Origin of the sequence: Enterococcus silesiacus, from assembly GCF_001886225.1 — a bacterium.
GTDB classification, from domain to species: domain Bacteria; phylum Bacillota; class Bacilli; order Lactobacillales; family Enterococcaceae; genus Enterococcus_L; species Enterococcus_L silesiacus.
In genome coordinates this window covers 115,343-173,013 of the sequence record NZ_JXLC01000002.1, presented here as the reverse complement: position 1 = coordinate 173,013, position 57,671 = coordinate 115,343, and the positions used below count along the sequence as shown (strand labels likewise).

At 37.3% G+C, this 57,671-nt stretch carries 60 protein-coding genes (1 of these 60 cut by a window edge); 11 read left to right on the top strand and 49 right to left on the bottom strand.

Features of this window, described 5'->3' with window-relative positions; translation table 11 throughout:
* The 4 genes from RV15_RS02010 to RV15_RS01995 form a co-directional block, all read right to left on the bottom strand.
* Positions 1 to 87: the beginning of a hypothetical protein gene (locus RV15_RS02010; protein ID WP_217265792.1), read on the bottom strand. Its footprint begins 531 nt before the window's first position; only the first 87 of its 618 coding nucleotides appear in the window; the start codon lies at positions 85 to 87; its stop codon lies off the left edge, out of view.
* 383 nt (positions 88 to 470) lie between these two features.
* Positions 471 to 779: a DUF1292 domain-containing protein gene (locus RV15_RS02005; RefSeq protein WP_071876390.1), complete on the bottom strand. Its 309-nt coding sequence runs from the start codon at positions 777 to 779 to the stop codon at positions 471 to 473.
* A gap of 45 nt (positions 780 to 824) precedes the next feature.
* Positions 825 to 1,253 carry a Holliday junction resolvase RuvX gene (ruvX, locus tag RV15_RS02000; protein WP_071876389.1) on the bottom strand — a complete coding sequence of 143 codons (429 nt, stop codon included), beginning with the start codon at positions 1,251 to 1,253 and terminating at the stop codon, positions 825 to 827.
* Entirely contained in the window at positions 1,250 to 1,519 is a 270-nt protein-coding gene (locus RV15_RS01995) for an IreB family regulatory phosphoprotein (protein WP_010760982.1), read from the bottom strand. Before RV15_RS01995 ends, ruvX begins: the two co-directional genes overlap by 4 nt.
* Before the next feature lie 256 nt (positions 1,520 to 1,775).
* Here RV15_RS01995 and RV15_RS01990 point away from each other — a divergent pair, with 256 nt between their 5' ends.
* A complete protein-coding gene (locus RV15_RS01990; protein ID WP_071876388.1) occupies positions 1,776 to 2,396 on the top strand; it encodes a class I SAM-dependent methyltransferase in 621 nt (206 codons plus the stop codon).
* 43 nt (positions 2,397 to 2,439) lie between these two features.
* Here the strand turns inward: RV15_RS01990 and argF are convergent, their stop codons facing one another.
* The 6 genes from argF to RV15_RS01960 form a co-directional block, all read right to left on the bottom strand.
* On the bottom strand, positions 2,440 to 3,375 hold the full coding sequence (argF, locus tag RV15_RS01985) for an ornithine carbamoyltransferase (RefSeq protein ID WP_071876387.1): 936 nt from the start codon (positions 3,373 to 3,375) through the stop codon (positions 2,440 to 2,442).
* 15 nt (positions 3,376 to 3,390) lie between these two features.
* Positions 3,391 to 4,551, bottom strand: a complete 1,161-nt coding sequence (locus RV15_RS01980) for an acetylornithine transaminase (protein ID WP_071876386.1) — start codon at positions 4,549 to 4,551, stop codon at positions 3,391 to 3,393.
* Positions 4,548 to 5,300 carry an acetylglutamate kinase gene (gene argB / locus RV15_RS01975; protein WP_071876385.1) on the bottom strand — a complete coding sequence of 251 codons (753 nt, stop codon included), beginning with the start codon at positions 5,298 to 5,300 and terminating at the stop codon, positions 4,548 to 4,550. Before argB ends, RV15_RS01980 begins: the two co-directional genes overlap by 4 nt.
* A gap of 61 nt (positions 5,301 to 5,361) precedes the next feature.
* Positions 5,362 to 6,393, bottom strand: coding sequence for an N-acetyl-gamma-glutamyl-phosphate reductase (gene argC, locus RV15_RS01970; RefSeq protein WP_071876461.1), 1,032 nt, complete (start codon positions 6,391 to 6,393; stop codon positions 5,362 to 5,364).
* Positions 6,394 to 6,618: 225 nt separating this feature from the next.
* Positions 6,619 to 7,047: a GyrI-like domain-containing protein gene (locus tag RV15_RS01965; RefSeq protein ID WP_071876384.1), complete on the bottom strand. Its 429-nt coding sequence runs from the start codon at positions 7,045 to 7,047 to the stop codon at positions 6,619 to 6,621.
* A gap of 58 nt (positions 7,048 to 7,105) precedes the next feature.
* On the bottom strand, positions 7,106 to 7,804 hold the full coding sequence (locus tag RV15_RS01960; RefSeq protein WP_071876383.1) for a DUF554 domain-containing protein: 699 nt from the start codon (positions 7,802 to 7,804) through the stop codon (positions 7,106 to 7,108).
* Between the two features lie 238 nt (positions 7,805 to 8,042).
* Here RV15_RS01960 and RV15_RS01955 point away from each other — a divergent pair, with 238 nt between their 5' ends.
* From RV15_RS01955 to RV15_RS01945, 3 genes are all read left to right on the top strand, one after another.
* Positions 8,043 to 8,795: a threonine/serine exporter family protein gene (locus RV15_RS01955; protein ID WP_071876382.1), complete on the top strand. Its 753-nt coding sequence runs from the start codon at positions 8,043 to 8,045 to the stop codon at positions 8,793 to 8,795.
* Positions 8,796 to 8,849: 54 nt separating this feature from the next.
* On the top strand, positions 8,850 to 9,326 hold the full coding sequence (locus RV15_RS01950) for a threonine/serine exporter family protein (RefSeq protein WP_071876381.1): 477 nt from the start codon (positions 8,850 to 8,852) through the stop codon (positions 9,324 to 9,326).
* Positions 9,327 to 9,420: 94 nt separating this feature from the next.
* A complete protein-coding gene (locus RV15_RS01945) occupies positions 9,421 to 9,837 on the top strand; it encodes a GNAT family N-acetyltransferase (protein WP_245791192.1) in 417 nt (138 codons plus the stop codon).
* 164 nt (positions 9,838 to 10,001) lie between these two features.
* Here RV15_RS01945 and RV15_RS01940 read toward each other — a convergent pair whose 3' ends face one another.
* The 7 genes from RV15_RS01940 to yycF all read right to left on the bottom strand — a co-directional run bounded on the left by RV15_RS01940 (position 10,002) and on the right by yycF (position 17,562).
* Positions 10,002 to 10,847: a TIGR03943 family putative permease subunit gene (locus RV15_RS01940; protein ID WP_071876379.1), complete on the bottom strand. Its 846-nt coding sequence runs from the start codon at positions 10,845 to 10,847 to the stop codon at positions 10,002 to 10,004.
* 14 nt (positions 10,848 to 10,861) lie between these two features.
* Complete coding sequence (locus RV15_RS01935) at positions 10,862 to 11,767, bottom strand: permease (RefSeq protein WP_071876378.1); 906 nt, start codon at positions 11,765 to 11,767, stop codon at positions 10,862 to 10,864.
* Between the two features lie 209 nt (positions 11,768 to 11,976).
* Entirely contained in the window at positions 11,977 to 12,783 is an 807-nt protein-coding gene (locus tag RV15_RS01930) for an MBL fold metallo-hydrolase (RefSeq protein WP_071876377.1), read from the bottom strand.
* A gap of 53 nt (positions 12,784 to 12,836) precedes the next feature.
* Positions 12,837 to 13,718: a two-component system regulatory protein YycI gene (locus RV15_RS01925; protein WP_071876376.1), complete on the bottom strand. Its 882-nt coding sequence runs from the start codon at positions 13,716 to 13,718 to the stop codon at positions 12,837 to 12,839.
* Complete coding sequence (locus RV15_RS01920) at positions 13,718 to 15,025, bottom strand: YycH family regulatory protein (protein ID WP_071876375.1); 1,308 nt, start codon at positions 15,023 to 15,025, stop codon at positions 13,718 to 13,720. The genes RV15_RS01925 and RV15_RS01920 overlap by 1 nt, the downstream gene beginning before the upstream one ends.
* Positions 15,022 to 16,851 (bottom strand): cell wall metabolism sensor histidine kinase WalK, encoded by a 1,830-nt coding sequence (gene walK, locus RV15_RS01915; RefSeq protein ID WP_071876374.1) that lies wholly within the window; start codon positions 16,849 to 16,851, stop codon positions 15,022 to 15,024. The genes RV15_RS01920 and walK overlap by 4 nt, the downstream gene beginning before the upstream one ends.
* 6 nt (positions 16,852 to 16,857) lie before the next feature.
* Positions 16,858 to 17,562: a response regulator YycF gene (gene yycF, locus RV15_RS01910; RefSeq protein WP_025870939.1), complete on the bottom strand. Its 705-nt coding sequence runs from the start codon at positions 17,560 to 17,562 to the stop codon at positions 16,858 to 16,860.
* Positions 17,563 to 17,747: 185 nt separating this feature from the next.
* Between yycF and RV15_RS01905 the strand changes: the two genes are divergently transcribed.
* Entirely contained in the window at positions 17,748 to 18,707 is a 960-nt protein-coding gene (locus tag RV15_RS01905) for a S66 family peptidase (protein ID WP_071876373.1), read from the top strand.
* 23 nt (positions 18,708 to 18,730) lie between these two features.
* Here the strand turns inward: RV15_RS01905 and RV15_RS01900 are convergent, their stop codons facing one another.
* Positions 18,731 to 19,126, bottom strand: coding sequence for a MerR family transcriptional regulator (locus tag RV15_RS01900; RefSeq protein WP_071876372.1), 396 nt, complete (start codon positions 19,124 to 19,126; stop codon positions 18,731 to 18,733).
* A 346-nt stretch (positions 19,127 to 19,472) separates the two neighbouring features.
* On the opposite strand from RV15_RS01900, the gene RV15_RS01895 reads away from it, so the two are divergent.
* Positions 19,473 to 20,240 (top strand): SDR family NAD(P)-dependent oxidoreductase, encoded by a 768-nt coding sequence (locus tag RV15_RS01895; RefSeq protein WP_071876371.1) that lies wholly within the window; start codon positions 19,473 to 19,475, stop codon positions 20,238 to 20,240.
* 59 nt (positions 20,241 to 20,299) lie between these two features.
* Here the strand turns inward: RV15_RS01895 and RV15_RS01890 are convergent, their stop codons facing one another.
* The 9 genes from RV15_RS01890 to RV15_RS01850 form a co-directional block, all read right to left on the bottom strand.
* Positions 20,300 to 20,965 (bottom strand): MIP family channel protein, encoded by a 666-nt coding sequence (locus RV15_RS01890; RefSeq protein ID WP_071876370.1) that lies wholly within the window; start codon positions 20,963 to 20,965, stop codon positions 20,300 to 20,302.
* A 197-nt stretch (positions 20,966 to 21,162) separates the two neighbouring features.
* Entirely contained in the window at positions 21,163 to 22,020 is an 858-nt protein-coding gene (locus RV15_RS01885) for a DegV family protein (protein ID WP_071876369.1), read from the bottom strand.
* Positions 22,013 to 22,582, bottom strand: coding sequence for a DUF1836 domain-containing protein (locus RV15_RS01880; protein ID WP_071876368.1), 570 nt, complete (start codon positions 22,580 to 22,582; stop codon positions 22,013 to 22,015). The genes RV15_RS01885 and RV15_RS01880 overlap by 8 nt, the downstream gene beginning before the upstream one ends.
* A 146-nt stretch (positions 22,583 to 22,728) precedes the next feature.
* Entirely contained in the window at positions 22,729 to 23,361 is a 633-nt protein-coding gene (locus RV15_RS01875; RefSeq protein WP_071876367.1) for a MarR family winged helix-turn-helix transcriptional regulator, read from the bottom strand.
* Positions 23,362 to 23,745: 384 nt separating this feature from the next.
* Positions 23,746 to 24,174, bottom strand: coding sequence for a YjdF family protein (locus RV15_RS01870; protein ID WP_071876366.1), 429 nt, complete (start codon positions 24,172 to 24,174; stop codon positions 23,746 to 23,748).
* Between the two features lie 228 nt (positions 24,175 to 24,402).
* Positions 24,403 to 25,044, bottom strand: a complete 642-nt coding sequence (locus tag RV15_RS01865) for a TIGR01906 family membrane protein (protein ID WP_071876365.1) — start codon at positions 25,042 to 25,044, stop codon at positions 24,403 to 24,405.
* 1 nt (position 25,045) lies between these two features.
* A complete protein-coding gene (locus tag RV15_RS01860; RefSeq protein ID WP_071876364.1) occupies positions 25,046 to 25,816 on the bottom strand; it encodes a TIGR01457 family HAD-type hydrolase in 771 nt (256 codons plus the stop codon).
* 6 nt (positions 25,817 to 25,822) lie between these two features.
* Positions 25,823 to 26,482: a YutD family protein gene (locus RV15_RS01855; protein ID WP_071876363.1), complete on the bottom strand. Its 660-nt coding sequence runs from the start codon at positions 26,480 to 26,482 to the stop codon at positions 25,823 to 25,825.
* A 34-nt stretch (positions 26,483 to 26,516) separates the two neighbouring features.
* Positions 26,517 to 27,896, bottom strand: a complete 1,380-nt coding sequence (locus tag RV15_RS01850; protein WP_071876362.1) for a bifunctional metallophosphatase/5'-nucleotidase — start codon at positions 27,894 to 27,896, stop codon at positions 26,517 to 26,519.
* A 289-nt stretch (positions 27,897 to 28,185) separates the two neighbouring features.
* On the opposite strand from RV15_RS01850, the gene RV15_RS01845 reads away from it, so the two are divergent.
* A complete protein-coding gene (locus tag RV15_RS01845; RefSeq protein ID WP_071876361.1) occupies positions 28,186 to 28,644 on the top strand; it encodes a methylated-DNA--[protein]-cysteine S-methyltransferase in 459 nt (152 codons plus the stop codon).
* Between the two features lie 115 nt (positions 28,645 to 28,759).
* On the opposite strand, the gene RV15_RS01840 is transcribed toward RV15_RS01845, so the two are convergent.
* From RV15_RS01840 to RV15_RS01810, 7 genes are all read right to left on the bottom strand, one after another.
* Positions 28,760 to 29,182: an Asp23/Gls24 family envelope stress response protein gene (locus RV15_RS01840; protein ID WP_071876360.1), complete on the bottom strand. Its 423-nt coding sequence runs from the start codon at positions 29,180 to 29,182 to the stop codon at positions 28,760 to 28,762.
* 27 nt (positions 29,183 to 29,209) lie between these two features.
* Positions 29,210 to 29,443: a DUF2273 domain-containing protein gene (locus tag RV15_RS01835; RefSeq protein ID WP_071876460.1), complete on the bottom strand. Its 234-nt coding sequence runs from the start codon at positions 29,441 to 29,443 to the stop codon at positions 29,210 to 29,212.
* 99 nt (positions 29,444 to 29,542) lie between these two features.
* Entirely contained in the window at positions 29,543 to 30,106 is a 564-nt protein-coding gene (amaP, locus tag RV15_RS01830) for an alkaline shock response membrane anchor protein AmaP (protein WP_071876359.1), read from the bottom strand.
* A 186-nt stretch (positions 30,107 to 30,292) separates the two neighbouring features.
* Positions 30,293 to 31,474 (bottom strand): AI-2E family transporter, encoded by a 1,182-nt coding sequence (locus RV15_RS01825; protein WP_071876358.1) that lies wholly within the window; start codon positions 31,472 to 31,474, stop codon positions 30,293 to 30,295.
* A gap of 322 nt (positions 31,475 to 31,796) precedes the next feature.
* Positions 31,797 to 33,485 carry a ribonuclease J gene (locus tag RV15_RS01820; RefSeq protein WP_071876357.1) on the bottom strand — a complete coding sequence of 563 codons (1,689 nt, stop codon included), beginning with the start codon at positions 33,483 to 33,485 and terminating at the stop codon, positions 31,797 to 31,799.
* 31 nt (positions 33,486 to 33,516) lie between these two features.
* Positions 33,517 to 34,389, bottom strand: a complete 873-nt coding sequence (dapA, locus tag RV15_RS01815; RefSeq protein ID WP_071876356.1) for a 4-hydroxy-tetrahydrodipicolinate synthase — start codon at positions 34,387 to 34,389, stop codon at positions 33,517 to 33,519.
* 494 nt (positions 34,390 to 34,883) lie between these two features.
* The gene (locus RV15_RS01810) at positions 34,884 to 35,939 is read right to left on the bottom strand and encodes an aspartate-semialdehyde dehydrogenase (protein ID WP_071876355.1); all 1,056 of its coding nucleotides are present in this window, start codon (positions 35,937 to 35,939) and stop codon (positions 34,884 to 34,886) included.
* 232 nt (positions 35,940 to 36,171) lie between these two features.
* Between RV15_RS01810 and RV15_RS01805 the strand changes: the two genes are divergently transcribed.
* Together RV15_RS01805 and RV15_RS01800 are read left to right on the top strand one after the other, a co-directional pair.
* Positions 36,172 to 37,818 carry an alpha-keto acid decarboxylase family protein gene (locus tag RV15_RS01805; RefSeq protein WP_071876354.1) on the top strand — a complete coding sequence of 549 codons (1,647 nt, stop codon included), beginning with the start codon at positions 36,172 to 36,174 and terminating at the stop codon, positions 37,816 to 37,818.
* A gap of 92 nt (positions 37,819 to 37,910) precedes the next feature.
* Positions 37,911 to 38,369 carry an S-ribosylhomocysteine lyase gene (locus RV15_RS01800; protein WP_071876353.1) on the top strand — a complete coding sequence of 153 codons (459 nt, stop codon included), beginning with the start codon at positions 37,911 to 37,913 and terminating at the stop codon, positions 38,367 to 38,369.
* A gap of 48 nt (positions 38,370 to 38,417) precedes the next feature.
* On the opposite strand, the gene RV15_RS01795 is transcribed toward RV15_RS01800, so the two are convergent.
* A complete protein-coding gene (locus RV15_RS01795; protein WP_071876459.1) occupies positions 38,418 to 39,236 on the bottom strand; it encodes a ZIP family metal transporter in 819 nt (272 codons plus the stop codon).
* A gap of 158 nt (positions 39,237 to 39,394) precedes the next feature.
* Here RV15_RS01795 and spxB point away from each other — a divergent pair, with 158 nt between their 5' ends.
* Positions 39,395 to 41,122, top strand: coding sequence for a pyruvate oxidase (gene spxB, locus RV15_RS01790; protein ID WP_071876352.1), 1,728 nt, complete (start codon positions 39,395 to 39,397; stop codon positions 41,120 to 41,122).
* A gap of 75 nt (positions 41,123 to 41,197) precedes the next feature.
* Here the strand turns inward: spxB and RV15_RS01785 are convergent, their stop codons facing one another.
* The 4 genes from RV15_RS01785 to RV15_RS01770 all read right to left on the bottom strand — a co-directional run bounded on the left by RV15_RS01785 (position 41,198) and on the right by RV15_RS01770 (position 46,094).
* Entirely contained in the window at positions 41,198 to 43,618 is a 2,421-nt protein-coding gene (locus RV15_RS01785) for a MucBP domain-containing protein (protein WP_071876351.1), read from the bottom strand.
* 463 nt (positions 43,619 to 44,081) lie between these two features.
* Positions 44,082 to 44,336, bottom strand: coding sequence for a CsbD family protein (locus RV15_RS01780; protein ID WP_010760943.1), 255 nt, complete (start codon positions 44,334 to 44,336; stop codon positions 44,082 to 44,084).
* A 99-nt stretch (positions 44,337 to 44,435) separates the two neighbouring features.
* Positions 44,436 to 45,035, bottom strand: a complete 600-nt coding sequence (locus tag RV15_RS01775) for an alpha/beta hydrolase (RefSeq protein ID WP_071876350.1) — start codon at positions 45,033 to 45,035, stop codon at positions 44,436 to 44,438.
* A 117-nt stretch (positions 45,036 to 45,152) separates the two neighbouring features.
* Positions 45,153 to 46,094 carry a helix-turn-helix transcriptional regulator gene (locus RV15_RS01770; protein ID WP_071876349.1) on the bottom strand — a complete coding sequence of 314 codons (942 nt, stop codon included), beginning with the start codon at positions 46,092 to 46,094 and terminating at the stop codon, positions 45,153 to 45,155.
* 84 nt (positions 46,095 to 46,178) lie between these two features.
* On the opposite strand from RV15_RS01770, the gene RV15_RS01765 reads away from it, so the two are divergent.
* Complete coding sequence (locus RV15_RS01765) at positions 46,179 to 46,622, top strand: VOC family protein (protein WP_071876348.1); 444 nt, start codon at positions 46,179 to 46,181, stop codon at positions 46,620 to 46,622.
* Between the two features lie 93 nt (positions 46,623 to 46,715).
* Here RV15_RS01765 and scrK read toward each other — a convergent pair whose 3' ends face one another.
* The 10 genes from scrK to RV15_RS01715 all read right to left on the bottom strand — a co-directional run bounded on the left by scrK (position 46,716) and on the right by RV15_RS01715 (position 57,495).
* The gene (scrK, locus tag RV15_RS01760; RefSeq protein WP_071876347.1) at positions 46,716 to 47,591 is read right to left on the bottom strand and encodes a fructokinase ScrK; all 876 of its coding nucleotides are present in this window, start codon (positions 47,589 to 47,591) and stop codon (positions 46,716 to 46,718) included.
* A gap of 58 nt (positions 47,592 to 47,649) precedes the next feature.
* Entirely contained in the window at positions 47,650 to 48,756 is a 1,107-nt protein-coding gene (locus RV15_RS01755) for an aldose epimerase family protein (RefSeq protein WP_245791189.1), read from the bottom strand.
* A 111-nt stretch (positions 48,757 to 48,867) separates the two neighbouring features.
* Entirely contained in the window at positions 48,868 to 49,137 is a 270-nt protein-coding gene (locus tag RV15_RS01750; protein WP_071876345.1) for a type B 50S ribosomal protein L31, read from the bottom strand.
* Positions 49,138 to 49,235: 98 nt separating this feature from the next.
* Complete coding sequence (gene rho, locus RV15_RS01745) at positions 49,236 to 50,528, bottom strand: transcription termination factor Rho (protein WP_071876344.1); 1,293 nt, start codon at positions 50,526 to 50,528, stop codon at positions 49,236 to 49,238.
* The gene (locus tag RV15_RS01740) at positions 50,525 to 51,805 is read right to left on the bottom strand and encodes a UDP-N-acetylglucosamine 1-carboxyvinyltransferase (RefSeq protein ID WP_071876343.1); all 1,281 of its coding nucleotides are present in this window, start codon (positions 51,803 to 51,805) and stop codon (positions 50,525 to 50,527) included. Before RV15_RS01740 ends, rho begins: the two co-directional genes overlap by 4 nt.
* Positions 51,806 to 52,119: 314 nt before the next feature.
* Positions 52,120 to 52,986, bottom strand: a complete 867-nt coding sequence (locus RV15_RS01735; RefSeq protein ID WP_010760933.1) for a class II fructose-bisphosphate aldolase — start codon at positions 52,984 to 52,986, stop codon at positions 52,120 to 52,122.
* 214 nt (positions 52,987 to 53,200) lie between these two features.
* Positions 53,201 to 53,650: a hypothetical protein gene (locus tag RV15_RS01730; protein WP_071876342.1), complete on the bottom strand. Its 450-nt coding sequence runs from the start codon at positions 53,648 to 53,650 to the stop codon at positions 53,201 to 53,203.
* Positions 53,650 to 54,423 (bottom strand): MurR/RpiR family transcriptional regulator, encoded by a 774-nt coding sequence (locus tag RV15_RS01725; RefSeq protein WP_071876341.1) that lies wholly within the window; start codon positions 54,421 to 54,423, stop codon positions 53,650 to 53,652. Before RV15_RS01725 ends, RV15_RS01730 begins: the two co-directional genes overlap by 1 nt.
* 102 nt (positions 54,424 to 54,525) lie before the next feature.
* Positions 54,526 to 55,857 (bottom strand): 6-phospho-alpha-glucosidase, encoded by a 1,332-nt coding sequence (locus RV15_RS01720; protein ID WP_071876340.1) that lies wholly within the window; start codon positions 55,855 to 55,857, stop codon positions 54,526 to 54,528.
* A gap of 21 nt (positions 55,858 to 55,878) precedes the next feature.
* On the bottom strand, positions 55,879 to 57,495 hold the full coding sequence (locus tag RV15_RS01715; protein ID WP_071876339.1) for an alpha-glucoside-specific PTS transporter subunit IIBC: 1,617 nt from the start codon (positions 57,493 to 57,495) through the stop codon (positions 55,879 to 55,881).
* Positions 57,496 to 57,671: the final 176 nt, after the last annotated feature.

Sequence of the window (57,671 nt, the reverse complement as noted above, 5' to 3'; positions counted from 1 at the left end):
GATTGAGATACCAGCGGCTATCAAACTTATACCTGCTGCAATGCTTGCCCATTGGAAAGATCCTTCAGCATCAAAAAATAGATTCACTAGGTTAGTAAACATAATCACTCGACTCCTTTTTATTTTAGTTTACCAAAACTACACGTAATCGTACTAAGTTGATTATATTAGACAATAATAAAAAAACGTCATAACTACGACGGTTTTAAATATAACTATACTCCTCTTTTACCCATCTCGCTATCTAAAGCATTTAAAAAGTCCGTGCTAAATTGATAACTAAGTAAACTGTATGTGTCTGGATAAGAACGGCCTATTGTATGATCAATAATAGCCACTTGTCACAAGAATCAAAAGAAAAAACAGTTGAAAAACTAGTAAATCACTTAAATTTTTAACTAATGGCATTCACTGAATTAACAGAAAAAGCTAAGTCCTTATGTATCAAGGGCTTAGCTCACTTTTTAGCTCTATTCTTCTTCTTCCGCCATGAATGTATTGAACACTTCTTCAATCATGTCCCATTCAGCGTCTGTTTCGATTTGTTGTAATTCGCCTTCTGTTCCTTCGTTGTTTTCGATGTAAGCATAGGCTTGTAATTCAACATCTTCTTCTTCTGGAACACCAGCTGGATAAAGGAGAACGTAATTTTTACCAAATTCTTCTTGTCCGTCAACGGTTAAAAGAATTTCATATAATGTTTCGTTTCCTTGTTCATCTACTAAAGTAATGTGTTCATGTCCTTCGTGATCATGTTCGTGGTTATGCTCTTCTGCCATTATTATGCTCTCCTTTTATCTGACACTTGTTTTCTAACAAGTCATTTAAATTTTATTGCCAGCGCCATCTAGATAATTTTGTAAAATCATGACAGCAGCTACTTTATCAATCACTTTTTTTCTCTTCGCTCTAGAAGTGTTCGCTTGCTCAACTAACATTCGTTCTGCTTGAACTGTCGTCAAACGTTCATCTTGGTAGGTAACAGGTATTTGGAACAGATCTTCTATCTGCTTGCCATAAGCCATTGATGCTTCTGCTCTTGGTCCAATCGAATTATTCATGTTTTTCGGCAATCCCACAACAAAGCGGGTCACTTCATATTCCTTGACTAATTCAGCTAACCGTTCAAAGCCAAATTCTTCCTGCTCTTCATTGATCCGAATAATCTCAATGCCTTGTGCAGTCCAGCCAAACGGATCACTGACGGCGATTCCCACAGTCTTTGAGCCGACATCAAGTCCCATTACTCTCATCGAATAGTGATTCCATGATCAGATAAGTAATATTTAACCAGCTCTTCCATGATCTCATCCCGTTCGTGACGACGAATCAAATTTCGAGCGTCTTGGTAACGAGGAATGTAGGCCGGGTCTCCAGAAAGTAAATAGCCCACAATCTGATTGATCGGATTATATCCCTTTTCCTCTAAAGCCTTGTATACAGTAGCCAGAGTCTCACTTACTTCCTTCTTACGGCTGTCATCAAAATCAAAACGTACAGTTTCATCTGTAAAACCCATTTATCTACACCTCACTTATATTCTATTCATACAGTACCATTCTACTAAAAACAAGCCAAAACTACAAACAAAACTTAACACTTTCTACTATATATTAAAGATTTCCTTTAATTTTACCAGAATAGACGGATTATCGGACGAATAAATTCATTTTAGCCCAAAATTCGAAAAAAATTTCTCACTATTTTTTCTAACACCTATTTTTTTAATGTATACTAACTTAGAAGGTTTGAGTATAGAGTAAAGGAGTTTTTTTATGTTAATTTGGATCATCTGTTGTATTTTCCTGTTATTGATTTGTTTGTTTTTGATTTTACTAAAACAATCAAAAACGCCAACTGGATATATTGGTATTTTGATGATGCGACTTTGGAATCGTGTGTACCTTCCCTTAGTAAAATGGACGATGACAAAAGTTGCTTTAAGTGATCAAATGACGATTCTGGATATTGGTGTAGGTAATGGTGTTTCTAGCCGATATCTTTTAGATCAAGCAAACGCATTATCTGTAACAGGTATAGACATTTCCAAAGACGCCATCACACAAGCAAAAAAGTATGTTCAAAATAAAAATCTTAACTTTGAAACAATGGATGTCCATAGCTTAGGTTTTGCTCCTGAAACATTCGATTTTGTGACCGCTTTTCAAACACATTTCCATTGGAATGACTTGGATAAAGCCTTATCTGAAATAAATCGGGTTCTAAAACATAAAGGGATAGTTGTTTTTTCCTGTGAAACTGCAAAAATCAATTACTTTTTACCCAAGTTTAAAAAACCGGCTGATTTCAACGCTTATCTATCTGACCATAACTTCTTATTGTATGCTCATCATACAACGAATCAATGGTCTATGTATGCTTTTCAAAAAGAATAGAATGACACGAAACGAAAATATCGTTTCGTGTCATTCTAATGTATTATAAGTTGGTCATGAGTTTCACAAGCAACGCTTTTTGTGCATGAAGACGATTACCAGCTTCTTGATAAATGGCAGAATGCGTTCCATCAATAATATCTGCTGAGACTTCTTCTCCTCTATGGGCAGGTAGACAGTGCAAAAACAGATAATCTTTTTTTGCTTGAACTGCTAGTCGATTATTGATTTGAAATGATTTAAATACTGTCTCCCGCTCTTTTTGTTCAGATTCATCTCCCATACTGGCCCAAACATCGGTTACTAAAACGTCAGCATCTTTCACTGCTTGCTCTGGATCGTTAGTGATTTGGATTTTGCTGCCACTTGCTTTTGCATTCCTTTTAGCGCTTTCAACAAACTCTGCTTTGGGTTCGTATCCAACAGGTGTTGCGATACTAATATCCATTCCCACCAAACTGCCGCCGATCAAAAATGAATGAGCCATATTATTTCCATCCCCGATGTAGGCCAATTTGATTCCTTCTAGTTTTCCTTTTTGTTCATAAATCGTTTGAAAATCTGCTAGTATTTGGCATGGATGATGATGGTCTGTTAACCCATTGATCACAGGGACGGATGCTTCCTCAGCTAATTTAGCAACCATTTGATCTGAGTAGGTACGGATCATGATAGCATCCACATAGCTAGACATAACTTTTGCAGTATCTTTGATAGGTTCTCCGCGCCCCATTTGAGTGCTTTTAGAATCTAAAACAATTGCTTGTCCCCCAAGTTGGATGATACCAGCCTCAAATGAAACACGAGTTCGAGTACTATTTTTTTCAAAAATCATCGCTAAAATTTTTCCTGCCAAAACACCACGATAGTCCTCAGGTTTAGCTTTCATTGTAATAGCCAGTTCAATGATCGATAGAAATTCTTCCTTTGATAGCTCCGTTAAATTTAAAACACTTTTACCATACATCGAATTTGTCATTTGTCCTTCTCCTTTTTAAAGATCCGCCTGTGATAAACTGTTGAAGACTTTTTCAACTATTTCCAGACCTTGATCCACTTCCTCTTCCGTGATCGTTAACGGTGGTAACAGTCGTAAGACATTTTGCCCCGCTTTTAATACAAGTAGCCCTTCAGCTTCTAATTGATCCATCATAGACTTCACTGTATCTTGATCAACTAGCTCGATCCCCAGCATTAGTCCTTTACCGCGAACAGATCTAATCAGTGGATTATTTTCTGCTATTTGTTTTAAACCTGTGTATAGTTGGTGCCCTTTGTTTTGAACATCTTGCAAAAAGTTTTCTTGATCGATACGCTCAACCACTTTACATGCAACACTCATAGCCAATTTATTACCGCCAAAAGTCGAGCCATGGCTGCCTGGGCCAAAACTTTCTGCCAGACAAGCTTTTCCAAGCATTGCCCCAACAGGTATGCCATTGCCCAGCCCTTTCGCTAAAGTAAAAATATCTGGTTCAACTTGATAATTTTCATAAACATAAAAAGTCCCTGTCCGCCCAATTCCTGTTTGAATTTCATCGATGATCAATAAAGCTCCAAACTCGTGGCAAAGCGACTGAACCGCTTGAACCCATTGCTCATCTGCTAGTACAACACCGCCTTCACCTTGAATCAACTCCAACATGACGGCCGCTGTTTGTTGATCGACTACGGCCTTTAACGGCTCAAGTTCATTAAATGGGACATAAGTAAAGTCTGGTACTAACGGTTCAAACCCTTGATGGATACTATTTTGTCCCGTCGCACTCATCGCGCCATATGTTCGACCATGGAAAGAATTAGTAAAGGTAATGATTTTACTTCTACCTGTTGCTTTACGGGCTAATTTTATCGCTGCTTCGTTGGCTTCTGCACCACTATTACAAAAATAGCTGACATACTCTTTTCCCTTTGCTAGCTTTTCAGCGGTTTGCTCTTGCAAATGATTTTCATATAAATTAGGTGTATGCCATAATCGTTTGGACTGATCTTGTAAGACTTGATTTAACTCAGGATCATTATAACCTAAGTTCATTACGCCAATGCCGCTAGTAAAATCAAGATAGTGTTTCCCATTTTGATCGATTAATGTATTTTGGAAACCTTCCATCATTTCTAATTCTTTTCTTTGATAATTAGGAAATAAGTAGCTCATACAAAAACCTCCTTCGCGTTGATAATGGTGCCAGCATGTTGAAGTTGATTGGTAATGTGAACTTCTTTGACACCGCCTTTGATCGCTGCAACAGCACTTTCCAATTTCGGCAACATTCCGCCTTTAATGATTTTTTCTTTTTTTAGTTTAGGAATTTCACTAGTAGAGAGTTCTTTTAGCCACTGATTTTCTTTTTTTACACCCGGAACATCGGTTAACAGGTAAAGCTTTTCAGCTTTCAGTTCTTCCGCTACTTTGCAGGCAACATGATCAGCATTGATATTCAACCATTCACCTGTTTTCGTTAATCCAAGTGGTGCAATGATCGGGATATGCTTGGTTTTAAGTAAATGCTCTAACAATTCGGTATCCACTTGATTGACCTCACCAACTGCGCCTAATGTATTCTTATCCAGAAAAGAACCTGTAATAATCTGGCCACAAGACGCATTTAGCCCTACGACTGAGAACCCTTCCTGTTGAAAATGAGCTGTGATCATTGGTTGTACTTGCCCAATCAAAACCATTTGAGTGATCTTTAATGTTTCAGCAGTTGTTACACGCAATCCATCTTGGATGACCACTGGTACATTTAAACGTTGCATCATCTCAGAAATGTAATGTCCGCCGCCATGAACAATAACAACTTTTTTCCCTTCTTTTTGCCAATGACTGATCTGTTTAAAAAAAGCTTCTGTTAAATTGTCACTAGCTACTCCACCCATTTTTATAACGATAACCTTCTTCATGTTTGTCGCTCCCTTTATTTTTTATCATGCCATTATTCAATTTATTTAATTATCACTTATTTTATGGATAGATCGGTAAATAATCTAATCCTGATCGTTCATCAAATCCGGCAAAGATATTTAGATTTTGAACGGCTTGGCCTGCAGCTCCTTTGCCTAAATTATCGATCACTGTGACCACGGTGACTATATTCGTCTGTGTATTATAAGCCAGTCCAATATCACAATAATTTGAGCCAATCACTTGTTTAAGCACAGGATAACAGCCGACTTCTTGAATCCTTACGAAGGGGCTATTTTCAAAATGGGCTCGGTACAGCTGAACTAATTTCTCGTCAGAAATTGGTTGTTTTAATTTGGCATAGGCTGTTAAAAAAATTCCTCTTGTTACTGGAATCAAAGATGTAGAGAATTGTATTGCTTTAAGAGCTGGCGTCCATTTTTTTAATTGCTGGACGATTTCAGGAATATGTTGATGACTATTCATTTTGTACAGCGTCATATTGTCATGTGTTTCAGAAAAATGAGTGCTGTGAGATAATCCTTTACCTGCACCAGAAACACCTGACTTGGCATCAATGATGATAGAATCTAATACTAGTTTATCTTCCTTCAATAAAGGGGCTAAAGATAATTCTGCCGCACTCGCATAGCAGCCCGGGTTAGCGATCCATTTTGATCGGGGTTTTTCTCGATATTCTGCTAGACCATAATCGAACTTTTGAATTATATTCATTGGAGCAGCAGACTGGCCATACCAGGTCTCGTATTCACCAATTTCTTTTAGGCGAAAGTCTCCCGATAAATCGATGACAGGAAAATCCGCTTCCACAAATGGTAAAGCTAACTCTTTAGAAATCCCTGAAGGTGTTGCAAGAAAAACTAGGTCGCTTTTTTTCATGATTGATTTTGGATCGATTTGTTCAAGAGGCAAAGAAATGAGCTGCCGCAAATGCGGATTGATTGTTTCCAGTGATTTTTTATTCATCGAAGAACTATGGATCGAAACGACTTCGACGAATGGATGCTGTCTAAGGTATCGTAAAAGTTCTAACCCGCTATAACCTGTTACACCAACAATTGAGACCTTCATTTGCTTCACTTCTCTTCTTTTTATTTTTTTCAAACGAGTGTTGTTTTTCATATTATAAGTTCTCTCCCCAAACAAGTCAACGGTTTTTTATTAATTTATAGTCAAATAATAAATATTTATTCATTACACACAACTATATTCATCATATTTTGAATAAAAATAGCCTGTAGAAAAACTTATTTGCGTTTTTCTACAGGCTATTTAAATTCTTTACATTCTCAATCACTATACAGAAAGATAAATCGTCACCGTTCCATCCTCTTTATAATGTTCCACATCTGTCAAATAAGTACGTTTTTTTTCTAATGCTTCATCTTTCCAAATCTTCTGCCAAGCTTCTCCCACACCTTCAGGGCTGCCAACGGCTACTGGAATTTCAACATACTGCCCTGCCCGAATAACGGAACTCTCTAGAAAATCAGCTTGTTCATTCCCTACTAATAAGTCGTAATTTCCTTTAAAATTACTTTCATAGTTCGAATAAACCGCGAAAAATTCACCCGCCAAATCCATTTGAGGAACACTGCTCCACAATGCAATAATTTCGTCTAAACGGTTATTATTCGTGCGAATTTTTTTACCTTTGATTGTTTTTTCTATTAACTGAATCGTCAATTCGATCACACCTTTCTCTTTATGAAATAATCTTAACATTAAAATAGTGACAACTGTCTGTCATCATTTGATTTAATTTCGCAAAAATTCTTGTTTGTTACAGATAAAATTGTAGTGTAATAATTCCAATCAATAGTATAATTCCTGGTAAATAATTAGACACTCTGATTTTGGTAAGCCCCATTATATTCAAACCGATAGCTAAAATCATCAAACCACCAATAGAACTAATTTCTCCCATCAGTAAGTCTAATAACTCATTAGGAATATAACGCATCAAAACACTAGCAAGTAACGCGATACCCCCCTGATACAGAAACACAGGCACGGCTGAAAAAAGCACTCCAACACCTAATGTTGCGCTCAACATGATCGACATAAAACCATCCATTACAGCTTTTGTAAATAGTGTTTGATGATTATTTGCAACACCACTTTCAATCGCCCCGATGATTCCCATCGATCCAATCAAAAAAATCAGTGAAGCTGTTACAAATCCTTCTGCAAAATTACTGTCTGGTTTCGCAAATCGTTTTTCTAGCTTTATGCCAAATCGATTCATTCTATCTTCAATTCTCAGAAGCTCTCCAAACATCGCACCTAAACACAAACTGATCAGGATCACTATAAAAGAAGATGTTTTAAAAGCCATTTGAATCCCTAATACTAGTACCCCTAAACCAATGCCTTTTGTGACAGTATCTTTCATTTGTTCTGAAATATTGCGCAAAACTGCGCCTAATAAACTGCCAAAGATAATTGCTAACCCATTAATCAATGAACCCAATAAAATCATCCTATTCCTCCCAATCATTCTATCATTTCATACTTTTTTTATTATACGATAAGAAATCAGAAAGGGATAATTTATTTTTCCACTATTCATCAAAAACAAAAAGCACTTGAATAATCATTGTTTTGTGCAATTTGATCACTCTGGTTTGATATTTTTACAACTCTACGCTATTTTTTCCAACCAGAATCAACTATACTTATCATAGATAAATGATTGAACGAAAAAGTGAGGAAAATAAATGGCAACTATTGATATCGAAAAAGTCTTAGAAACCTGCTTGTTAGCAGGAAAGATCATGCTGGAAAGTGATGCCGAAATGTATCGGGTGGAAGATACCATGAGCCGAATTGCTTTGGCCTCGGGAGATTATCGCTTGGTCAGTTATGTCACCCAAACAGGGCTCTTCGTAGGACTAGACGGCACTTCAACCATTCGTATGGTGCAAATTTTAAATCGTTCGATCAATTTAGAAAAAGTCTCAAGGATCAATCAGCTTTCCAGAGAATATGTAACTGGATTATATACATTAGACGAACTCTTAGAGCAGCTTAAAGACTTAGAGCAAGAGCGAAAATTTTTCCCCTTATGGCTGAGATTTATCAGTGCAGCTGTTGTCAGCGGAACAATCATGATTTTATTTGGCGGTGTTTGGTCAGATTTGTTTTTGACCTGTCTGATCGGAGGCTTCGGCTATATTCTTTATTATTCAAGTTTAAAAATTTTGCGCATCAAGTTTCTTTCTGAATTTTTAGCTGCTTTTTTTATCGGCTGTGCAGCTCTTTTAAGCAGTCAGATTGGATTAGGCGTTAATCAAGATATGATAATTATCGGTTGTGTGATGCCGCTAGTTCCAGGCGTTCAGATCACTAATGCATTACGTGACTTACTAGCGGGGCATTATCTTTCTGGTGTTTCCAGAGGAACTGAAGCAATGATGACTGCTTCAATGATCGGCTTTGCAATAGCTTTTGTGTTCCAATTATTTTATTAAGAATTAGCTTTAGGGATTTAATCCCTCCCATTTATAAGAATTTGGAGGTGTCATATGGTCAATCTACTCGTTCAATTTTCATTCAGTTTTTTAGCATCAGCAGCCTATGCTATCATTACGAACGTGCCTAGACGTTCATTAGCCGCTTGTGGTTTGTCTGGCGCTTCTGGCTGGATGCTTTATTGGTTAGCCGTTCAACTAGGTGCAAACGCAGCACTAGGCTCCTTATTAGGTGCTTTGGGTGTGGCTGCAGTCAGTTTTGGCTTTTCCAAAACTCTGAAACTCCCTGTTACCATTTTCAATATTCCTGGAATGGTCCCTTTAGTCCCAGGTGGTCTAGCCTACCAAGCCGTTCGAAATTTAGTGATCGGTCAATACGAAACCGCTATTTATTCTACTGTCCAAGCCATTATGATTGCCGGCGCAATTGCTTTAGGTCTAGTCTTATCGGAGGTCTTGAATCATAACATTCGCAATTTTAGAGAAAAGCGGGACATAGTGAGTTTGATTCGAAAAAAAGAAGAAAAGTAACAGTTTAGAAACTAAGCAAGGAGGTGGCTTGATGAGTGCATTAGCTATTCTTTCATAAACTCAATCAGAAAGGATATCAACGATGATAAAAAAAATGGAAAACCTAACAACTAAAGAATTAGAGGAAATCTTATCGATTTGGCTGAACGCAAATAAAGAAGCGCATTCTTTTATTCCTGCCTCCTATTGGCAAGAAAATCTTGCATTCGTAAGAGAGCAACTGCCTCAAGCGGTTCTTTACACCTATAGTCAAGAAGGGAAGATCCTTGCCTTTCTTGGTATTACTGGAACCTATATTGCTGGAATATTTGTCATCAGTGAACACCGCCAACAAGGCATTGGCAAAAAACTTTTAAATGAAGTCAAATCTAAATATAATACGTTAAACCTTTCCGTCTATGCTAAAAACCAAAAAGCTCTCGATTTCTACTTAAAACAAGACTTTCAACAAGTCGCTGAACAAGTAGATAACACTGGTGAACTAGAGTATCAATTGGTTTGGGAAAAGTAAGTAGCTTACACTTTTAGAATCAATCGTTAAAATAGTAGGTCCTGACACATGATGTATAACTCTTTGCATCATGTGTCAGGACCTATATAGTTTTACGATGATTTCTTTATACAGCTAACGCTTATCAGACAATCATTCATGAATTTTTTAGTCCGAGCTTCTATTTAAAATGAACGATAAACATATTGATTTTTTGGTTCTTCAACTTTTTTTACCTTCGTAACATCTACCATCGGAATTTCTCGCTTAAACGGTGCATAATAACCTGAATGAATCGTTCCCGTCAATTCCACCCAGTCATTATTTTTAAAGTTCTGTCCCTCAGGCATATGTGTCAATAATCCAAAGACTCCAGAATCCGCCACACAATGAATAATCCCAAAACGGAAAACAAATATAGTTGTTTCTTCATTTTGTGAAGAATTAAAAGCAAACCCTTTATACGTAATCGTTTTTCCAATAAACTCACTTGGATAATTATAGATCAGTTCCATTACTTCTAAATAATTTTCGTCTGTAACAGTCACTTTGTCATCTTTAATATATTGTGTTAGTGCTTGTTTCATTTGTTTCTCATAATCAGTTTTATCAAAATAAATACTAGTATCTGGTTTTAAATATTGAGTTTCTACGTCAGGGTCACCAACAGACTCTTTACTTAGCGGAAAATTAAACCCTTTGGCTTCAACAATCGAAGTATCCAAACTGACCGTTGGAAACATAAAACCGACAACTAAAGGCAAAGCCAATAAAATATAGGCAATCCCTCTTTGATACGGCTTATTTAAGCCATGATCATGCTCCTGTTCATGACGATGGTGTTCAGATGTCTTTTTATCCGCTTCTTTATTCCAAAGAATCAACTGAACCATCGCCAAGACAAAAGAAAGGATCATCGATAAAATAGCTAAATAGCGGTAATGAACATTTATATATTGGTTTAGTCTACCCGATACTTGTAAAAACATCATCAACATCGTATAACCAATTAAAATCAAAAATCGAAGCATCAACTTTTCCCTCCTTAGATTGCCAACGCATACAGACTGACAACTACTGTTACAATACCGACAAATTTTAACATAAACGATGTTTTAAAGTAACGTTTCATCATCAATAAATTTTTGATATCCACCATAGGTCCAAAAACGAGAAATCCCACAACAGGTCCATTCCCGAATAAACTCAATAACGACGAGCCGATAAAAGCATCTGCCTCTGAACATAATGACAATGTAGCCGCTAAAACGAGCATCACAAGAATCGCTAAAAGCTTTGTATGCCCTAACTGTAGCATCGCTCCTGTTGGTAAATAAGTCTGCATCGCTGCAGCTAGCAATGAACCGAAAATCAAATAACGCCCTGTATCAAAAAACTCCTCGATTCCATGTGTCAAAACAGACCAAGTTTTATGCCAAAACGTTGCTTTGTCCTGTTGCTGCTCTTTTTCCTCTATAGCACAGGTATGATCATATGCAGATTGCTGTAAGATAGGTTCTTTATTGATATATGCTAACCACACACCTACGACTAGTGCCACCAGCAGACTGCCAAGCACACGCCAAATAACAAATTTCACAGAATTTCCAAAAGCAATATAGGTTGAAAAAAGAACAATCGGATTAATGATCGGTGCTGTAATCATAAAGGCAAACGCCGTATAAGTAGGCACATCTTTTTTCACAAATTGATGCACGATCGGTACGATGCCACATTCACAAGAAGGAAAAAAGAAGCCTAAAATACTGCCCACAAGGATTGATAATAATTTATTTTTTGGGAGTATCCTTTTAACGCGTTCTGGCGTTAAAAATACGTGTAAAGCACCTGAGATTATGCACCCAAGCATCACGAACGGTAACGCTTCAATCACAATTGATAGAAAAATAGTGCCCATTTGCAACACTGAATGAGGTAAAAACTGAAACATCTAATTCCTCCTACTGCTAAAAATAACATCCGTAATCGTATCTTCTACAGATGCTTTTTTTAACATTCCAAAATATAACTAACTATACTGCACCAATCAAAAAAAAACAAGACAAGCCAGCCTATATTAAAGGATCTATAAGATTTCCATTGCATAACAAAAAAAGAGTAAAACAAAACTGATAAACAATTTTGCCTTACCCAAATGTATCAAATCGCAAATAATTCTGATGCCGAATCAGGATCGGTATCATAAACATTAAAATCAAAATTCACACCTAAACCTTTTTCAGCTAAAATTGATTCCATCGCCATTCTAGCATGCTCTTTAGTGTTATTTTCTTTACTTAAATGTCCTAGATAGATCCGCTTCGTACGATCTCCGATTACATCAGCCATCGTCAATGCGCCGTCGTCATTTGATAAATGACCTTTATCCCCTAAAATTCGTTGCTTTAAACTCCACGGATAAGGACCCATTCGTAAAATTTCTAACTCATGATTACTTTCGATCAGATAAGCATCTGCATCTTTGATCGTTCCCCGAAGATGATCGCTACAATAACCCGTATCGGTCAACATCACAAATGAGCGGTTATCTTTAAAGAAACGATAAAACTGAGGAGCAGCTGCATCATGAGACACACCATAACTTTCTATATCCATATCACCAAATGTCAGCACTTTACCCATATCAAAGATATGCTTTTGCTCAACAGCTACATTTCCAATCAAAGGGTCCATCGCTGCCCACGTTTTTTCATTCGCATAGACATCTAATTTATATTTTCTAGCCAGAACGCCTACTCCATGAATATGATCACGATGTTCATGGGTCACCAAGATAGCATCCAAATCTTCTGGTTTACGGTCAACTTCTGCCAGTAATGATGTAATTTTTTTCCCGCTTAATCCTGCATCTATAAGCAGCTTTTTGTTCTCCGTTTCAATAAAAAGGGAATTACCTGTACTGCCGCTGGCAAGAATGCTGATATTAAAAGCTTTTTCTTGACTCATTTTTCTACTCGCTCCCCTTCATTAGTCTACAGCTACTTATTATACATCCAACACTACTGATTTTCCACCTTTGGCACAGTATTGTTTGTAATAATCGTATTGCTCATGGCATTGACTTGTTCAATCTGCAAGTTGCTTCCACTTGCCTTGATCCCGACAAACCAGACTGGTACGTAGACATTTTTTTCACGGATTTTATAGATTCTCGTATAAGCCAACTCCATAAATGAGATCTTTGCATTACTTGGAATCTTATTATTTATATACAGTGTTTCGATTGCATCACGTTCAGAGAATAAATCCATCTTATCTCGTAACTCTTCGATCGCTTGTATATGTGTTTGGGTATACTTATAAATTTTGTGAATACCGTCAGACTCATCTGATTTTTCTAATTTTAATGAAATTTGGGCTGTATCATCTTTAAAAGGAATATCTTTGTACCCTTGAGAAACAATCACCTCTGGAAATTCTCCATCTAAACTGGAAAAATCAGGTAAATAACGATATTGATCGCCAAACAATACACTATCTTTATCATTTAAAAAAGCTTCTAATGATTTTCCAACATTTTTTTCATCAATAAAATAACTGGTTTGAGCAGAGTTCATCTGCGGATAAACAGTGACAGAATTATCGATCAATTCGCTACTATTTTTAAAAAAATTCCGGTCTCTCGTTTCCCGCTCATGTTGAATAGCATCATAAAAATTCGTTTGCTCCCCACTTAGATAGTAGCCTTCTTTTTTCTCGCTGGAAAGAGTTCCTTTGTACTTGATACCATCTTTAGCCAAGCGCTTTTCAATGCTATCAGTCTGATCAGAAAAAGAGACATTATTCTCTTCTTTTAACCCTTCCTGATAAATACCAAATAGAAATAAATTCAAGCCCAGAAACGCTAAGAAAAAAATCCACTCAATTCGTTTGAAATCCATTATTCCACCTCCATATTCGCCAATTGCTCCAGTAATTCACGTTCTGGATACCATTTGTCATCGTAGCGAATATACCATTCGGGGGTCAGATCGACAACTTGAGTTATTTCTTCAATTTTATGCCAGGTGTAACCAATGACAGTTGAACTGATTTTATCTGGATCAGCACCATTTAAAGTCAACTGCTCCAGCAAGTTTTCAGTACTTTCTAGAACAACTTCCTCCTCAGAAGGAATCGGGACTTGAATCGTATCCACACTTGTTTCGATCATAACACTGGATTTTTCAGCTTTGTCATTGCCAATCGTCACTCGTACTTGACCTTTGTCATTTTCACTAAAAACGGGAAAACCCTCTACAAATGTTCGATAATTAATTTCAGCATTGGTTCGATCAAAATAACGAATGTTCCCCATGCTTGTCCCTAGCTTCTTTATATAATTAAAGCTGTCAGAATAAATAGTATCTTTCGCATTTCTAGCTTCTAGATTTCCGTTAAAATGGATCGTGCCTAGTTGTTCATCTGCCGTCAAACGCTCGCTACCACTAGTATAAGACAAATCGTTACTATCTTCATTCGTTTGAATATCATCAGTATTGGTGAAAAAGGCACTCCGAAATTTAGTCACAGGCTGAGAAGCTAAAATGTAACTATATTTTTTCATTTTTAAATCTTCAGACAGATAGTAATGTTTGCCCGCTATCGCCTGCTGTTCTAAAATTTGATTGTATTGTACACCAACCTTGTTCATTAAATTTAACACTTTATCACTATCAATCGTGATCGGGGCTTCATAAATATCTTTGCGGTTAAAATCCAAGAAACGAATCTTATTTTGCGCTAAATCAATTTGGATACAAGTAAAGAAAATTTCATCTTCGCTAAACTCGGCCAATTTAAGGTCTAAGTCATAGACAGAAACATATTCACTTAGCAAAAAAGGCCCTTCATAAAGCAATTCTAGCCCTTGATCCATCGATAGATATTTTTCGAATTGCTGCGAGTCACCACGAGTGATTTGAGTTAGTTTTCCATATGTGCTGTGCTTGATTTCATTTTGAATATTCGTGATCAAATTTTCACTATTATTCATTTCTGATTTGCCATCTTGCATACGAATCAAACGCAACGGTAAAAAAACATCCGTATCGAGCCGTTCATTAACGACCGTTGCTGCAAGTTGGGCCTCATTTTTGATCGGTTGTTCTTTTTTAGAGGAGCTGAGCCAGATACTGACTGAAAAATATATACTAAGCAGGACTAAGAAAATCAAACCAATCCTTACAACTTTTTCTGCTATTTTCATTCCCACCAATCCTCCTCATAAGGTTCATAAGGCAAGGATATATAAAAGGTAGAACCTTGACCTTCCTGACTCTCCACCCAAATTGCACCATTGTGCGCCTTGATTACTTCTCTTGAGATCGCTAATCCAAGCCCTGTACCTCCTTGTTCGCGTGCACGTGCTTTATCTACTCGATAGAAACGTTCAAATACTTTATTGACATCTTTTTTAGGAATACCGAGACCTTGATCCGTTACACTAAAGATAACATTGTTATGGGTTTCAAGCAGGCGACAGGTGATTTCTCCACCGTCAGGAGAATATTTGATTGCATTGTTTAAAATGTTATCTAAGACTTGAATTATTTTATCTGTATCCAATTCTACCCATAAATCACGTTTTGTGAATTCACGATGAATCGAATAGTTTTTATCGTTTGCTTCAACCATCATATCAAAACGATCTAAAACAAAATTGATCAATTCATTAAAATTAACGTATTCCAGCTGTAATTCGCCATTACCAGAATCCATTCTTGAAAGATTCAACAAATCATTGATCATCCGAATCATCCGATCGGTTTCTTCTAAAGTAACTTTCAAGAAATTAGGTGCGATTTCAGGATTTTCCCAAGCGCCTTCACTTAGCGCTTCAATGTAACTTCTCATACTGGTTAGAGGCGTCCGTAGCTCATGAGACACATTGGAAACAAATTCTCTGCGTTCACGCTCATTTTTCTCTTGCTCCGTTACATCATGAAGCACACAAACAAGTCCCGTAATAAAGCCAGATTCTCGACGAATCATCGCAAAGTCAACCCGAATGATCATTTGATCATCTTCCATTGTAGATAAGGAACGGTCGATCAAAATTTCTTCTGGCTCTTCCAACAGTTTCCGTAAAGTATAATCTGTTTCTATATCCAACAATTCCAGTAAAGAAGAACCAATCACGTCTTCATCTTTCACATTTAATAAAGACAGGGCCATTTCATTGATTGTAATCACTTTACCTCGGCGATCAGTGGCAATAACCCCATCTGTCATATGAGCCAGTACGCTATCTAAACGATTGCGCTCTGCTTCCATCGTCTCTTGGGCTTCTTCGATCCGTTCAGAAAGTTGATTGAATGTTTCTGCCAGCTGACCTAACTCATCTTTTCCATAGACTTGGACTTTTCCAGTGTAATCGCCTTTGGCAATCCGCAGCGCTTGTTCTCGCATTTCACCGATTGGTTGTGTGATCGAGCGGGCAATCAAAAGAGTCACGATAATCGAAATTGCTCCCGCTATAATTGAAGCTGTAAAGAAAATCCGAGCCGTATCTGTAATTTCCTTGTACTTGCCTTCGATATTACTTTTAACATAAAGAACCCCGATGACTGTGTCGCCAGTCGGGGATTGGATAGGCTGAACATTGATGTATACTCGTCTATCATTATCCATTGCTGGATATTTTTTCACGCTAAAATCATCCAGATCACGATAATCATTTTTCTTTCCAACAGTTCCTTGTCGATTTAAATCGCTCGTTGCTCTCACAATTCCTTTATCATCAACGACACGAGCTTCCAGCGTTTCAGAAGCTGAGAAATCACTTAATGTTTTTTTCAGATTCGCATCGATCTCGGTACGATCTCGATTTTTTTCACCTAACTTTGCACTTAATGTACTTGCTAGTTGGGTTACCTGCAAATCAACATTCTTTTTATAATCATTGATCGTTGTCGATTCCAGTTCACGAATAAAGTAGCCTCCGATAATTTGGATCGCAATCAACAATAATAAAATAAATGATAAGGCAATCTTAAAATTGACCGATTGAAAAAAGTGAACTTTTTTCTTCATAAATCACTACTCCTGTTCAGGGTTTCGAAGATAATAACCGACACCACGACGCGTCACTAAATACGTTGGATGACTTGGGCTGTCTTCGATCTTCTCTCTTAAACGGCGAACTGTCACATCTACAGTTCGAACGTCGCCAAAATAATCATACCCCCAAACCGTTTGCAGTAAATGTTCACGAGTCATGACCTGGCCAAGATGCTTAGCTAGGTAATACAATAATTCAAACTCACGATGAGTCAGTTCGATTTTGCTTCCTCGTTTTGAGACCATATACGCATCTGGATGAATCGTCAAATCTCCAATCGTTAATTCAGACTGAGTTGTTGATTCCGCTTCTTTGGCATTGGTTGCACCGCGGCGTAGATTCGCTTTTACTCTAGCCACAAGCTCTCGATTAGAAAATGGTTTTGTGACATAATCATCTGCTCCTAGTTCAAGACCTAAGACTTTATCAATTTCAGAATCTTTTGCGGTGACCATAATAATCGGCATGTCATACGTTTTACGAACTTCTCTGGCTACTTCCAGACCATCCATTTTCGGCAGCATCAGGTCAAGGATAATCAAATCTGGTTCTACTTCTTTGACCTTTTCAACAGCTTCTTCACCATCGTATGCCGTGAAAACTTCGTATCCTTCTTTAGTAAGGTTGTATTTCACAATCTCCGAAATCGGTTTTTCATCATCTACAACTAATATTTTTTTCATATAAGAGGCACCTCTTTTTTCTTTTGTCTTTTAATTGTCTAAGCATATTCTCTATCATTATACCTTATTTTGTCCACTGTTTCATCTTTGACAAGGCAGTCGTTACTCTTTCTTATCTACATCTTGCAAAAATAAAGGTTTTCTGACTATAATTAGGAATAAGTTTTTTTGAAGGAAGCGATAAAATGAAAGCACCACGATTACATGCTGGGGATGAAATTCGAGTCATTGCCCCGTCCAATAGTTTTTCTCGTTTAAGTGATTACGGCATTCAATCAGCTGAGAAAAGATTGAAGGATCTAGGCTTCAAAGTCACGTTCTCTGAACATACAAACGAACAAGATGTCCTTGGCTCTTCTTCGATTATGAGCCGAGTTAAAGATTTACATGAAGCTTTTTCTGACGAAAATGTAAAAGGGATTTTAACTGCAATCGGCGGATTCAACAGTAACGAATTACTGCCTTATCTTGATTTTGAGTTGATCAAACGGCATCCTAAAATTTTTTGTGGCTATAGCGACATCACGGCTTTATGCAATGCTATCACGACAAAAACCAAGTTACTTACTTATGTTGGTCCGCATTTTTCAAGTTTTCAAATGGATGAACTTCAGGCTTATCAGACACAAGCATTTTTACAGGCAACCACAGCAGAAGCGGCTTTTGTAGTATCTGCTTCTAAATCTTGGAGTCAGGATGAATGGTATTTACCTGAACCTACACGTACACTGCATACCAATGAATGGAAAGTCTATAATCAAGCACTCCCTGTTACTGGCATTTGCTATGGCGGCAATTTAAGTACCTTTCAGCTACTTTTTGGCACCCGCTTTTTACCGAACTTAGAACAGGCAATTTTATTTGTGGAAACTTCCGAAGAAGATGATTACCACGATTTTGCCCGCGGTCTGGCCGCTTTACTGCAGGTTGTCAAGCATCCGAAAGCGCTGCTGATTGGGCGTTTCCCTAAAGAAACCGAAATGACAGAAGAACGACTTTTAGCTATTTTATCAAAATATCCTCTATTACGAGAAATTCCAGTGATTTATGATATGAATTTTGGCCATACTCAACCTATTTTTACCATTCCAATCGGAGATAAAGCAACAGTCGATACGTCACAAAAAACGATTACCTTTTTTTAAAATGAATAATCCCCAAATGCCATTCATTGCTTATTGAATGCTGCAGTTGAGGATTTTTTGTTGTACTCTTTTTCAAGCTGATCATATAGCGTAATTTTATCATCTAACAATTCAAGATGTCCTTTGACCTTTTCATATTCAGCTAGAATTTTTTGACGATGGTTCAATAATAAATTTTTACGCTTTGTGAGTGTTGCATCACCGATTTTTCTCAAGTGGGTATATTGTTTGATTTCTTTTAAAGAAATCCCTGTATTTTTGAGCTTTATCACAAAATTGGCCCAATCAAGATCCTCTTTCTGATACACTCGGTAGTTATGTTCATCTCTTAAGGGCTCGATTAAGCCTTCTTTTTCATAATACCTCAACGTATGTTCACTAATCCCGATTTTTTTTGCAAATTCACTGATTGTATACATTTTTCTCACACCCTTTTAAATTTTCTCTTGCTTTAGAGTCGACTCTAAACCGTATACTTCGATTGTACCACTCAGTTTACTTTTTAGCATTATCTTGTTTTATGAGCTAGATTGGCACAGCATATCTTATTTAGCGTTGAAACACCATAAAGAAAACGAACTGATTTTGCAAGGTAACAGGTGAGGCGAAGTGGACCGTTATCACCATATATTATCTAGCTTCAAGAGCTAGCCTCTCGGTAAAAAGATAAAAAATGAATGAGACAAAGAACGTCACAGTCATTTTTTCCTATTTTCCAGTCGAGACTGACCGAGCTCTTTCAGCTTTTAAATTAGGAGGAATATTATGAAGTACACCGTAATCACAGGCGCAAGTTCAGGAATTGGTTTAGAAGCAGCGAAAGCATTTGCCAAACTAGGAAAAAATTTGATTCTAATTGCACGAAGGAAAGATCGACTTGATCATTTGAAGGAGGAAATTTTATCGGACTATCCGACCCTTGAGATCGTGAATAAAACTGTCGACCTAGCTCAAAATGAAAATGTGTTTGATTTGTATCATGATTTAAAGATTTATGACATCGAAACATGGGTCAATAATGCTGGTTTTGGCTACTATCATGCAGTGGCTGATCAGGATTTAGAAAAGGTTAGTCAAATGTTGCATTTGAATATCGAAGCCCTAACTTTACTATCCTCTCTTTATGTCACAGATTATAAGAACAAAGAAAATACCCAGTTAATTAACGTTTCTTCTGCTGGCGGATACAAAAATGTTCCGAATGCTGCGACGTATTGTGCAACAAAATTTTATGTAAGTGCCTTTACTGAGGCGATTGCCTTGGAGCTTGAGGCCAAAGGTTCTCCTCTTAAAGCAAAAGTTTTAGCTCCAGCTGCTACTGAAACAGAATTTGCTCAAGTTGCTAATGGTTCAAACTCTTATGACTACACTAAAGGTTTTACAACCTTTCACACCGCAAAAGAGATGGCTCAATTTCTCATAGAACTTTATCAAAGTCAAGAAGTCGTTGGTCTTGTTGATCGTAATACATTTACGTTTGATTTGTCTGGCCCACTTTTTGATCATTACCAAACTGGAATTAAAAATATGTAATGAGCTCATATAAAAAAAGATGCCTGATAGAATGACTCTATCAAGCATCTTTTATCGTTTTACTCTTCAGTATCAAGTAAATATTTGCTAACTAAAGCTGCAAGTACGCCACCGATCAGCGGCGCTACGATAAATACCCAAACTTGAGATAATGCTTCTCCTCCTGCAAAAATTGCTGGCCCTAAGCTTCTAGCTGGGTTGACAGATGTACCAGTTAGCGGAATTCCCACTAAGTGGATCATCGTTAAGGTCAAACCAATCACGATTCCTGCAAGTTTCGCATTGCCTTTTTTCGCACTTGTGACAGTCATGATCACCAAAACAAAAATAAATGTTAAAATAATTTCCACAGTTAATGCACCAAATGCGCTAAAGTCACCAAAACCATTTTGACCTAGGTTCGTTGTTTCTCTTCCTGATGCATTTAAAATTGACAGCAGAGCTAAAGAAGCAATCAAACCACCAATGATTTGACCCACGATATAATAAATCAAATCCATTGTTGAGATTCGTTTATTGACCCACATTCCCAATGAAACTGCTGGGTTTAAATGAGCTCCAGAGATCGTACCAATGCTATATGCTGCCGCAATGATCGTCAAACCAAAGGCCAAAGCGATACCAGTTGTACCAATACCGTCCATCCCGCCTCCTAAAACAGCTGTCGCTGTACCAAAGAAAACTAAGATAAATGTGCCAAGACATTCTGCAATTGCTTTTTTCATAGATTTCCCTCCCTTCACTTTTATTCTTAAATAGATTATCACATTCATGAAAATTTTCGTGATAATTTCAACTAAAATTGAGAGAAATTTCAATGAGTAATATCTCAATATGATTGATATGTATAATCATATGAGGAAACTTAAAAAAATACCAACAAAAAGCATCTGATTAAATGCTCCTTTGTTGGTATTTGACATCAATCTAACAGTTGGATTCCGATCCCTAAAAGACCAGGTCCTGTATGGACAACTAAAGCTGGGCTGATCGTACCAAAGTAAATTTTTTCTGCTTGAGGAAACTGTTCCTTCAGCTTTTCGTAAAAACTTTCTGCCTCTTCTACCGCTTGACCTTGGGCAACTGCTAACACAAATTTCTTATGATCCCCAACAAAAGCTTTTACTAATTCAAAGGTTTTATCTAAGCTTTTTTTTCTGCCGCGCGCTTTAGCAACGGTATGATAAACACCTTCACCATTACAAGAAATGATCGGATTTAGTTTTAACGCATTTCCTAAAATTGAAGCAACTAAACCGATTCGACCACCTTTTTGTAAATATTCTAGCGTTGCAACATTAAAAAAGACTTTAGCGTTGGCTACATTATTCGTTAATTTCGTTTTGATTTCGTTCCACGCAAAACCTGCTTCAAGTAATTTAGCTGCTTCAATTGCTTGAAGACCACTGCCTATTCCGATATTTTTTGTATCTAAAACAAATGTTTCTAATCCTTCAAATTCTTCTGCAATCAAACGAACCACATTAAAGGTTCCACTCAATCCGCTTGAAATCGTCACAGCCAATACTTTTTCATAGCCATCTGCTTTAATTTTTTCGAAAATTTTTGTGATTGTTTCTCCATCTGGCAATGATGTACTCGGAATTTCTACAGCTAAACGCTTATAAACTTCTTCTGGCGTGATATCTACTTTATCGGTATAAATACGGTCTTTATAAATAATTTGCAGCGGAATCATATACATTCCATATTGTTCAACTAATTCTTGCGGCACATCCGTCCCCGAATCCACTAATAATGCAATTTTTTCTTTATTCATCCACTTGTTCTCCATCTTCTTCTAAGTTTTTTTGTGCTAATTCAATGACCTTTTCAGTAAATAATTTGGTGGCAAATGATAACGTCGCACCTTTTACAATTAAAAATTCCACTGGTATTGATTGATCAAAAGCTGCAACTGGTTCATTTCCTAAAGCTTGAGCCACAACGACTGATAGGGCTGCTTCTTGCTCCTCGCAAAAAAGATTATACGCTTCACGAATACCAACCGCTGCACCTTGATACAGAATACCTTGTTTGATTTCCGGTATAGTTAGAACTTGCTTTAATAGCGTAATTGCTATTAAGAAAGCTAAATGCTTTTGGTTGTAACGTTTTTTATTTGGTGCTGGAATCAGTCCTAATTTCACATAATTATTGACCATCGATGAGGTTAGCAAGGTATGTTTTTCCTTTAAAATAACTGGTGACAAGTATCGTTCAACAAGTGTGATTACTTGATCCATATACAATTCTAATTCGGGTAATTCATGCCAACGCGGCAAGTGGACGTCCACTAGTTCTTTTCCCCAAACTGCTAAAGAGGATTTTATTTCATTCACAAGATCCCTCCTTCTATTTACTAAAACATTTTAACATTATTTTAAAAAACATTCAATCTAGTTTTTAAAACCAGATTGAAATTAGTAATAAAAAACAAGCTTTCCCATTTAAGAAAGCTTGTTTTAGCTTATTTAATCACCGTTTATTAAAAATCATTAAACCCATCATCGTCTTCAGTAGTCCGTTTGAACGAATCAAAGCCAAATTTTCCTCTTTTCGGAAAATCAGGCGATCCAAACATGTCACGAGGATCAAAGTCTGGGTCCATTTTGCCAGGACCTCCACCAAAACCACGGCCGAATCCTCCATGTTTGCCACGCATATGAGAACCTCTAAAGTCACGCTCTTCTTCAGGGATTTCAGCTTCAAGCGCTTCGAGTAATTTACCCATGATGATTTTGAATGATTCTTGTTCTGATTCTGATAAAGCATCAAAAATCGTTGCTTCTTCTTGCTTACTATTATCAGCTGCAGCCATTCCAGCTTCCGTTAAACGGATCACCATCACTCGGCGGTCACTTTCAAGTGGTTCTCGGCTGATATAACCATTTTTCTCCAATTTACCTAATAGCTCACCTAAAGATTGGGGACGCATATCTAACAAGTAAGATAACTCTTTTTGAGTTGTTTCAGGTTTCAGTTTTAACAAATTTAAAACTCTGCCTTGCCCTCTATGCGGATTACCGAAAGGTCCATATTCTCTGCGACGTTTCATAAAATATCTTTGCATCATTACTTGCAAATTTAGAAACTGTTCCATCAATGTTTGTTCTTCCATAATAGATTCCTCCATAATATATAATATAAATCAGGTACCTGTTCTATATTATAAAGGTACCTGCATTAAATGTCAACCCACTAATATTATATCAAATTTCCACTTAAATAATTATTAAAAAGCTACCTGTATAATAAAAATAGTAATCAAAACCCTTACAATACAAAACCAATTTTTGATTATAGGTTCTCACAAACTTTAACTATTGATACCGCATTCCTATAATTCTTTGATGAAGACCAAGAGATTTCGTTACTTTTTGTCAGCTGCAATTAGCCCGATTTGGATGATCATTTGATTTAACAAAAAAACTCGTACGAACCCATCACTTAAGAATGGACTTCATACGAGCACTTAAGACAGCACTAACAGTTAATTTAAAGCTTAATGACCTCTTTTTTTCTGAAGTTTTTTTTCTTGCTTTAACAAAAACTGCTCTCTTTTCATCTGCTCTTTTCGTTCTTTAGAATTCTTCCTTTTGATCAGCTTAAATTGTTCTTGAGCTTCTTTCATGGATTGCTGCGCTGCAGTAGATAAAATGGGTTGCTTTTTTTGTCTATTAATTTCGCGCTGCATTTTCTTAGGATTCATTTTTTTCTCTTTTTTGATGCTGATTTGATTAGAAGATTTTTTCAACTTTTGATCATTAAGATAGATCATATGATCTATTTGATTTACGATGAACGCTTCAACTTCTGACGTTTTAGGTTCTACACCAAATAGATATTTACAAGCTCGGTAATCTTCTTCTACGCCTTCGTATTCAATCAAACCATACCAATAACTACCATCGAAATAAATCGTTAACTTCATGACGATGCCCTCCTTTTAATTAATACAGGAAATGGACAACCCGGAGGGGCAGGATACTAATATGAATTGCTTCATATTTATGGACTACCAACCATAATGTGATTTTATTCCTATAATCATTTTAACTTAAATTTTGACGTTAGTAAATATTTATAGACTATAGCACCAAATAAAAAAGCCACTAGAATCAGCTTCATTGAGACAGTTTCCAGTGACTTAAAATATGTTTTATACTTTTTTCAACTCTCGCTTTCCAGCAACAATTCCGATAAAGAAGAACAGTTCCAGCAAGACAAAAAACAAAATAAAGCTATGCATAAAATATTCTTCTGGTAAGACATTGATGATTGGATCCGCAGCCGGATCAAATAACCAGTCATCATTATTAAAAAATACGCCATGAAATGCCACAAAAAATTGATCGAATCCAATAGCCATTAAAGCGCCCAAAAATACTGGTATAATCATTCCCCATTGAAAGGGACGAATCAAACGCCATACGCGTTTTTCCTTGATCAAACGGAAAATAAAAAAACCGCTTGGAATCACCGTCACAAGTAATACACCATAACAAAGTAAAAACAGGCGTTTTACTTCATAAAAATGAAATGCACCACTTTTAGAGGATGGAAAATCAGATAATTTTAACGTGTCAATAAATGGGTTATTTAAATAAGCCATCAACTGATCAAAGTTTTTTAGCAATGTAGGCTTGTCCATCTCTACATAGTCTAAAATATTTAATGAATCGATATCCCAAACATATAACAGACGAAAGTTAATGGTAATCGCAATACTTAAAGAAATAATAGTTAAAATCAAACACACGATTCCAGCTCGTTCACGCCAAATCCAACTTTTTTCTTTCATATCAAAAAGTCCATTCATCTAAAGAATCGACAATATATGTAGGCTGTTTAGGTAAAGTCGGAACGGCCGATTTCGCTGTAAATCCGGATAAAACAAGTAAGCTATCAATCCCATTTTGAAGACCAGACTGAATATCTGTTTCATAATTATCACCAACCATGATTACTTCGTCTTTATTCAATTGCATGACTTTTAGTGCTTCATTCATGATGATTGCATTTGGTTTTCCGATCATGATTGGATCTGTCTGCGTCGCTGTTTGCACCAAAGCAATAAATGAACCTGCTCCTGGCAACAAGCCTCGTTCTGTTGGGATGCTCTTATCTGGATTTGTGCCAATAAAAGTTGCACCCTTTCTAATACAAAGCGCAGCTGTGGCAAATTTTTCATAGTTAATATCAGTATCTAGTCCGACGATAACAAAATCTGGTGTCTCTTCATCCCACTCGAAGCCAGCAGCTAAAATCAAATCAACCAGCCCCGATTCACCAATCACGTAGACCTTGTTTCCTTTGCCTTGCTCTTTCATGTAATCAATTGTCGCAAGGCTTGCTGTATAAACAGTCTTCGCTGAAACGTGGATATCAAATTCCTGAGCGAGTCGATCAGCAACCGCTGCTGGTGTTTTCGTTGTATTATTGGTCACAAATAGAAATGGTAGCTTTCGTTCCTCCAGTTGCTCAACAAAACGTTTTCCTGCTGGAATCACTTCCTTACCTAAATAAATCGTACCGTCTAAATCAATTAAATATCCTTGATAGTGTTTCTTCACAGCTTGTTACTCCTCACGTTGACGAATTGTAAATGAGCGTTTGCTAGCATCAGTTACTTGTTTACCAATGATTGGTTTTTTTGATTCATTTTCTTTACGATTCTTGATCACTGGCTTCGTTTTATTAGTATTGACAGGCACTCGTTTTTCTTCCGTATGTGCTTGATTCTGATGAATTGGTTTTTTATTTGGTTTCTTGCGGCGTGCTTGTTGTTTTTCACGTTTTCCGCCGACACGCTCGATTACGAAATAAGCACAACCAAAATTGCAGTATTCATATAGATAGTCTTCTAGCGTATCGATTCTTTGTTCAGGTGCAGCTTTACGATTGCTTTCATTGAAAAAGCCTTTTAAGCGGAGCTGATCATAGCCCCAGTCCCCAACGATATAATCATATCTGGATAAGACATCGCTAAAACGTTCGCCTAAACGCTCTGCATCAAAAGCCTCCCGATGGTTTTTCACCAACAGATATTGCCGTTCGCCGATCGTCACATGGATATCATCAATCAGTGTGACAACCTCGCCTTTTTTCTTTTCTTTGACAGGTTCTTCTTTTATCTCTTCAAGAACCGTTGTGATCTCTTCTGTTAAGGTCGTAGCCGATTCTTGTTTATGTTTGATTGGTTTATTTGATTTATATGGTTTCTTTACTTTTTCTGTCATTTCTTCACCGCCTAGATTTTATTATACCTTGTTTTTATAGGATTGGGTAGTGCTCGTTCAAGTAGTTGGCTAAAACAGTTCGGATGAATTCTGGAAAAAGAAACTCTACCTCCCCAGCTAATTCGATCGTCGGGAAAAACGGGATGAACATAAAGTGATCGACTGTTGTAAAGGTGTAAGTTCGTTTTAGCTCAACGGGCTGGCTTTTCCATAATACTTGCCTTTTTTGTTTGTCATAAGCTAACCCGTCATAATACAGCTCACCAAAAACTTTACCGCGAAATCCCATTCCTGTAATTGGAAACTTCCGTAAATAGTGCCGATTTTTTTCCATTTCTCTGACCATTCGGATCAGTTCAGAACCCGTCAACGTCACACGAATCAAATGCATTGGATGAGGCAATGTCTCATGTAGTTGATCTTCGTTTACGATTCCTTTTGGAATATCAGATAAGAATAAGCCATTGTTTAAAATAGCGACCTCCGTTTGACCTTTTTCCTTTAAGGCTTTTAATGTTGTTACGATCAATGGTTGTTCTGCATTCAAATCGATCAGTAAAGGCTTAGTGATTTGAGCAACTTTTTTTGCTTGCAACAATTCATGACCTAAAGCCAGATAGTCAGCACTTTCTCTTTGATCTGTCGCAAGTGCTGGAAGCTCAGCTGTCGGAATGGCTTTGGCCTCACTATGGATAATTTGATGATGATCAATGGTTAAGTGAACTTCGCCAATATAGTAGCCGAATTTACCAGCAGCGGACAGCTGTGTACGATTGATCTTTTCACCATGCTTGAATAAATGATGTGTATGTGAGCCAAGTAAGACATCAATTTCGGGATAGCTATTGGCTATCTTTATATCTTCGTCAATCCCTAAATGGCTCATTAAGATTAAACTGTCACATTTAGGCTGAACTTCCCTGATTAGTAATGGCAAAGTCTCATTTATTGACTGAATATCCCAGCCATTAGGCTCATAGGTTAAAGGAAAAGGTGCCGTTAATGCAATCAGACCGATGTTAGTATTTTCCTTGGTTTCGATGATTTTATAGGGCTTTGCCCAAATCGGCGCCTTTCTCGTCTTTAAATCAACTAAATTTCCCAGTAAAACATCAAAGTTTCCATTGTCATATAAGTGGTTCAGCTGCTCTTTAGAATTTCCAACCCCTTCATTATTTCCGATTGTGGCTGCATCATAGCCTATTTCATTCATCAGCTCAATATTCGCTTGACCATCAGTTGCTTCTGTCAACGGATGCCAGCGATCAATAAAATCACCTAAGTCGAGTGTTAAAACCGTTTTCCCTGATTGTTCATAGGCTCTTTTTTGGCTGAGGAGATATCTTCTTATTTTGGGCCAATTTTCTAAATGTGAATGTAAATCATTCGTGTGAAAGATGACAATCTCTTCCATTCTGTCGCCCCCGATTTCAGTATATAAAAATATAGTACCATACTTGCCGAAGAAATAAATACTAGTTCCCTTCAATAAAACAATCGCAACAACTCTTTTTACTCATGTTGCTTTGAGCGTTCACATATCTTTTAAACACGTCCTCTCACCGTTTGCTTTTTAAGATGGAGGATAGAATTGATACTTAAAGTGATTGACCGATGGTTTTGTTTCGTTTATCATAAAATTTTTCCCAAATAAAACAATTATGACGTATAATAAAGAAATCAATTAAATAAAGGAGAATAAGATGAAAATTAGTGTGCCTTTTGGTTTTATTTGGTTAGATGCTGATAATGAAGGGCTAACGGCCGTTTCTTTTTTTGAGATTATCGAGCATCGAACAAATACTTATACCGAACAAGCAGCAACAGAGCTCACAGAATATTTTTCAGGTAAACGAACATCCTTTACCGTCCCTTTATCCATTCACTGCGGTACTATTTTTCAACGAAAAGTCTGGGAAGCTTTATACCAGATCCCTTACGGCGAAACGCGCAGCTATCTAGCTATCGCTCAAGCGGTCGATTCACCTAAAGCCGTTCGTGCAATTGGTCAAGCAAATAGTAAAAATCCGATGCCCATCATTATTCCTTGTCATCGAGTAATTGGTAAAAACGGAAAATTAACGGGCTATCTAGGTAGCTCTGAACAAGATGGACTTACGATTAAAAAATTTTTACTCCAGCTTGAAAATGTATCAGTCTAAACGATTGATTACTTTTTCGGTCAAAACAGAAAAATAACAGGAAGCAAAACAACATTGGTTTTGCTTCCTGTTATTTTATTGTTGTATAATAGAATGAAAAATATACTGAAAAAGATTAGTTATTGCCTTTGCTTTCATCGTTGTCTTTGCCACGATATTTTTCTAAATATTGTTCTTTTGTCATCACATCATCAACGCTCATATTGAATTCAACTAGATCTAAACCTGTCATATGTGTGATTGCTTCTTTGACTTTTTCAACGGTTTGGTCGAAAACTTGAGAAATATTGACATCGTATTTGCAAATTACCGATACATCAACAGCTACTTGTTTTGTCCCGACTTCTACACCGATGCCTTTCGTAACATCTTCATTGTCCCTAAAACGATCCGCAAAATCTGTAAAAAGATTGCCGCTAAGTCCTAAAATTCCATCAACATCCGAAATAACAACACCTACGATTTTTTTGATCACGACATCACTAAATGTCAATTTTGCTTTTAATCCACCTGTGTTGTTTTCTACTGCTTCTGCCATTTGCATTCACTCCTTCAAATTAGTTTATTAAATTCCTATCATAGATCTGACTGAATCTATCAAGGAATAAATATCTAAATCTTCATCCCGCATTTTTCCGATGATGTATCCTACCGCAGCAAAAATTAGTAAGACCAGGGTTTTTCCAAATCCGATCAATAGCAACAACAGTGCTAAAAGGAAAAACAAGGTTGTCCAAATAATTCGGAAACGATAGGGTTTAAATTGTTTCATCCAGCGTTCTTTATTCTCTTGTTTCATAGCTTCTCCTCCTAATTCAAAAGCGCAGCGGGCTCTTTCAACCTCGAAAGAATAATCCATATTGCTTCTCTTTTTCTGAGAGAATGCCCCATAAGTTGGCTAAATCACCCGTGATTGTTTTTTGCTGAAAGCAGAGGATTCTGTTGGTTCTTTTTCTCTCAATTGAACAGTTACGTGGCTATCAATTGATTCTAACGCTATACTTAATGCATTTTGGATCGTTTCTTTCATTTCCTCTGCTAACGGCTGATAGCGTTCCTTGCTTCTAACGTCAACTCTTAGTTTTACCGTTACTTTTTCTTTGCCTTTAATTTTTACTTTCATTTTGGTCTTATCTGGATGAATGATCGTGCTGTAGGCATCTTGTACTATTTGTTCCACTGTACTTTTAGGTATTTCAATTCGATTCTTCGCCTCTTTGACAATCAAGCGTCTTCTTTGTCCAGAAACGGAAAAAACAACAATCAAACTGAGTAACAAGAGTCCACCTAAAATAAGCAAGGTCCATTCAAAGAAGGTGAACAACCAAGGGTAATAATAAAGCAGACCGTCTACTTCATAAGATAGCCAAGGTATGTCGATCAACTGACTAAGTAAGCCTAGTGTTCCGACAAACAATAGGAGTATGATCAATGCAAAAATAATTTTCAGCAATCGTTTCATATACTTCCCTCCTTTTAGACTAATTGTTTTGCTGTTGATTAAATTGTAACGCCTAAAAAAAAGTATTACAAAAGATACGAATTTCTTTTTTGCTTCTGTCCTTTTCTACATCATAAAAAAAAGCGATCAAACCTCAATACAGCAGCAAATAATCTACTGTTTTTGACGTTCAATCGCTGCTTCTAATTATTCATCTAAATACTCTTCTTTTGAAAATTCAGTATCCTCATATTCACCACTATCTCCATAAAATTGATTATAACGTTGTTTAAATTTACGAAAAATATACGTAACTAAAACTTTGGCAATCGCATAAATTGGAATACCAAATATCAAGCCAAACATACCTAATAAATCACCCATTACTAACAATACGATTACAATCGTCAATGGATGTACAACTAATTTTTTCCCCATTACTTGAGGAGAAATCAAATGACCATTTAACATTTGGACGATCATCCAGACAATCGACATTTTAATAAACATACCAAATGAAACCATTAATGCTACGATTGCAGCGGGAATGAACGCGATCACAGGTCCAATGTAAGGAATCACCGCTGTCACCCCAACAATGATCGATAAGGTTCCTGAATAAGGCACTTTGATCAACCAAAAACCAATAAACGTTAAAATCCCAATCGAAATTGATACTAATATTTGTCCTTTTAGATAAGCTCCGACCTGACTACTCATCGTGGCTCCGATTTCTCTTGCGTCACTTCTAAAGCGTGGTGGAATAATTTTTAAAACAAATGAGAAAAATTTTTGATCATCCTTTAATAGGAAAAAAGTAATAATTGGCGCTGTAACCATCACTAGTGCAAAACCAGTCAAAGTAGAAAAAACTGTAGAAGCACCTTCTACGGCCTTAGTAAAATAACTTCCTATGCCATCCGATACATTGTCAAACCAACGTTGAATTCCATCTAGGGCATTTGCTAAGGGTTTTTCCAAAGCTGAATTATGGAAAAAATCGGTGACCATTTTATTCAAATCAGCCATATATTGCGGAAAGCTTTTAATCAGACCATCCACTTGCTTTTGTAAAATTGGAACGACTAGAATAATACCAATAACAATCAATGCAATCAAAATAATAAAAATAGCCGAAACACCATAAACTCGTTTCACCTTATGCTTTTCTAACCAATTGACAACTGGATTGAATAAATAATATAAAATCAAGGCTAAAATCGTTGGGCCAATGATTGTTTTGAAAACCACACCGATCGGTCCAAAAATAAAACCAACCTGATGAAAAATGAAAATGACAGCCCCTAATAACAATAAGGCAACCAATGTAAATAATAAATTTTTTCCACCAAGAAATTTAATCCAACGCGTTTCTTGTTTCTTTTCCATTTTCTTCCCTCCTAAATTTAAAAGCTGAACGAGCTCTTTCAGCCTCGACTGAAAAATTGACTGTGGCGCTCTTTGTCACAGGCATATTTTATCTTTTTTCCGAGACCTTCAATCCTTGAGCTTTAGCTCTTAGGAATTGATGAGATCGAAGCAAAGCACAGTGTCTAGCCCATTAAACTAGACACCTTAAAAGTCCAATCCGCTTATAAACATTACTTCTGTATTGTAGCGAAAAAATCAGTATCTGTAAAAAAATAGTCTCTTCATCAATTATACAAAAAATCACTCAGCCATTAAATAACTGACTGAGTGATCTTATTTATTAATTCGCTGCTTTACGTCCTTTGCGTTGTGTCGCTTCCATAATTACTGGTAAGATCACAGGACGTCGTTTTGTTTGTTCAAACAGGTAACGGCTTAATTGTTCACGAATATCTTGTTTTAATTTGCTCCACTCAAAATCGCTACTTTCAAGATGTTTTTCAACAATTTCGGTCACGATATTACTGCTTTCTTTCATCAGATCTTTACTGGTTTTCACATAGACAAACCCTCTCGATGTGATTTTAGCAGGTGAAACAATCCGTTTTTCGCGGCGATTGATCGTCACAACTGCGACGAAAATACCATCTTCAGATAAAATACGGCGATCACGAAGTACGATATTGCCGATATCCCCAACACCGATTCCATCAATCATGATATTGTCCGCCGTTGTACTGCCGGCAACATTCATTTTTTGTTTACTGTATTCAAGGATATCTCCACGACCAGTAATAAAAATATTTTTATACGGAATGCCCAACTCATGAGCTAGATCAGCATGTGCAGCTAATTGACGATACTCCCCTTGAATCGGAACAAAGTATTTAGGTTTAATCAAATTCAGCATCAATTGCAGATCATTTGGATTTGCGTGCCCTGAAACACGCATATTATCAGAGATTTGTTTGACTACTCCACCTGCACGATAGACGATATCTTCTGTTTTGGCGACAGCTGTTTCCATCGCAGTTGTCGGCGTTGTAGTGATATATACCAAATCGCCTTCTTTGATTTTAATAACACGATGAGTCCCATTCGCCATTTTTTGCAATGACTTGATTGGTTCACCCATTGTTCCCGTCTCTAAAATCACTAATTGATCATCTTGATATTTTTTCATATCTTTAACATTGATGATTAAATCTTCACTTGGTAGTTTTAATTTGTCTAGTTTGATTGCTGTATTGATAATTCGTTGGAAATCTTGGCCCGTCAATACGATTTTACGGTCAGAACGTTGTGCCGCATCTAATATTTGTTGGACACGTTGTAAATTACTGGCCACACAAGCGACAATGATACGGCCTTCCCAATAGCGGATCGTATCGAAGACTTCATCAGCTATTTGAAGTTCAGACACAACTTGTGCTGGGTTCTCAGCATTAGAAGAATCACTTAATAATGCCAAAACTCCTTCATTACCGATCTCAGCTAAACGACCAAAATCTGTTTGATACATCGGGATCGCACTTTGGTCAAACTTGAAATCTCCTGTGTAAACGATATTGCCTTCTTTGGTCTTCAAATTGATTCCGATAGAATCAGGAATCGTGTGTGTTGTCCGGAAGAAACTAATTGTAGCATGCGCAAAATCGATTTCCGTATGGGCATCGACTACGTGAAAATCATTAAAGTCTTTAGAATCCGCATGATCTCCTACGTTTAATTTTGCTAACTCAATTGTTAATTCCGTACCGAATACTGGTACATGAACTTTAGATAAAAGATACGGTAATGCTCCGATTGCATCGGCATGGCCATGTGTTAAGAAAATTCCTGCAACACGGTCGATATTTTCCACCAAATACGTAAAATCGGGAATCACCACATCAATACCTAATAGTTCATTTTCTGGATATTTTAATCCACAATCCAGTACAAAAATTTCATCTTCCACTTCTGCGATGTACATATTTTTACCATTTTCACGAACGCCGCCTAAGGGAACGATTTTTATTGTACTCACTCATTTCACCTCTCTATATTCTCATACTGAATCAAAGATCCAGTATGCTTAAAATTTTCGCTTTTTCTTCAGTTGTACATGATACAAGAGGTAAACGCAAATCACCTACGGAAATCCCCATTTGATTCAAGACTGCTTTCACAGGTGCAGGGGATGGAACTGAGAACAAGGCATTCATCTTAGGTAATAATTGACGCTGAATGCTTGCAGCTTTTTTTAGTTCTCCATGGTCTAGCGCTTGGAACATATCATACATTTCAGTGCCAAATACATGACTGGCAACTGAAATCACCCCTTGTCCACCTAATGCTTTTATTGAAAAAGCTAAGGAGTCTTCTCCAGTATACACTAAAAAGTCATTTGGCGCCTTTTCTACTAACTCAGTCAGCGCATCTAGACCAAAACATTCTTTGATTGCAATGATATTATCCAATTCAGCTAAGCGTAAAGTTGTTGCTACATCAAGGCTAGCCACCGTTCTTCCTGGAACATTATATAAAATGATCGGTAAATCACTCGCCTCAGCAATTGCTTTAAAATGTTGATACAATCCCTCTTGATTCGGTTTATTATAATAAGGAACCACCGCCAAACCAGCATCGATTCCTCTAATCGCAGAGATTTCTTGCACAAATTCAACAGAATCCCGCGTATCATTGGTTCCCACACCGCAGATGATCGGCACTTGTCCATCAACTAAACGAATCACTTCATTAAATAAATCAATTTCTTCATCATGTGTTAACGTCGGTGATTCTCCTGTTGTTCCTGCTAAAATAATTCCTTCTGTATGATTATCAAGCAAATGGTTCACCAATTGAGGCAACTTAGCAAAATCAATCGCACCACTTTCGTCAAAAGGTGTAACCATTGCTGTAATGATCGTTGCATTTTTTAAATCCATACTTACTACCTCCTAATTTAAAAGCGTAGCGGGCTCGTTTAGTCTTGACTGAAAAATAGGAAAATATGATTGTGACGCTTTTTGTCACAGGCAGATTTTATCTTTTTTCCGAGAGACTAGCCCACGAAGCTAGATAATATTTAAAAGCGTAGCGGGCTCGTTTAGCTCTGACAGGAAAATAGGAAATTATGACTGAGGCGCTTTTTGTCTCATTCATAATTTATCTTTTTCCCGAGAGACTAGCCCACGAAGCTAGATAATATTTAAAAGCGTAGCGAGCTCGTTTAGCTCTGACAGGAAAATAGGAAATTATGACTGAGGCGCTTTTTGTCTCATTCATAATTTATCTTTTTCCCGAAGAGCTAGCCCGCGAAGCTAGATAACACATGGTAACAACGTTCCGCTTCGCTTCACCTTGTACTTTTCAACATCAGTTCATTTTATTCACTGTATTTCAAAGCAAGAGCTCGTTCAGCCTTAAAGCTAGATACTATCTAAACTCTCACCAAATCCATCTCATGCAAAGTCTCCGCAATCTGAACTGAATTCCAAGCAGCCCCTTTTAATAAATTATCAGAAACGACCCACATATGATAGCCTTTATCAATATCAATATCTTGACGAATTCTTCCTACAAAGGTTTCTTTACGGTCGATACTCGTTAAAGCTTGCGGATAGATTTGCTGACTTGGCTCATCTTGTAAAACGGCCCCAGGCGCTTTTGCAATCAAGTCTTTGATTTTACTCACATCAGAACCCTCTTCTTTGACTTCAATATAAATCGATTCAGAATGACCCGATAAGACAGGGATTCGCACACATGTCGCAACGACTTTGATGCTATCATCTTCCATGATTTTCTTCGTCTCATTGATCATTTTCCACTCTTCATACGTATAATCAGCCTCTGCAAAGACATCAATTTGAGGCAATGCATTAAAAGCAATCGGATAGTGCTTTTTATCGCCACCAGACGGTAGAATAGTCGCTTCTAATTTGTCAGCTGGCGTGCCGTTGATATACGCCAAAGCTTGTGATTTTAACTCTTCCATTGCATTGATTCCTGCTCCACTGACTGCCTGATAGGTTGAAACGATCAAACGGTCCAAACCATATGCTTGTCTAATCGGCTCAAGTGCAACCATCATTTGAATTGTTGAACAATTGGGATTAGCAATGATTCCTTTATGGCGTTTTAACGCTTTTGGATTGACTTCTGGCACTACTAAAGGTACTTCTGGATCCATTCTGTAGTGACTTGTATTATCAATAACAACCGCCCCACGCATAACAGCTTCTGGTGCAAATTGTTTTGAAATACCGCCTCCTGCACTGAACAATGCGATATCCACGTCTGTAAATGATTCAGGTACTAACTCTTCGATTACAAGGGTTTGCCCCTTAAACGTTACTTCTTTTCCCGCAGAACGTTTTGAAGCTAAAAGTTTTACCTGATTCATGGGTAATGATGTTTCTTCCAACATTTCAAGCATTTTTGTGCCAACAGCACCTGTCGCGCCTACCACGGCAACATTATACATTTTTTTCATACTTATTAGACTCCTCTCAAATTCCTGAAGAAAGTTGCTTTTCCTATTTTACCATAATATTGCCTTTTACTACATAGCAAGTAAAGTGATTTTGTTTTATTTTCTGAAAAAATTAGATAATACATTTCAAATTGTTCTTTAATGGCTTTCTTATGATCCATGCAACATAGTCGACTAATTTTTTTTGCAGATTTATACTGTTTTAGCAAGCTATTTTTGAGAGGATGATTAGATGTATACTGTAGCAGATTACCTGTTAGATCGTTTAAAAGAAATAGGAATCGATGAAATATTTGGCGTTCCAGGTGATTATAATTTACAATTTTTAGACCATATCACTGCAAGAGAAGATCTTGAATGGATTGGTAACGCTAATGAGCTAAATGCTGCTTATATGGCAGATGGTTATGCTAGAACAAAAGGAATCTCAGCATTTGTTACAACTTTTGGCGTAGGAGAATTAAGTGCTATCAATGGTTTAGCGGGAAGCTTTGCGGAAAACGTGCCTGTAATTGAAATTGTCGGCTCCCCAACAACAACCGTTCAAAAAAATAAAAAACTTGTCCACCATACATTAGGCGATGGGAACTTTCTACACTTTGAAAAAATGCATGAAGAAATAACTGCCGCCATTGCTCACTTAACAGCAGAAAATGCTCTATCTGAGATTGATCGTGTACTGACTATTGCTTTGAGTGAAAAACGCCCTGTTTATATTAATTTACCGATCGACGTTGCTGAATTCGAAGCCAATCGTCCACTCAAGCCTTTAAGTCAGACATCAGAAAAACTAACGGCTGTTGAAACAGCTATTTTAAATAAAGTTGAAAAAGCCTTATCTCAAGCAAATAATCCCGTCGTTATTGCTGGTCATGAGATTTTAAGTTATCATATCGAACAGGAATTAGATGAATTTATCCAAAAATTTAATCTGCCAATTACCACTTTACCACTTGGAAAAAGTGCATTTAATGAAGAAGATCCTCACTATTTAGGCACTTACTCTGGTTCTACAACGGAAGAACCGCTAAAAAGTCGTGTTGATACAGCAGATTTAGTTTTATTATTAGGGGCTAAGTTGACAGATTCTGCTACGGCTGGATTTAGTTTTGGCTTTACAGACAAACAAATCATCTCAATCGGCAGCACAGAAGTCTTATTCTATGGAGAAAAGTCTGAAGCTATTCCGTTAGATCGTTTTGTTTCTGCTTTGGCTACCCTCTCTTTTTCAAGGTATGCAGATGAAATACTGCCAGTAAAACGAATCTCAGACCAAGAAATCAACGATGAAAAATTAACACAAAAACAGTTTTGGAAAATGGTCGAAACCTTTCTTATTCCAGGTGATACTGTGATCGGCGAACAAGGCACCTCTTTCTTTGGCTTAACGAGTGTTGCCTTAAAAAAAGAGATGCATTTTATTGGACAGCCTTTATGGGGCTCGATCGGTTACACATTTCCCTCTGCTTTAGGGAGTCAACTTGCGAATAAAGCGAGCCGACATCTTTTGTTTATTGGAGATGGCTCACTGCAATTGACCGTACAAGAATTAGGGACTGCGTTAAGAGAAAAATTGACGCCCATTGTTTTTGTGATCAACAACAATGGTTATACAGTTGAACGAGAAATCCATGGCGCAACGGAACAATACAATGACATCCCTATGTGGGATTATCAAAAATTGCCACTAGTCTTTGGCGGCACTAGTCAAACCGTCGCAACCTATAAAGTCACTACAACGATTGAGTTGGATGAAGTGATGAAAACGGCTAGAAAAGATACGCAACGATTACAATGGATCGAAGTTGTAATGGACCAAGAAGATGCACCTGAGTTATTGAAAAAACTAGCGAAGATTTTTGCAAAGCAAAATTCTTAAAGTAACCGTTGATAAGACGGAATCTATTGACTTTCTGTGCTATTTTGTTATAGTTAAAAGCGACATTTACTTAATTTGAAGGAGTGAATAATATGGCACGTGTTGAAAGTTTTGAATTAGATCATAATACTGTTAAAGCCCCTTATGTTCGTTTAGCGGGTACTGAAACAAATGGGGAAGCATTGATTGAAAAATATGATCTACGTTTCTTACAACCAAATGAAGACGAATTACCAACAGCTGCAGTTCATACATTAGAACATTTATTAGCAGTCAATTTGCGCGATCACTTAGAAGGAATCATCGATATTTCCCCAATGGGTTGTCGAACTGGTTTTTACATGATCATGTGGAATCAACATTCTCCACAAGAAATTCGTGATGCTTTGGTCAAAGTATTGAACTTGATCGTTGAAACAGATTTTGTTCCTGCAGTTTCTGCTAAAGAGTGCGGCAATTACAAAGACCATTCTTTATTTTCTGCACAAGAATATGCAAAGATCGTTTTAGAAAAAGGAATCAGTTTAGATCCTTTTGAGCGCATTTTATAAAAAATACAAAAACGTCAAACCACTGATATTCAGGTTTGACGTTTTTATTTATCCTAAAGCTACATCTAAAATCATCATAATAATAAAGCCTAGCATCACACCAAAGACTGCAAAATGACGCTTACTCGTCACCGTTTGCTGCGCTTCTGGAATCAACTCTTCCACTACTACATAAATCATTGCACCAGCTGCAAATGCTAATGCATAAGGTAACAACAACGTTACTTTCGTCACTAAAACAGCACCGATGATCCCTGCTATTGGTTCAACGATCCCTGAAGCTTGGCCATAAAGAAAGGCTTTCTTGCGGCTCAAGTTTTCTTGTCTTAGCGGTATCGAAACCGCTGCACCTTCTGGAAAGTTTTGGATACCGATCCCCAATGCCACCGAAATTGCAGCTAATACTGCTTTTTGGGGGTCATCTGCTGAATTTGCCGCACCAAATGCTACACCTACTGCTAACCCTTCTGGAATATTATGCAAGGTAATAGAAAATACCAACAAAATCGTACGTTTTAAATGACTAGGCAACCCTTCTTTCTCATGATTCGGTCCAAAATGCATATGAGGTAGCGTTTTATCTGCAACATATAAAAATACCCCCCCAAATCCAAAACCAAAGCTCACCACAAGCCAAGCAATACTGCCATTTTCTTCGGCCTGTTTGATTGCCGGATCTAGCAAAGACCAAAAACTTGCAGCAATCATCACACCAGCTGCAAAGCCCAGCATCATATTCAAAATATCTTTTTTGATTTCCTTGAAAAAGAAAACCAACCCAGCTCCCAAAGCTGTCATAAAATAAGTAAAACCCGTCCCAACTAATGCTTGCTGCCAAGCCTCTAAAGATAACAGCCAATCAATTATTATGAACACCCCATCTTTCCCATTTCTTTTCTTAGCTTAACTTTATCATATCAATGATTTTATGACCACGTTTAAAGTAAAAAATGCTTTCACTTGGTACAAAAAACGAGAACGAGTATACTTTAGATAGAAGTAAATAGAGAAATGGAGTGAGCAAAATGACAGAAACGATTAATGCAGCTGTTGCGATGATCAAAGTTTTAGAGAGTTGGGACATTGATCATATTTATGGAATCCCAGGTGGTTCCTTCAACTCCACTATGGATGCCTTATATCAAGAAAAAGAGAAGATCAACTATATTCAAGTCCGTCACGAAGAAGTCGGCGCACTAGCGGCGGCCGCTGATGCGAAGCTAACTGGAAAAATCGGTGTGGCTTTTGGTTCAGCAGGTCCTGGTGCGACACATTTGATCAATGGTTTATATGATGCGCAAATGGATCATGTTCCTGTTTTGGCTTTATTAGGTCAAGTTGCTACAAATTCTATGAACTACAATTCCTTCCAAGAATTAAACGAAAATCCGATGTTTGCAGATGTAAGTGTGTATAATCGAACGGTTATGACTCCAGAAAGTCTGCCTCATGTCGTCGATGAAGCGATCAAAGCAGCGTACAAAAATAAAGGTGTTGCCGTTGTCACGATCCCAGTTGATTTTGGAACAAAAGAAATTCCCTTACAAGAAGTTTCAACCGCCAAAAATCATCGGACTGGCTTGGTTATGCCACATTATAATGATTTAAAAAAGGCTATCCCTTTAATTGAAGCTGCCGAAAAGCCAATTCTTTATATTGGACAAGGAACTCGTGGGGCTTGGCCTGAAATCAGAGCGTTTTCCGAACACTTTTCAATGCCTGTGATTTCAGCTGTGTTAGGTAAAGGCATTGTTCCTGATGCGTATGAAAACTTCCTTGGATTTGCTGCGCGTGTGGCAACCAAACCTGCTAATGAAGCGTTAGCCGAAACGGATTTGATTGTGTTTGCTGGCAGTGATTTTCCATTTGCCGCTTATTTCTTTAACCCTGATGCCAAATTTATTCAAATCGACATTGATTCAACTAAGTTAGGCCGACGACATAAAACGGATGTAGCGATTTTAGGCGACGCCAAAGAAGCGTTAAAACGAATGGTTGAATTGGGCGAGTCACGACCAAATGACCGTTGGCTAAAAGCAAATCGACAAAACAAAGAAAATTGGGTTGCTTGGCTAAGCAGTTTTGATGACAAGGAAGATAAACCACTTCGTGTCGAACCTGTTTTTAAAGAAATCCGCCGAATTGCTGACAAGGAAGCAATTTTTGTAACAGATGTTGGTAATACAACAGTTCATGCTATTCGACTTTTAGATATGAATGGCAAACAAAAATTCACGACTTCTGGTTGGTTTGCCACAATGGGCAATGGTGTACCTGGAGGGATTGCGGCTCAACTTAGCTATCCTGACCGTCAAGTATTCACTTTAAGCGGCGATGGCGCCTTTGCTATGGTCATGCAGGATATCATCACCCAAGTAAAATACAAACTGCCAATTATCAATGTTGTTTTTTCAAACGATTCCTTTGGTTTTATTGAAGCCGAGCAAGAAGATAGCGAACAAAAGAAATTTGGCGTCTTTTTAGAAGGTGCTGATTTCGGAAAAATTGGTGAAGCAATGGGTGCTGAAAGCTTTACCATTACAGAGTATAGTCAATTGAAACCAGCTTTTGAAGCCGCTAGAAAAAGTAACCGTCCAGTTGTGATCGATGTCAAAATCAGAAATACTCGTCCTTTACCTGTTGAAGAATTAGTGTTAGATCCTGACAAATTTAGTGAGTCAGAAATCAACGCTTTTAAGGAAAAATACGAAGTTCACGATATGCCTGTATTGAATCAATTATTAAAATTATAACCCAATCAAAAAGCCCCAACTGCTAATTTTTTTAGGAATTGGGGGCTTTTTGCTTGTTTTGACTACAACACTATTTTATTCTGCTTTACGTTTGTGTAGGTATTTTCCAAAAAATGCGACGATCAAACTTAGCAAACCAATACTTACTACATCAGCATGGCTGCTTTCTCCTGTATTTGGGAGTTTATGTTTAGCTTGCGTAGTTGTTGCCTTACTACCTGGGTAATTAGGTTTGTTCGTGTTAGTTAAAGAACCTGTTTCTGGTACTTTGGTTGTTAATGGTATTACTTTTCCATCACCTGGATCTGACGTAACACCCGTTAATGGATCTAAAGTGACCGCTGTTACTTTATCCCCTTTTTTCAATTCTACACCTTCTGGAACTGCTGCTGTCCAATTACCATCTTTATCGACATCTACAGTTACTTGAGCGCCATTTGGAAATGTAACGACTACTTGAGAGTTTGGCATACCTGCTCCTGAAACTTCTTTTGCCCCCTCTAATGAATCATTAACTGTCGGTGCTTCGATTTTTTTGTAAACGTAAGTCACTTCTGTCGGATCAACATCTTGTTTGCCTGAAGCATTGCTTGGGACAGCGGTTAAAATATAACCCGGAATCGCTTTTGGTTTAGTATCATACGGATCATCAAACAATCCATTGATCAAATCATCATTGGCTAATGGTTGACCCTTTTCATCGACATAATTGACTGTTACTTTTGTTTTTTTCTTTTTATAAACATATTTCACCGTTTGGTTTTTATCAGTGTGTGTACCATCAGCATTAGCTGGAACTGTTACTAACTCATATCCTGGAATTTCCTTGGGTGTTGACTTATAGTCATCGCCATATTCTCCAGGAATTAGTTCATTTGACGAAATAGGATTCCCATTCTCATCAACGTATTCAACGTTGATGTCTGTTTTGATTTTTGTATAGACATACGTCACTTCTGTTGGCTCCACTGTATGTTTGCCTGAGGCATTAGCTGGCACAGTTTTGACCGTATAGCCTGGGATTTCCTTGGGTGTTGTATTGTATGGATCATCAAATAATCCATTGATTAAATCATTGTCAGCTAATGGGTTCCCTTGTTCATCAACATAATTGACTGTTACTTTTGTTTCTTTCTTTTTGTATACGTAGCTGACTGTTTGATCTGCTTCTGTATGAAGTCCAGTCGCATTGTCTGGTGTAGCTACCAAGTCATATCCTGGAATGTCTTTCGGTGTTGTTTTATATGGATCTTCGTATTCGCCAGTAATCTTATCATTCGGTTTCAATGGATTACCATCTGTATCTACATATTCAACATTGATATCCGTAATTATTTTTTTATAATAGTATTTAACTGTCTGATCTGCAGCAGTGTATTTTCCATCTTTATTATTCGGTATTTTTTCTTGCACAAGCTCATATCCCGGAATGTCGATAGGGCTTGTTGTATAATCCGTTCCGATTTTACCATTGTAAGTAGTGTTATCTGTACTATGGATTTTGACTTCATTTCCATCTTTATCTAACAAGATGTGCTCAACAATAACTTTTCCAGCTGTTATTTTGAATGCCCCTTGAGTGGTGTCAGTGATAGGTTTTGTTGAAACATAGCCTGCTGGTAGCTTTTCAGTTACCGTGTTAGTAATAATGTAGTCCCCAGTGGGTAAATTATTAATTTCTTCTTGAGTCGGTTGTCTATCCTTCCCTTTGATTTCAATGGGGTTGCCATCTTTATCTGTACCAGAAATCACCCAACTGTATTCTTCAATTTCGCCATAAGTATCTTTTGCATCTCTTCCAACTGTAATAGATGACGGATTATCTACAACATTCCCAGGGGAATTGATTACTCCGTCAATGTTTACAAATGAAGCTGTTCTTTGAATATTATTGTAAAAGAAACCTGTATCTATGTCTTCTCCAGTTGTTAGGCCTCTCATAGACACTTTATAAATTCCCTCTTCGGTGTAGTCAGCTAAATTCACAGAGCGACCACTTATATAACCATGTATTGGAACATCATTATACGCTAATGAATATTGGTATTCATGTGAAAACTCATCAGCTAATGCCCTTTCAAATACTAAACTTGAGATGTTTGTATAGAAATAATTTTTTTGAACCGGTAGTTCAACACCGTCTACACTAACTTTAAAATCATCTGTTCTTCTAGGAGAAACTTTCAATCGCTCTTGTTGTTGAACATTTTTTACTTCCTGCAGATCACTTTCTTGTGTTTCACTTTGTACATCAGATTCTTCTGATTCTTCTGTATTCACTGCCAGCTTATCAGTCTCATCCAGTGAAATCGCTTCTGATTCAATTGTACTTTCAGTTACGGCTCCTGACGGTTCAGTTGCAGCTTCTTCTTTTTCAGCAGTTGCTTGCTCTGCTGTATCCTCAGCATTCGCTTGAATAGATGAGTTTATAGCGCTATATGGTAGTGCCCCTAAAACCATCGTTGAGACTAATAGTGTGTGTGTCCACTTTTTCATATTTACCCTTCCTTTTTTGAAATTTTTATTATTATAGTTTTTCAATAGTAATTATATCGCATTTATAGATTTTATTTTCTCTTGTTTTTCGTAAAATATCTAAAAAAAAGAAAATCACCTCCAAGTAAAGAATATCATCAGATTAGTTTATCGTATTCTCTAAAATGAAAACCTTGATTTACCCACTATAAATACTATATCTGTGCATTTTTTTCTTTGATATATGGCTAATAGTTACTGGTAACTTTCTATAAAAATACTCTTGATATTATAGAAAAAAATTAATGAGGCAAAACTCAATTGAGTTTTGCCTCATTAATTTAAAATAAACACTAATAACTTAAAAAGTGATTGAGACATAACTCTTTGGGTCATATCTCAATCACATGGAATCCGTATAAACGGTAGGAGCAGGGACAACACCTGTCCCAAACTCTTTCCATTTTATTACTAATTTCTCTTATTATTTATCATCATGTTTATGGAATTTTTCTTTGATATCTTCAAAGCCTTCTTTGATTTTGTCGCCTAGTTTTTCAGCGCCATCTTTGATATCGTCACCGGCATCACGAGCCTTGTCTTTTACATCGCCAAAAGCTGATTGCGCTTTGCCTTCAAGTTCTTTACCTTTATCATCTGTTACTTTACCTTGAACTTCTTTAGCTGTTCCTTCAACTTTGTCTTTTGCATCATTTACGCGTCCATTTAAATCTGCCATGTGAAAATCCCTCCTAATTAATTTATATTACATAATTAGCATAGCATCATTTTTGACTTGCTACAAATGATTCGCTTTGTTTTTTTATAGCCACACCATTTAGCGTTCATTCAACCATTTTTTGGTCTGATTGATTTCGTTCATGGTTATTTGATGACCCGAATTAGTAGTTGCAATGGTCACGGACGCTTGGCGATTTTTTAATTGTTGAATCAGCTGGTTGGAAGCTTCTTCTGAAACAATCGGATCATTTTCGCTCACCGACAACCAGAGCTCCTTATCGGAAAGCAAAAAATCTTGGGTATCCACGCCCAAAGACATTGGATGAAGTAAAATTGCTTGTTTAATAGCCAAATGACGTTCTAATAAAATATGCGCCGCAATATTGGCCCCATTTGAATAGCCAACAATCACCCATTCTTCTATCGGTATGCCCTTTTCTTCACTAACAGCTATAATCGATTGGAGCAAGCGGTCACTTTCTTCTTCTAAACTAACTAAATCAAATTGATTCAACCCATCCCGCTTAAAAAAACGATTCATCCCAGATTCTTGAACTGTTCCGCGAAAAGAAAGTAGGGTTGCCTCTTCATCTAAGAAACGAGCAATCTCGAGCAAAGATGTTTCGTCGCCTCCGGTACCGTGAAGCAATAATAATTTCTTCCCATTAGGCGTACCTTTTTCAAATAGGTAATGCATTTTTTCTCATCCCTTTCCCATTATGTTTGAGACCATAAATTATCAGCTAGAAACTTACTTTTTGTAAGTGAATTCCATTTTAACATCTTTTATGTTATTTGTCACTTTTACAAAACGCTATAACTGATGCCAATAATCAGCAAGAAACAACGCTCTTTTTGACAGCCTTTCTTTTAATTGAATCGGCTCTATTTGTCTAATGGATGTTCCAAATCGCAGCAAGTAATCTGTCATAAATTCTTCTTCGGTTATCTGATAATAACCGTTAATCAGATAATCTTCTTCTGACGCTTGAATTGACATTGAGGGGTAGTTTTCCTTAGTGAAAATATCTTTGCCTTTTTCATCGACTTTGATTGAAAATGATATTCGCTGCTCATTTTGATAAAAGGTTTCAACTTTTTTTAGCAACGTTTCAAGCGGCAATGATTCTTGGGATTTTTCTTCTTCGAGTAACTCGATTTTATCGCAACGAATGACACGAATTTGTTGTGTTTCATGATTCCAAATTCTAGCATACCATTGCCCAAACTTAGAAGAAAGTTGCACAAATTGAGCCTTGAGCGAAACTATTTCTTGTTTTTTTGCATATCGAACGTTAAAGACTTTTTCACGAAGTATTCCTTGAACAATTTCTTTTAGATACTGACTAGTATTGCTGTGATTGACTTGCTCAAGGGTGATGATTTTATGCATTAATAAAAGCTCTTTTTGCAATTTTTCTGGCAGAACCTGACTATATTTTAATTCAAGGGTGCTGCTTTCCATATTAAAAGGCGTAGATTGATAACCTTTTAACGTTAACAAAGCAAAATAAAGAGCATAGATTTCACCTTCTGTAAATAAACCCGGAGCGACTATCCGTGTGTCCAATAATTGATATTTACCATGTCTTCCAAGTTCAGAGTAAATCGGTAGTCCTATTGCTTCAAGCGACTGTATATCTCGTAGCGCTGTACTTTTTGAAATGCTATATCGTTCTATCAGTTCTTTTAAATTAAAGCTATTTTTACCGGCTAAAAAAAGAATCATATCATTGATGCGTTCTACTTTTTTCATAGCTCCTCCTAAAAGTATCATGTTTTGACACCTTTATACAGTATACTAAAGGTAGAAAGAAAATAAAAGAAATGAGGAATTCATATGACCTTAGAAATTGCAGTATTTTTATCTATGAATGGACGTGCTGGAGAGGCTTTAGCTTTTTATAAAAAGCATTTAGGTGCTGAAGAATTACTCGTCGTAACGTATGAGGATATGGCAAAAAGAGATAAGAGTTTTCAATTAACTGATAAAAATAAACAGTTCATTTCCCATTCGGTATTGAAAGTTGGCCAAACTAAAATCATGATTGCCGAAGATTCAATGGATCCTACTCAGGCATTTAAAGTTGGTAATAATTTTTCTCTATGTATTCAAAGTGCAGATTTAGCCGAGATTCAAACTTTTTATTCTAATCTAACATCTGATGACAGGGTTAAGATCATTGTACCGTTGAATCAAAATATTTTCAGCGAGGCTTACGGGATTGTAGAAGATCCTTTTGGGGTGCATATTCAATTGATGCATGATAAACGTCTAAAATAGTCCTGAATAATTTGGAACTTCTAAACAAAGATAACCTAGCTTAATCAAAAATAAGCAATCCGGACCGTTTTCAGATCCTAATTGCTTATTTTTTTACGAATCTTTAAGCTCTTTTTTAGCTAAGGCCAGACAACCGATTGTTCCTGGATCATCTTCTAATTTCGGTGTTACAATATATTGTTCTAGTGGTGGTGTTTTGACATAGCCATTGATCAGTTGCTTAAATTCATGATGAACTTTTTCTAACATATGACGCTGCTTCATTACGCCACCGCCAAATATAATGACCTCTGGTGAAAGCATCAATGTAGTATTATAAGCTGCTTGCGCAATATAGTAGGCTTCAATAGCCCAAATTGGATCTTCTTCTGCTAATTCTTGCCCCTTTTTTCCAGCTCTTTTTTCAATTGCAGGACCTGCTGCCATTCCTTCTAAACAATCACTGTGAAACGGACAACTTCCTTCAAATTGATCCTCCGAATGACGTTTCACGATCATATGCCCCATTTCTGGATGGCTAAACCCTTCGATAAAACGCCCATTTTGAATAGCTCCAGCTCCCACACCTGTGCCGATCGTATAATAGACGCAACTAGACAGGTCTTTCCCACTCCCAGCGACATACTCGCCATAAGCCGCGGCATTTACATCCGTCGTAAAAGCAATTGGTACATCAAATTCTTTTTTCATCGCCCCCACAAAATCATATTCTTGCCAAGCTAATTTGGGTGTAGAGGTAATGTGTCCGTAGGTAGCTGATTCTTTATGGATATCGATTGGACCAAATGAACCGATCCCGATTGCTTTTACATTATATTTTTTGAAAAAACCTATCACTAACGCCATGGTTTCCTCAGGTGTCGTGGTGGGGAAACTTACTCTTTCAATAATCTCAAGTTTGTCATTACCGATCCCACATACAAATTTTGTGCCGCCTGCTTCGATACTACCTAAAAATTTTTCTGTCATTTTTGCCACTCCTAAATGTCTTTTCTAGATCACTAGCATAAAATATAATTATTTTGCATCAATTGATTTTATAGACTGTTCGGCTTTTATATCGCGTTTCGGGATAAAGAATGATATCACCAAATCCATCAAATTCAATGGCGCCAGGACTGACCTGAGTCTCTAAAGTAAGTCCACCATGATTAACTAATTTTTTACCTCTAACTTCAGGAGCTGTTTCACCAAACTGTGCTGTAAAAATGACCACTGCCGGTCGATCAGTATACATTTCAACAGAAAGATCTTGTTTTGGTGCAGTGATGATTGCTTGCGGTTTATTAAAACCTATCTGATTCAACAGAAATGGATGATCCAACCCGTTGACCAAAGTGTTTTGTTCATAACTAGTCTCAAATACTTGATTCATGCTCTTTGATTCTCTAAAATCGAAAGGAGTTTCTTCAACAGAGTGCAATTCTCCTGTAACCGTTGTGTCACTGTCAACCACTGCAAATCGGTCAGCGTCTACAATTAATTCATGCTCACTAACTGATTGTGTCACATCTCCTGTCAAATTAAAATAGACATGATTTGTTGGATTGTATAACGTTGGTTGATCTGTTTCAGCTTGATAATCGATGATCCATTCATTATTGTTCGTTAATGAATACGTGACATGAGCTTTTAATTCTCCTGGAAAACCATTTTCTCCATTAGGACTCACATAAGAAAATAGTATAGCAACCTGATCGTTTTTCTCTTGCACTTCAACATCCCAAATTTTTGCCTCAAAACTTTCGGCCCCACCATGTAATGTATGACCATTTTCAGAAGAAACTGGTAGTTGATAGTTTTGATCACCAATCGAAAATGAGCCATGTTTGATTCTTCCAGCAACACGTCCGATCGTTGCGCCAAAATACATATCTTTTGTTCGATATTCTTCTTCAGATCCAAATCCTAAAACAATATTACGCTCTTCTCCATTAACGGGTACGATCAAATCAACGATCCTTGCACCTAAGTTCGTGACATTCATCGTCAGACCGTTATCATTCGTAAGCGAATACAAAATTGCTGTTTCGCCAAACTTTCTTTTGCTGACCTTCAAGCATTCCATCTCCTTTAATTGTTCAACTAAAACTATTCTATCATTTTTTAATTCATTTAGAGCCTTATTTTTCAATTAAAACTACTTTTGTTTACTTTTACAAAAATTCTGTCACGTTGCACGTAAAACAAAAAAATAAGACCCCGCTCATAAATGAGTTGGGTCTTATAACCATTGCTGTTTGAATTAAGCTTCTGGATTGGCGTTGGCATCTTTGATACCATACTTTTTGTTGAAACGGTCCACACGTCCGTCTGCTTGTGTAAATTTTTGACGTCCAGTGTAAAATGGATGAGAGTCAGATGTAACTTCGACACGGATTACTGGATAAGTCTTTCCGTCTTCCCATTCAACTGTTTCATCAGAGTGCTTAGTAGAACCTGATAAAAATTTAAAACCAGTTGTTGAGTCCATAAAGATAACTGGGTGATATTCTGGATGGATATCTTGTTTCATAGTCTTTTCGCTCCTTTGCCCTGATCCATTTGCTGTATCAGAGTTATTTTGTCGGTATACAACAGTACTATAATAGCATGATTTGTTTATCGATGCAATTATCTTTTAGCATTTTTTTTCGCTTGTCTACCAAATGAAACGTCGTGAAATTCTTCAAAGAATTTCTGATTGTTTTTAGTTTTACGTAAAAATTTGACGAATTGTTCTGTATATTCTAAAGAATCACCCGTCATATGATTACGTAGCTTCCACGTTTCTTCTAGCTGCTCAGCAGACATTAGCAAGTCTTCTTTACGCGTACCTGATTTTTTGATATCAATTGCAGGGAAAATACGACGGTCTGCCAAATCACGAGACAAGTGCAGCTCCATATTACCTGTTCCTTTAAATTCTTCAAAAATAACATCGTCCATTCGACTACCTGTATCTACTAAGGCTGTGGCCAGAATCGTTAAACTACCACCCTCTTCAATATTTCTAGCAGCACCAAAGAAACGCTTTGGTTTATAGAAAGCAGCTGGATCAATTCCTCCACTTAACGTACGGCCGCTTGCTGGAATCACAAGATTATACGCACGAGCTAAACGTGTAATACTATCCATCAAGATCACAACATCACGTTTGTCTTCAACTAAACGCATCGCACGTTCTAAGACTAATTCAGAAACACGTGTATGATTTTGTGGTTGCTGATCAAATGTTGAAGAAACCACATCCCCTTTTACACTACGCTCTAAGTCTGTGACTTCTTCTGGTCGCTCATCGATTAAAAGAAGAATCAATTCTACATCAGGATAATTTTCTGAAATGCCGTTGGCAATTTCTTTCAACACACTTGTTTTACCTGCTTTTGGTGGTGCAACGATCAGGCCACGTTGGCCAAAACCAACAGGCGAAAAAATATCGATCATGCGCGTTGATAATCTACCGGGAGTTGTTTCTAGTTTGATTTGTTTTTCGGGGTAAAGCGGTGTTAAGGCTGGGAAATGTGGGCGTTCTTTTGCTTCTTCTGGATCTTTCCCATTGACACTTTCAACATGCATCAAGCCGTAATAACGTTCTGATTCTTTTGGAGGACGCGCCTTTCCTGCAACTTTGTCACCGTTTCGGAGACCAAATCGGCGAATTTGAGAAGACGATATATAGATATCTTCTGCACTAGGTCCGTAATTGATTGGACGCAAAAAACCATAGCCGTCCTGAGAAACAATATCCAAAATTCCTTCCATGAAGAAAAATCCTTGTTTCTCAGCCTGTGCTCTGATGACAGCTAAAGAGAGCTCTTTCTTATTCATTTGACTATAATAAGGGATCTTGAATTCTTTCGCATAAGAATAAATATCTTTTAACGTACTATTTTCAAGCTCCGCCATCGTTAAATAGTCACTCATTTAGCCACCTCGATTTCTTCTTCTGTTTCGATCATTTGGATATCAGCACCAAGTGCCGTTAATTTTTCAATAATGTGGTCATAACCACGTAAAATATATTCTACATTATAAATTGTTGTTGTACCAGTCGCCATCAACCCAGCTATTACTAAACAAGCACCAGCTCTAAGGTCTGAGGCAACAACTTCAGCCCCGTGTAATTGCGTTGGTCCGTTGATCACGATCATGTTGCCTTCGATTGATGCATCGGCACCCATGCGCACAAGTTCTGGGATATGTTTTGTTCTTTGCGCATAAATACTATCAATAACCTCACCTGTTCCTTTGGCTTTTAGCATCAACGGTGTAATTGGTTGCTGTAAATCTGTTGCAAAACCTGGATAAGGATATGTTTTGACTGTAGTCATTTTTAAGTCATGAGACGGATGAACTTCGATCATATCTTCTTCGATCGTCATTTTTACGCCCATTTCTTGTAATTTAGCAATAAAACTTTCTAGATGTTCATAAATTACATTACGAACTTTTACACCTTCACCCATCGCTGCAGCTAAGGCCAAGTATGTTCCCGCTTCAATTCGGTCAGGAATGATCGAATGACGGCAGCCGTGTAACTTTTCAACACCTTCGATTCTAATAATATCCGTCCCTGCTCCACGAATATTTGCTCCCATATTATTCAATAAAGTGGCAACATCAATAATCTCTGGTTCACGAGCGGCATTTTCGATAATCGTTTTGCCTTCTGCTTTAACAGCGGCTAACATGACATTGATCGTAGCACCGATTGAAACCATATCCATAAAAATCCTTGTTCCGTGCAGTCCATCTTTCGTTCTTAAGTACATTGCACCGTGCTCATTTGTCACATCAGCGCCTAGCGCTTCAAACCCTTTGATATGCAAATCAATTGGACGCGGACCTAAATAACAGCCTCCAGGCAATCCTACAACGCCTTCACCAAACTTACCTAATAATGAACCCATAAAATAATAGGAAGCACGTAGGCTATTGATTTTGCCTTTAGGCATTGGAACAGAAACGATCTCTGTTGGATCGATGACTAGTGTATTGTCAGTAAAGGTTGTTTTAGCACCCATGATTTCTAAAATTTCAATTAATGAATGTACATCTTGAATATCAGGGACACCATCTAATGTTACTGGTGAATCAGCCAAAATAGCTGCTGGAATCAGTGCAACTGCACTATTTTTGGCGCCGCTGATACATACTTCTCCCGTTAAAGGACGATTACCATTGATTACGATTTTTTTCATTTATTATTCTCACCTATCTATGTAAAACAAATAGTTTTATTTTTTTGTAATATACCCAAACTATTCTAACACATTAAAGGACAATAAAAAAGCCAACAGCCATTCGCTTTCAACTATTTTTCATTTTTTACTTGTTTTTATGTCATTTTTGAATTCAATTGGATCTAACTTACCGAAAAAAGGAGTAAAAAAGTTATTATCAGCTGACTATTTTATTTGTTACGTATAAAAAAGTGTAGAACGAACTGAACTAAAAATCAGTCTATCCTACACTTTTTTGAATAAGAGGCTTTTTTCTCAGCCGCTTACATTTATTATGCTTTGTTAGCAGAACCGAACCATTCGATACGTTGTTCAACTAATTCAGTCACAGCTTTTGTTCCTGGTGCTAATAATTTACGAGGGTCAAAACCTTTACCTTCAAGGTCTTTACCTTCTTCGATGTATTTACGAGTTGCTGCTGCAAACACTTCTTGACACTCTGTATTCACGTTGATTTTAGAAACGCCCATAGAGATTGCTTTTTGAACTTGTTCTAAAGGAATACCTGATCCACCGTGTAATACTAATGGAATGTCACCAACAGCGTCAGCGATTTCTTGTAAGTGGTCAAATGCTAATCCAGTCCAGTTGTCTGGGTATGAACCGTGGATGTTACCGATTCCGCAAGCTAGGTAATCAATACCAGTTGCTACCATTTGTACACATTCTTGTACGTCAGCTAATTCGCCAGAACCGATGATTCCGTCTTCTTCGCCGCCGATTGAACCAACTTCACATTCTACAGAAACGCCTTTAGCGTGTGCTTTAGCAACAACATCTTTCGCTTTTTCGATGTTTTCTTCGAATGGTAAGTGAGATCCGTCAAACATAACTGAAGTATAGCCGATTTCGATACATTCTAATGCATCTTCATATTCACCGTGGTCTAAGTGAAGAGCTACTGGTACAGTGATACCCATTGAATCGATCAAGTCTTTTACTAAATCGTAACATACTTGGTATCCACCCATGTATTTAGCCGCACCCATAGAAGTTTGGATCAAAACTGGCGCTTTTTTAGCTTCTGCAGCTTCAAGAATCGCTTTTGTCCATTCTAGGTTGTTTGTGTTGAATCCTCCGACACCGTAGCCGCCTTTGCGAGCTGCTTTAAGAAATTCTGTTCCTGATACTAATGGCATAATAAAATTCCTCCTAAGTTTTAAAAAAACTTTATTTGTTAAGGATATCCTTAACCAACAGTTACATTTTAGCAGACTTTTTAGTACTTTTCTACTAAAATTGACTTTTTCAGAAAACTTTTGTCCAGACTTTCACAAAACTGTAGACACTTGCCACTTTTTGTCCAAAAAAAGAGTGAAACAGTCGTAATTTCTGCCTCCACTCCTCTAAATATTATAATGATAAACGAATCCAAACAATCAGGATCGACAGTAAACCTACAAAACCCATCAGTCCATAAATCGTCCACTGCCCTTGTTTCGATAAACTAGTGTCCTCTTTGGCATTCAATAAGCTTCGATAAAATAAGAGGCACAGAAGAAATCCTGGAATATTAAATGAACATAATTGCTGAATTAGACTGAACTTTAAATAAGTACCTAATAACGAGTGACGGCAATCGCTTGAATCACCAAGGATATACAGTCCAAACAATTGGAAAAACAGCAACAAAACAACAATACTCGTTAGTGTCAAACTAGAGATACTCTTAAAAATAGTTCCTACTGAAACATTTTGGACAGCCGCCAAAATCAAACTATATACACCAAATAGTAACGGAATAGCTAACCAATAACCAAATAAAAAACGCTTTATTTTAGTTGGATGTAACAGGACTGCCATCACCTTTCCTCCTCAAATTGTTTGTTTAAATACGTAACGTACTTTCTATAAATCAAATCAACCAACACACTTAACCCCACTAAGGACTGGGCAATGTGCTCTTTTCCAGAAACCGTAAAGGGAGTTGAATAATAAAAATAAGCATATTGAGCATGTTCTGCAAAAAAGTTATGCGAGAACGCAGTGATTGCTGCAACAGGAATCTGTCGTGCATTTAAAGAGAGAATATTTTCTTTAACATCATCTGTTTCTCCACTTAAAGAGACAAATAACACGATATCTTCTTTTGTAATCATCGACATACTGATATCTAGTTCTGTTTTGACTGGAATGATGATCGAGCGTTTATCACAAATCATCAACATCTTAGAAAATTCTTCAATGACTTTGCGTTGTGAGTAACCTGTCGCATAACAATAAACCGTACTCGCATTTTGAATCGCCCGACTTAATGAAGTGAAATCTGTCTGTTGGGCCAGCTTAACCGTATTCTCAATATCCTTTGTTTGCAGATCAATCAAGTCTGTTTCTGTCGTCCCTATATTATTTTGTTTTGCTTGTCGCATAAAATACTTAAATTCTGAATAGCCGGAAAAGCCTAACTTTTTAGTCAAACGTAAAATCGATGATTTAGAACTATGAACTTTTTCCCCTAATTCAACAATACTAAGCTGCATAATCTCTTGTTCATTTTCTAAAACGTACCCTAAAATAGCCCAATCCAGCTCACTTAAACTTTTTTGGTGTTTTTGCATCAGTGTCTCTAAATTCATATCTGGCCCCTCATTTCCTTAGCGTTCTTCCCTTAGTATAAAGGATGAAAAATCAAAACGATACTAAGGGAATTTTCTAAGGAAAACTACAGCGAACGATTTCTATGACAGCTTAGGCCAAAACCCTTTATTGGCTTCTACTAAATCATCTAGAATTTCTTGAGCGATCCGAGCATTCGGAACAATTCTCGATAACATTAGCGCTTGCCATAATTTTTGGTATGACCCTTCTGTCCACGCTTCAACCACTAATTTTTCAACTGCTACTTGTTGCTCCATCAATCCTTTTTGGAAACATGGGATTTTCCCTTGAACAATTGGTTCTGGTCCATTACTTCCAACAATACATGGGACTTCTACCATCGCCGTTTCATCAAAGTTAGCAACAGCACCTTGGTTTTCAACGATCAATAACATTCTTTCATGTGTGTTATAAGCAATGGCCCTTGCTAGATCAACAATATAAGATGCATGTTCATCCACTTCCAGTGTTGTTCCTTTAGCTGTTCCTGCTTTGGTAATTCGATTGCATTCCCCGAAAACATGTTTTTCACGTCCGGCCATCACTTCGTTTGCTCGTGTATATTCTGGGTTAGCATGTGCTACCTCATCTTGAGGGTAAAAATAATATTTTAAATACGTATTTGGCAAAGTAGTTGGATCGACCGCATAGACTTCTTTCGCTTTAGCAAAAGTATGCATCCAGCTGGCATCGGTATGTTGAGATTCTTCCATTTCTTCTTTTAATGAATAGCCGTACTCTTTCACGTGCTCTTTAATTTTCGGCATCAAGTCATTGCCGTCTTTATCTCTGATATCTGTCCACCAACCAAAATGATTCAAGCCATAATAACGAACAACCATATCTTTTCTAGAACTTAAGCCTACAGCTTTCGCCATTCTTTCTTCAATTCCAACTGGCATATCACAAATATTGATAATTTTGCTCTCAGGTCGTAACTTCCGAGTTGCTTCCGCCACGATTGCCGCAGGATTTGAATAATTCAGCATCCATGCATCTGGCGAGTATTTTTCCATATAATCGATCAACTCCAGCACACCGCCAATCGAGCGCATCCCATAAGCAATTCCACCAGGTCCACACGTTTCTTGTCCGATGACACCATATTTCAATGGAATTTTTTCATCATTTTCCCGCATCGCATATAAGCCTACACGAATATGAGCCATCACAAAGTCAACATCTGTAAAAGCCTCTTGAGGATCTGTTGTTGCTAAAAATTTAATTTCTGGTGCTTGTTCTTTGATGATGATTTCACAGGCATCTGCGATTTGTTTTTGTCTTTCTGAATTATTATCATAAAACTTGATTTGTCTAATCGGTAATTTTTCTAAGTTATCCAATAACATTAATACAATTCCTGGGGTAAACGTACTTCCCCCACCCGCAATGACGATCGAAAATTTTTTCATTTTTTTCCAGCTCCTTCATTTTTATTCATTTATTTGATGTTCATTTCCTAATGCTAATAAATTTTCAAATTGCTCTCTTACCTGTGGTACGTCTAAACCGACAATTACTTGAAAGGCCGTCCCACTTCTCACAACACCATGTGCTCCACCTTCTTTAAAGGCACTGTCAGGGGAAACGATTCCTTCATCTTTTACAGTAATTCTCAAGCGAGTTGCGCAATTATTGACCTTCTCGATATTCTCACTGCCGCCGAAAGCTTCTAAATAGATGGCTGCTTGCTCTGTATACTGATTTGCACCAGCAATGGCCATGTCACCTAGCGCTCCAGCTTTTTTCGCTTCTTTATATTCCTTTTTACTGTATAATTTAACTTCCTTATCTTCTTCTTCCCTTCCCGGAGTAGCAAAGTTGAACTTCAAGATCAATGCACGAAAGACAACGAAATAAATCAAGGTGAAAGACAAACCAATAATCAACTGAGTGAAAATCATCCCTTTATGGTTTGCAAAAAGCGGAATCCAGTTTTTCGCCAATAAATCAATGAACCCGCCGCCCATATCACCAACGACGCCAAAGAAATACATCGTGGCAGCCATTGAAGCAGCTAACAGAGCATGTAAAACAAATAGTGGCGGTGCAACAAATAGAAATGTAAATTCCAATGGTTCTGTAATACCAGCTAACACAGCAGTCAAGGTTACAGGAATCAAAATAGCCAACACCTTTTTTCGTTTATCAGCTTTCGCCGTAAAGTAAAAGGCAGCAGCGATTCCTGGTGAAGCAAAGATTTTTGAGTTTCCATGTAAGGCAAAACCACCTTGTGGAAACAGCTGTTTGATCGGTGTTGTTGTTTGCGCATATTCATTTAAATGAGCCATCCAATATTTCGTGATGCCGTTTTCAACAACTGCCGGTCCAAAAACAAACGGTGTGTAAATGAAATGATGTAATCCTGTAGGAATCAAAATCCTTTCTAAAAACGTATACAACCAAACCCCAAAGGTTCCAGCACTTGCCAAGAAGGTCTGCATAGAACCGATACCCATTTGAATTTTCGGCCAAATCAGACAAATCAGAAAAGCAAGCGGCAACATCGCGAAAAATCCTAAAATCGCAATCAACGATGATCCTTGGAAAATCCCTAAAAAATCTGGCAACTTAGTATCAAAATAACGATTATGCAACCAAACTACGATTGCAGAAATAAAAATAGCACCAATAATACCTGTATCTAATGTTTTGATCCCTGCAATCAGTTTAATCCCACTGTCGCCACCGACTTCTTGGGCAAAATCAACCCCAAAGAACGGACCAAAATATTCTAGCATGCTGCTAATAAAATAATTACAGGTCAGATAAATCACAAAAGCTTCCATTGCTGCTCGAGCATTGGCTTTTTTTGCCAACCCGATCGGTAACCCAATGACAAATAATAATTCCATTTGATTAAAAACAGTCCAAGCGCCACTTTCCAAAACAGACCAGATACCATACCAAACGGTTCCCTCATTGGCAATACTTCCAACAATCATTGGATTTTTAAAAATAATCGCAAGCGCTACCATAATTCCCGAAAATGAAAATAATAAGACCGGGGTAAACATTGCTCCTCCAAACCGCTGCACTTTCTCCATCACTAGTGAAACACCCTCCTTCTATTTAGTTGTTTTACACATTAGTTATACCATCGGATGAATGCGCTATCAATACTTTAAAGACCTTCTGGGAAGTCTGTTTACAACAAGAGAAAAAGTGTCAATGTCTGGGAAATTTACCAAAAAATAGTGAATAACTTCAAATCAAAAAAGTTCCA

Coding starts and splice junctions, on each gene's coding strand:
- RV15_RS02005 (WP_071876390.1), bottom strand. CDS start 779: ATGGCAGAAGAGCATAACCACGAACATGATCACGAAGGACATGAACAC.
- ruvX (WP_071876389.1), bottom strand. CDS start 1,253: ATGAGAGTAATGGGACTTGATGTCGGCTCAAAGACTGTGGGAATCGCC.
- RV15_RS01995 (WP_010760982.1), bottom strand. CDS start 1,519: ATGGGTTTTACAGATGAAACTGTACGTTTTGATTTTGATGACAGCCGT.
- RV15_RS01990 (WP_071876388.1), top strand. CDS start 1,776: ATGTTAATTTGGATCATCTGTTGTATTTTCCTGTTATTGATTTGTTTG.
- argF (WP_071876387.1), bottom strand. CDS start 3,375: ATGACAAATTCGATGTATGGTAAAAGTGTTTTAAATTTAACGGAGCTA.
- RV15_RS01980 (WP_071876386.1), bottom strand. CDS start 4,551: ATGAGCTACTTATTTCCTAATTATCAAAGAAAAGAATTAGAAATGATG.
- argB (WP_071876385.1), bottom strand. CDS start 5,300: ATGAAGAAGGTTATCGTTATAAAAATGGGTGGAGTAGCTAGTGACAAT.
- argC (WP_071876461.1), bottom strand. CDS start 6,393: ATGAAGGTCTCAATTGTTGGTGTAACAGGTTATAGCGGGTTAGAACTT.
- RV15_RS01965 (WP_071876384.1), bottom strand. CDS start 7,047: ATGTTAAGATTATTTCATAAAGAGAAAGGTGTGATCGAATTGACGATT.
- RV15_RS01960 (WP_071876383.1), bottom strand. CDS start 7,804: ATGATTTTATTGGGTTCATTGATTAATGGGTTAGCAATTATCTTTGGC.
- RV15_RS01955 (WP_071876382.1), top strand. CDS start 8,043: ATGGCAACTATTGATATCGAAAAAGTCTTAGAAACCTGCTTGTTAGCA.
- RV15_RS01950 (WP_071876381.1), top strand. CDS start 8,850: ATGGTCAATCTACTCGTTCAATTTTCATTCAGTTTTTTAGCATCAGCA.
- RV15_RS01945 (WP_245791192.1), top strand. CDS start 9,421: ATGGAAAACCTAACAACTAAAGAATTAGAGGAAATCTTATCGATTTGG.
- RV15_RS01940 (WP_071876379.1), bottom strand. CDS start 10,847: ATGCTTCGATTTTTGATTTTAATTGGTTATACGATGTTGATGATGTTT.
- RV15_RS01935 (WP_071876378.1), bottom strand. CDS start 11,767: ATGTTTCAGTTTTTACCTCATTCAGTGTTGCAAATGGGCACTATTTTT.
- RV15_RS01930 (WP_071876377.1), bottom strand. CDS start 12,783: ATGAGTCAAGAAAAAGCTTTTAATATCAGCATTCTTGCCAGCGGCAGT.
- RV15_RS01925 (WP_071876376.1), bottom strand. CDS start 13,718: ATGGATTTCAAACGAATTGAGTGGATTTTTTTCTTAGCGTTTCTGGGC.
- RV15_RS01920 (WP_071876375.1), bottom strand. CDS start 15,025: ATGAAAATAGCAGAAAAAGTTGTAAGGATTGGTTTGATTTTCTTAGTC.
- walK (WP_071876374.1), bottom strand. CDS start 16,851: ATGAAGAAAAAAGTTCACTTTTTTCAATCGGTCAATTTTAAGATTGCC.
- yycF (WP_025870939.1), bottom strand. CDS start 17,562: ATGAAAAAAATATTAGTTGTAGATGATGAAAAACCGATTTCGGAGATT.
- RV15_RS01905 (WP_071876373.1), top strand. CDS start 17,748: ATGAAAGCACCACGATTACATGCTGGGGATGAAATTCGAGTCATTGCC.
- RV15_RS01900 (WP_071876372.1), bottom strand. CDS start 19,126: ATGTATACAATCAGTGAATTTGCAAAAAAAATCGGGATTAGTGAACAT.
- RV15_RS01895 (WP_071876371.1), top strand. CDS start 19,473: ATGAAGTACACCGTAATCACAGGCGCAAGTTCAGGAATTGGTTTAGAA.
- RV15_RS01890 (WP_071876370.1), bottom strand. CDS start 20,965: ATGAAAAAAGCAATTGCAGAATGTCTTGGCACATTTATCTTAGTTTTC.
- RV15_RS01885 (WP_071876369.1), bottom strand. CDS start 22,020: ATGAATAAAGAAAAAATTGCATTATTAGTGGATTCGGGGACGGATGTG.
- RV15_RS01875 (WP_071876367.1), bottom strand. CDS start 23,361: ATGGAAGAACAAACATTGATGGAACAGTTTCTAAATTTGCAAGTAATG.
- RV15_RS01870 (WP_071876366.1), bottom strand. CDS start 24,174: ATGAAGTTAACGATTTATTTCGATGGTAGTTATTGGTATGGTTTGATT.
- RV15_RS01865 (WP_071876365.1), bottom strand. CDS start 25,044: ATGAAAGAAAAAAGTTGGATTTGGCGTGAACGAGCTGGAATCGTGTGT.
- RV15_RS01855 (WP_071876363.1), bottom strand. CDS start 26,482: ATGACAGAAAAAGTAAAGAAACCATATAAATCAAATAAACCAATCAAA.
- RV15_RS01850 (WP_071876362.1), bottom strand. CDS start 27,896: ATGGAAGAGATTGTCATCTTTCACACGAATGATTTACATTCACATTTA.
- RV15_RS01845 (WP_071876361.1), top strand. CDS start 28,186: ATGAAAATTAGTGTGCCTTTTGGTTTTATTTGGTTAGATGCTGATAAT.
- RV15_RS01840 (WP_071876360.1), bottom strand. CDS start 29,182: ATGGCAGAAGCAGTAGAAAACAACACAGGTGGATTAAAAGCAAAATTG.
- RV15_RS01835 (WP_071876460.1), bottom strand. CDS start 29,443: ATGAAACAAGAGAATAAAGAACGCTGGATGAAACAATTTAAACCCTAT.
- amaP (WP_071876359.1), bottom strand. CDS start 30,106: ATGAAACGATTGCTGAAAATTATTTTTGCATTGATCATACTCCTATTG.
- RV15_RS01825 (WP_071876358.1), bottom strand. CDS start 31,474: ATGGAAAAGAAACAAGAAACGCGTTGGATTAAATTTCTTGGTGGAAAA.
- dapA (WP_071876356.1), bottom strand. CDS start 34,389: ATGGATTTAAAAAATGCAACGATCATTACAGCAATGGTTACACCTTTT.
- RV15_RS01810 (WP_071876355.1), bottom strand. CDS start 35,939: ATGAAAAAAATGTATAATGTTGCCGTGGTAGGCGCGACAGGTGCTGTT.
- RV15_RS01805 (WP_071876354.1), top strand. CDS start 36,172: ATGTATACTGTAGCAGATTACCTGTTAGATCGTTTAAAAGAAATAGGA.
- RV15_RS01800 (WP_071876353.1), top strand. CDS start 37,911: ATGGCACGTGTTGAAAGTTTTGAATTAGATCATAATACTGTTAAAGCC.
- spxB (WP_071876352.1), top strand. CDS start 39,395: ATGACAGAAACGATTAATGCAGCTGTTGCGATGATCAAAGTTTTAGAG.
- RV15_RS01785 (WP_071876351.1), bottom strand. CDS start 43,618: ATGAAAAAGTGGACACACACACTATTAGTCTCAACGATGGTTTTAGGG.
- RV15_RS01780 (WP_010760943.1), bottom strand. CDS start 44,336: ATGGCAGATTTAAATGGACGCGTAAATGATGCAAAAGACAAAGTTGAA.
- RV15_RS01775 (WP_071876350.1), bottom strand. CDS start 45,035: ATGCATTACCTATTTGAAAAAGGTACGCCTAATGGGAAGAAATTATTA.
- RV15_RS01770 (WP_071876349.1), bottom strand. CDS start 46,094: ATGAAAAAAGTAGAACGCATCAATGATATGATTCTTTTTTTAGCCGGT.
- RV15_RS01765 (WP_071876348.1), top strand. CDS start 46,179: ATGACCTTAGAAATTGCAGTATTTTTATCTATGAATGGACGTGCTGGA.
- scrK (WP_071876347.1), bottom strand. CDS start 47,591: ATGACAGAAAAATTTTTAGGTAGTATCGAAGCAGGCGGCACAAAATTT.
- RV15_RS01750 (WP_071876345.1), bottom strand. CDS start 49,137: ATGAAACAAGATATCCATCCAGAATATCACCCAGTTATCTTTATGGAC.
- rho (WP_071876344.1), bottom strand. CDS start 50,528: ATGAGTGACTATTTAACGATGGCGGAGCTTGAAAATAGTACGTTAAAA.
- RV15_RS01740 (WP_071876343.1), bottom strand. CDS start 51,805: ATGAAAAAAATCGTAATCAATGGTAATCGTCCTTTAACGGGAGAAGTA.
- RV15_RS01735 (WP_010760933.1), bottom strand. CDS start 52,986: ATGCCATTAGTATCAGGAACAGAATTTCTTAAAGCAGCTCGCAAAGGC.
- RV15_RS01730 (WP_071876342.1), bottom strand. CDS start 53,650: ATGGCAGTCCTGTTACATCCAACTAAAATAAAGCGTTTTTTATTTGGT.
- RV15_RS01725 (WP_071876341.1), bottom strand. CDS start 54,423: ATGAATTTAGAGACACTGATGCAAAAACACCAAAAAAGTTTAAGTGAG.
- RV15_RS01720 (WP_071876340.1), bottom strand. CDS start 55,857: ATGAAAAAATTTTCGATCGTCATTGCGGGTGGGGGAAGTACGTTTACC.